58 protein-coding genes and 1 riboswitch (2 of these 59 only partly in view) are annotated in these 54,372 nt (G+C 71.2%); of the genes, 28 read left to right on the top strand and 30 right to left on the bottom strand.

Going from position 1 to position 54,372, the window contains the following annotated elements; genetic code table 11:
* From IM697_RS03525 to otsB, 3 genes are all read left to right on the top strand, one after another.
* Positions 1-929 carry the 3' portion of an ABC transporter substrate-binding protein gene (locus IM697_RS03525; protein WP_194044577.1) on the top strand. The gene continues 376 nt to the left of window position 1, outside the view, so 929 of the gene's 1,305 nt are visible here — the last part of the coding sequence; its start codon lies off the left edge, out of view; the stop codon is at positions 927-929.
* 72 nt (positions 930-1,001) lie between these two features.
* Positions 1,002-1,253 (top strand): DUF3263 domain-containing protein, encoded by a 252-nt coding sequence (locus IM697_RS03530; RefSeq protein ID WP_194044578.1) that lies wholly within the window; start codon positions 1,002-1,004, stop codon positions 1,251-1,253.
* A gap of 40 nt (positions 1,254-1,293) precedes the next feature.
* Positions 1,294-2,160: a trehalose-phosphatase gene (gene otsB, locus IM697_RS03535; protein ID WP_194044582.1), complete on the top strand. Its 867-nt coding sequence runs from the start codon at positions 1,294-1,296 to the stop codon at positions 2,158-2,160.
* Between the two features lie 11 nt (positions 2,161-2,171).
* Here the strand turns inward: otsB and IM697_RS03540 are convergent, their stop codons facing one another.
* Together IM697_RS03540 and IM697_RS03545 are read right to left on the bottom strand one after the other, a co-directional pair.
* A complete protein-coding gene (locus tag IM697_RS03540; RefSeq protein WP_194044584.1) occupies positions 2,172-3,578 on the bottom strand; it encodes an alpha,alpha-trehalose-phosphate synthase (UDP-forming) in 1,407 nt (468 codons plus the stop codon).
* A gap of 95 nt (positions 3,579-3,673) precedes the next feature.
* Positions 3,674-4,618 carry a glucosyl-3-phosphoglycerate synthase gene (locus IM697_RS03545; protein WP_194044586.1) on the bottom strand — a complete coding sequence of 315 codons (945 nt, stop codon included), beginning with the start codon at positions 4,616-4,618 and terminating at the stop codon, positions 3,674-3,676.
* Between the two features lie 131 nt (positions 4,619-4,749).
* A riboswitch (SAM riboswitch) is annotated at positions 4,750-4,919 on the top strand.
* Positions 4,920-4,937: 18 nt separating this feature from the next.
* On the opposite strand from IM697_RS03545, the gene thrC reads away from it, so the two are divergent.
* From thrC to IM697_RS03575, 6 genes are all read left to right on the top strand, one after another.
* On the top strand, positions 4,938-6,221 hold the full coding sequence (thrC, locus tag IM697_RS03550) for a threonine synthase (protein WP_194044589.1): 1,284 nt from the start codon (positions 4,938-4,940) through the stop codon (positions 6,219-6,221).
* Entirely contained in the window at positions 6,218-6,493 is a 276-nt protein-coding gene (locus tag IM697_RS03555; protein WP_059195843.1) for a ubiquitin-like small modifier protein 1, read from the top strand. Before thrC ends, IM697_RS03555 begins: the two co-directional genes overlap by 4 nt.
* A 440-nt stretch (positions 6,494-6,933) precedes the next feature.
* The gene (locus IM697_RS03560) at positions 6,934-7,137 is read left to right on the top strand and encodes a cold-shock protein (protein WP_004986573.1); all 204 of its coding nucleotides are present in this window, start codon (positions 6,934-6,936) and stop codon (positions 7,135-7,137) included.
* 293 nt (positions 7,138-7,430) lie between these two features.
* Positions 7,431-9,053, top strand: coding sequence for a chaperonin GroEL (groL, locus tag IM697_RS03565; RefSeq protein WP_194044591.1), 1,623 nt, complete (start codon positions 7,431-7,433; stop codon positions 9,051-9,053).
* A 211-nt stretch (positions 9,054-9,264) separates the two neighbouring features.
* Complete coding sequence (locus IM697_RS03570; RefSeq protein WP_194044592.1) at positions 9,265-10,392, top strand: NADH:flavin oxidoreductase; 1,128 nt, start codon at positions 9,265-9,267, stop codon at positions 10,390-10,392.
* 101 nt (positions 10,393-10,493) lie between these two features.
* Positions 10,494-10,937: an MFS transporter gene (locus tag IM697_RS03575; RefSeq protein ID WP_228044484.1), complete on the top strand. Its 444-nt coding sequence runs from the start codon at positions 10,494-10,496 to the stop codon at positions 10,935-10,937.
* A 10-nt stretch (positions 10,938-10,947) separates the two neighbouring features.
* Here IM697_RS03575 and IM697_RS03580 read toward each other — a convergent pair whose 3' ends face one another.
* The 4 genes from IM697_RS03580 to IM697_RS03595 form a co-directional block, all read right to left on the bottom strand.
* The gene (locus IM697_RS03580; RefSeq protein ID WP_194044593.1) at positions 10,948-11,517 is read right to left on the bottom strand and encodes a hypothetical protein; all 570 of its coding nucleotides are present in this window, start codon (positions 11,515-11,517) and stop codon (positions 10,948-10,950) included.
* Positions 11,518-11,714: 197 nt separating this feature from the next.
* The gene (locus IM697_RS03585) at positions 11,715-12,545 is read right to left on the bottom strand and encodes an aldo/keto reductase (protein WP_194044594.1); all 831 of its coding nucleotides are present in this window, start codon (positions 12,543-12,545) and stop codon (positions 11,715-11,717) included.
* A gap of 27 nt (positions 12,546-12,572) precedes the next feature.
* Complete coding sequence (murQ, locus tag IM697_RS03590) at positions 12,573-13,508, bottom strand: N-acetylmuramic acid 6-phosphate etherase (RefSeq protein WP_194044595.1); 936 nt, start codon at positions 13,506-13,508, stop codon at positions 12,573-12,575.
* A 42-nt stretch (positions 13,509-13,550) separates the two neighbouring features.
* A complete protein-coding gene (locus IM697_RS03595; protein ID WP_194044596.1) occupies positions 13,551-14,462 on the bottom strand; it encodes a MurR/RpiR family transcriptional regulator in 912 nt (303 codons plus the stop codon).
* Between the two features lie 55 nt (positions 14,463-14,517).
* Here IM697_RS03595 and IM697_RS03600 point away from each other — a divergent pair, with 55 nt between their 5' ends.
* A complete protein-coding gene (locus tag IM697_RS03600) occupies positions 14,518-14,895 on the top strand; it encodes a hypothetical protein (protein WP_194044597.1) in 378 nt (125 codons plus the stop codon).
* The gene (locus IM697_RS03605) at positions 14,892-15,161 is read left to right on the top strand and encodes a DUF4031 domain-containing protein (protein WP_194044598.1); all 270 of its coding nucleotides are present in this window, start codon (positions 14,892-14,894) and stop codon (positions 15,159-15,161) included. The genes IM697_RS03600 and IM697_RS03605 overlap by 4 nt, the downstream gene beginning before the upstream one ends.
* A 37-nt stretch (positions 15,162-15,198) precedes the next feature.
* Here IM697_RS03605 and IM697_RS03610 read toward each other — a convergent pair whose 3' ends face one another.
* The 4 genes from IM697_RS03610 to IM697_RS03625 form a co-directional block, all read right to left on the bottom strand.
* A complete protein-coding gene (locus IM697_RS03610) occupies positions 15,199-15,675 on the bottom strand; it encodes a carboxymuconolactone decarboxylase family protein (protein WP_194044600.1) in 477 nt (158 codons plus the stop codon).
* Positions 15,676-15,767: 92 nt separating this feature from the next.
* Complete coding sequence (locus tag IM697_RS03615; protein ID WP_194044602.1) at positions 15,768-16,205, bottom strand: PPOX class F420-dependent oxidoreductase; 438 nt, start codon at positions 16,203-16,205, stop codon at positions 15,768-15,770.
* 76 nt (positions 16,206-16,281) lie between these two features.
* A complete protein-coding gene (locus IM697_RS03620; RefSeq protein WP_407699600.1) occupies positions 16,282-17,400 on the bottom strand; it encodes a GNAT family N-acetyltransferase in 1,119 nt (372 codons plus the stop codon).
* 27 nt (positions 17,401-17,427) lie between these two features.
* Entirely contained in the window at positions 17,428-18,126 is a 699-nt protein-coding gene (locus IM697_RS03625; RefSeq protein WP_228044485.1) for an HD domain-containing protein, read from the bottom strand.
* An 86-nt stretch (positions 18,127-18,212) separates the two neighbouring features.
* Here IM697_RS03625 and IM697_RS03630 point away from each other — a divergent pair, with 86 nt between their 5' ends.
* Positions 18,213-18,887 carry a maleylpyruvate isomerase family mycothiol-dependent enzyme gene (locus IM697_RS03630; protein WP_194044604.1) on the top strand — a complete coding sequence of 225 codons (675 nt, stop codon included), beginning with the start codon at positions 18,213-18,215 and terminating at the stop codon, positions 18,885-18,887.
* A 136-nt stretch (positions 18,888-19,023) separates the two neighbouring features.
* Positions 19,024-19,719, top strand: coding sequence for a copper homeostasis protein CutC (locus tag IM697_RS03635; protein ID WP_194044606.1), 696 nt, complete (start codon positions 19,024-19,026; stop codon positions 19,717-19,719).
* A gap of 112 nt (positions 19,720-19,831) precedes the next feature.
* Here the strand turns inward: IM697_RS03635 and IM697_RS03640 are convergent, their stop codons facing one another.
* On the bottom strand, positions 19,832-21,871 hold the full coding sequence (locus tag IM697_RS03640) for a HelD family protein (RefSeq protein ID WP_194044608.1): 2,040 nt from the start codon (positions 21,869-21,871) through the stop codon (positions 19,832-19,834).
* 291 nt (positions 21,872-22,162) lie between these two features.
* On the opposite strand from IM697_RS03640, the gene IM697_RS03645 reads away from it, so the two are divergent.
* Complete coding sequence (locus IM697_RS03645; protein WP_194044610.1) at positions 22,163-22,342, top strand: hypothetical protein; 180 nt, start codon at positions 22,163-22,165, stop codon at positions 22,340-22,342.
* A gap of 29 nt (positions 22,343-22,371) precedes the next feature.
* Here IM697_RS03645 and IM697_RS03650 read toward each other — a convergent pair whose 3' ends face one another.
* Positions 22,372-24,015 (bottom strand): DNA repair helicase XPB, encoded by a 1,644-nt coding sequence (locus IM697_RS03650; RefSeq protein WP_194044612.1) that lies wholly within the window; start codon positions 24,013-24,015, stop codon positions 22,372-22,374.
* A gap of 193 nt (positions 24,016-24,208) precedes the next feature.
* Between IM697_RS03650 and istB the strand changes: the two genes are divergently transcribed.
* Complete coding sequence (gene istB, locus IM697_RS45650) at positions 24,209-25,435, top strand: IS21-like element helper ATPase IstB (protein WP_194044614.1); 1,227 nt, start codon at positions 24,209-24,211, stop codon at positions 25,433-25,435.
* Here the strand turns inward: istB and IM697_RS03660 are convergent.
* Together IM697_RS03660 and IM697_RS03665 are read right to left on the bottom strand one after the other, a co-directional pair.
* Positions 25,413-25,601 (bottom strand): hypothetical protein, encoded by a 189-nt coding sequence (locus IM697_RS03660; protein ID WP_194044616.1) that lies wholly within the window; start codon positions 25,599-25,601, stop codon positions 25,413-25,415. The genes istB and IM697_RS03660 overlap by 23 nt on opposite strands.
* 400 nt (positions 25,602-26,001) lie before the next feature.
* Positions 26,002-28,626 carry a helicase C-terminal domain-containing protein gene (locus tag IM697_RS03665; RefSeq protein ID WP_194044618.1) on the bottom strand — a complete coding sequence of 875 codons (2,625 nt, stop codon included), beginning with the start codon at positions 28,624-28,626 and terminating at the stop codon, positions 26,002-26,004.
* A 145-nt stretch (positions 28,627-28,771) separates the two neighbouring features.
* On the opposite strand from IM697_RS03665, the gene IM697_RS03670 reads away from it, so the two are divergent.
* Positions 28,772-29,785, top strand: coding sequence for a hypothetical protein (locus IM697_RS03670; protein WP_194044620.1), 1,014 nt, complete (start codon positions 28,772-28,774; stop codon positions 29,783-29,785).
* 118 nt (positions 29,786-29,903) lie between these two features.
* Entirely contained in the window at positions 29,904-30,521 is a 618-nt protein-coding gene (locus tag IM697_RS03675) for an HAD family hydrolase (protein WP_194044622.1), read from the top strand.
* Here IM697_RS03675 and IM697_RS03680 read toward each other — a convergent pair.
* The gene (locus IM697_RS03680) at positions 30,497-30,748 is read right to left on the bottom strand and encodes a hypothetical protein (protein WP_194044624.1); all 252 of its coding nucleotides are present in this window, start codon (positions 30,746-30,748) and stop codon (positions 30,497-30,499) included. The genes IM697_RS03675 and IM697_RS03680 overlap by 25 nt on opposite strands.
* 165 nt (positions 30,749-30,913) lie before the next feature.
* On the opposite strand from IM697_RS03680, the gene IM697_RS45655 reads away from it, so the two are divergent.
* Entirely contained in the window at positions 30,914-31,297 is a 384-nt protein-coding gene (locus IM697_RS45655; RefSeq protein ID WP_004000281.1) for a cold-shock protein, read from the top strand.
* A gap of 10 nt (positions 31,298-31,307) precedes the next feature.
* Here IM697_RS45655 and IM697_RS03690 read toward each other — a convergent pair whose 3' ends face one another.
* From IM697_RS03690 to IM697_RS03705, 4 genes are all read right to left on the bottom strand, one after another.
* Entirely contained in the window at positions 31,308-32,156 is an 849-nt protein-coding gene (locus IM697_RS03690; RefSeq protein WP_194044626.1) for a 1,4-dihydroxy-6-naphtoate synthase, read from the bottom strand.
* Positions 32,146-32,808 (bottom strand): futalosine hydrolase, encoded by a 663-nt coding sequence (locus IM697_RS03695; RefSeq protein WP_194044628.1) that lies wholly within the window; start codon positions 32,806-32,808, stop codon positions 32,146-32,148. Before IM697_RS03695 ends, IM697_RS03690 begins: the two co-directional genes overlap by 11 nt.
* Positions 32,809-32,831: 23 nt before the next feature.
* Positions 32,832-33,305 carry a DUF2771 domain-containing protein gene (locus IM697_RS03700; RefSeq protein WP_194044630.1) on the bottom strand — a complete coding sequence of 158 codons (474 nt, stop codon included), beginning with the start codon at positions 33,303-33,305 and terminating at the stop codon, positions 32,832-32,834.
* Positions 33,306-33,371: 66 nt separating this feature from the next.
* Positions 33,372-34,799 (bottom strand): MFS transporter, encoded by a 1,428-nt coding sequence (locus IM697_RS03705; RefSeq protein ID WP_194044632.1) that lies wholly within the window; start codon positions 34,797-34,799, stop codon positions 33,372-33,374.
* Positions 34,800-35,091: 292 nt separating this feature from the next.
* Between IM697_RS03705 and IM697_RS03710 the strand changes: the two genes are divergently transcribed.
* Positions 35,092-36,018, top strand: coding sequence for a DUF3027 domain-containing protein (locus IM697_RS03710; protein ID WP_194044634.1), 927 nt, complete (start codon positions 35,092-35,094; stop codon positions 36,016-36,018).
* Between the two features lie 30 nt (positions 36,019-36,048).
* Here IM697_RS03710 and IM697_RS03715 read toward each other — a convergent pair whose 3' ends face one another.
* On the bottom strand, positions 36,049-36,768 hold the full coding sequence (locus IM697_RS03715) for a TioE family transcriptional regulator (RefSeq protein WP_194044636.1): 720 nt from the start codon (positions 36,766-36,768) through the stop codon (positions 36,049-36,051).
* Between the two features lie 79 nt (positions 36,769-36,847).
* On the opposite strand from IM697_RS03715, the gene IM697_RS03720 reads away from it, so the two are divergent.
* Both IM697_RS03720 and IM697_RS03725 read left to right on the top strand, forming a co-directional pair.
* Positions 36,848-38,083 (top strand): erythromycin esterase family protein, encoded by a 1,236-nt coding sequence (locus IM697_RS03720; RefSeq protein ID WP_407699601.1) that lies wholly within the window; start codon positions 36,848-36,850, stop codon positions 38,081-38,083.
* Between the two features lie 36 nt (positions 38,084-38,119).
* Entirely contained in the window at positions 38,120-38,536 is a 417-nt protein-coding gene (locus tag IM697_RS03725) for a cytidine/deoxycytidylate deaminase family protein (protein WP_228044487.1), read from the top strand.
* Here IM697_RS03725 and IM697_RS03730 read toward each other — a convergent pair.
* From IM697_RS03730 to IM697_RS03750, 5 genes are all read right to left on the bottom strand, one after another.
* A complete protein-coding gene (locus tag IM697_RS03730) occupies positions 38,455-39,030 on the bottom strand; it encodes a Uma2 family endonuclease (protein WP_228044488.1) in 576 nt (191 codons plus the stop codon). The two genes, IM697_RS03725 and IM697_RS03730, sit on opposite strands and share 82 nt — an antisense overlap.
* A gap of 3 nt (positions 39,031-39,033) precedes the next feature.
* Positions 39,034-39,291 carry a hypothetical protein gene (locus IM697_RS03735; RefSeq protein WP_194044638.1) on the bottom strand — a complete coding sequence of 86 codons (258 nt, stop codon included), beginning with the start codon at positions 39,289-39,291 and terminating at the stop codon, positions 39,034-39,036.
* On the bottom strand, positions 39,288-39,635 hold the full coding sequence (locus IM697_RS03740) for a hypothetical protein (RefSeq protein ID WP_194044640.1): 348 nt from the start codon (positions 39,633-39,635) through the stop codon (positions 39,288-39,290). Before IM697_RS03740 ends, IM697_RS03735 begins: the two co-directional genes overlap by 4 nt.
* Before the next feature lie 61 nt (positions 39,636-39,696).
* Positions 39,697-40,548 (bottom strand): helix-turn-helix domain-containing protein, encoded by an 852-nt coding sequence (locus IM697_RS03745; protein ID WP_194044642.1) that lies wholly within the window; start codon positions 40,546-40,548, stop codon positions 39,697-39,699.
* A 210-nt stretch (positions 40,549-40,758) separates the two neighbouring features.
* Complete coding sequence (locus IM697_RS03750; RefSeq protein ID WP_194044644.1) at positions 40,759-41,232, bottom strand: ATP-binding protein; 474 nt, start codon at positions 41,230-41,232, stop codon at positions 40,759-40,761.
* 154 nt (positions 41,233-41,386) lie between these two features.
* Between IM697_RS03750 and IM697_RS03755 the strand changes: the two genes are divergently transcribed.
* From IM697_RS03755 to IM697_RS03770, 4 genes are all read left to right on the top strand, one after another.
* Positions 41,387-42,262 (top strand): helix-turn-helix domain-containing protein, encoded by an 876-nt coding sequence (locus tag IM697_RS03755; RefSeq protein ID WP_194044646.1) that lies wholly within the window; start codon positions 41,387-41,389, stop codon positions 42,260-42,262.
* Complete coding sequence (locus tag IM697_RS03760; protein ID WP_194044648.1) at positions 42,259-42,471, top strand: DUF397 domain-containing protein; 213 nt, start codon at positions 42,259-42,261, stop codon at positions 42,469-42,471. The genes IM697_RS03755 and IM697_RS03760 overlap by 4 nt, the downstream gene beginning before the upstream one ends.
* Before the next feature lie 170 nt (positions 42,472-42,641).
* Complete coding sequence (locus tag IM697_RS03765) at positions 42,642-45,770, top strand: sacsin N-terminal ATP-binding-like domain-containing protein (RefSeq protein ID WP_194044650.1); 3,129 nt, start codon at positions 42,642-42,644, stop codon at positions 45,768-45,770.
* A gap of 156 nt (positions 45,771-45,926) precedes the next feature.
* Complete coding sequence (locus IM697_RS03770) at positions 45,927-46,820, top strand: hypothetical protein (protein WP_194044652.1); 894 nt, start codon at positions 45,927-45,929, stop codon at positions 46,818-46,820.
* A gap of 67 nt (positions 46,821-46,887) precedes the next feature.
* Here the strand turns inward: IM697_RS03770 and IM697_RS03775 are convergent, their stop codons facing one another.
* On the bottom strand, positions 46,888-49,305 hold the full coding sequence (locus IM697_RS03775; protein WP_194044654.1) for an HAD-IC family P-type ATPase: 2,418 nt from the start codon (positions 49,303-49,305) through the stop codon (positions 46,888-46,890).
* Between the two features lie 124 nt (positions 49,306-49,429).
* On the bottom strand, positions 49,430-49,729 hold the full coding sequence (locus IM697_RS03780) for a DUF2530 domain-containing protein (RefSeq protein WP_194044656.1): 300 nt from the start codon (positions 49,727-49,729) through the stop codon (positions 49,430-49,432).
* A 119-nt stretch (positions 49,730-49,848) separates the two neighbouring features.
* Here IM697_RS03780 and IM697_RS03785 point away from each other — a divergent pair, with 119 nt between their 5' ends.
* Positions 49,849-51,249, top strand: a complete 1,401-nt coding sequence (locus tag IM697_RS03785; RefSeq protein WP_194044658.1) for an NCS2 family permease — start codon at positions 49,849-49,851, stop codon at positions 51,247-51,249.
* A gap of 21 nt (positions 51,250-51,270) precedes the next feature.
* Here IM697_RS03785 and IM697_RS03790 read toward each other — a convergent pair whose 3' ends face one another.
* Positions 51,271-51,453, bottom strand: a complete 183-nt coding sequence (locus IM697_RS03790; RefSeq protein ID WP_048581217.1) for a ribbon-helix-helix protein, CopG family — start codon at positions 51,451-51,453, stop codon at positions 51,271-51,273.
* Positions 51,454-51,572: 119 nt separating this feature from the next.
* Here IM697_RS03790 and IM697_RS03795 point away from each other — a divergent pair, with 119 nt between their 5' ends.
* Both IM697_RS03795 and IM697_RS03800 read left to right on the top strand, forming a co-directional pair.
* Positions 51,573-52,010 (top strand): MarR family winged helix-turn-helix transcriptional regulator, encoded by a 438-nt coding sequence (locus IM697_RS03795; protein WP_194044660.1) that lies wholly within the window; start codon positions 51,573-51,575, stop codon positions 52,008-52,010.
* Between the two features lie 27 nt (positions 52,011-52,037).
* The gene (locus tag IM697_RS03800) at positions 52,038-53,396 is read left to right on the top strand and encodes an MFS transporter (RefSeq protein ID WP_194044662.1); all 1,359 of its coding nucleotides are present in this window, start codon (positions 52,038-52,040) and stop codon (positions 53,394-53,396) included.
* A gap of 57 nt (positions 53,397-53,453) precedes the next feature.
* On the opposite strand, the gene IM697_RS03805 is transcribed toward IM697_RS03800, so the two are convergent.
* Entirely contained in the window at positions 53,454-53,984 is a 531-nt protein-coding gene (locus tag IM697_RS03805) for a GNAT family N-acetyltransferase (protein WP_194044664.1), read from the bottom strand.
* Between the two features lie 28 nt (positions 53,985-54,012).
* A protein-coding gene (locus tag IM697_RS03810) for a Uma2 family endonuclease (protein ID WP_194044666.1) crosses the window boundary here: on the bottom strand, positions 54,013-54,372 show its 3' portion. It continues 228 nt past the right edge of the window; the window shows 360 of its 588 coding nt (coding positions 229-588); its start codon lies off the right edge, out of view — the gene reads right to left on this strand; it ends in the stop codon at positions 54,013-54,015.

Genomic DNA, 54,372 nt, shown 5'->3' on the forward strand with positions numbered 1-54,372 from the left:
CCGACCAACTGCTCTCGATCCCCGTCCAGGCCGACTTCGTCGCGCAGTTCGCGGACGCGGGGCAGGTGAAGTCGGTGCAGTACGGCATCCCCTTCGCCTCCTCCACGCGGCTGCTCTTCTACAACAAGACGCTCTTCGACAAGGCCGGCATCACCCCGCCGACCACCTGGAAGGAGCTGGCCGCCGACGCCGAGGCGCTGAAGGCGGAGGGCGTGAAGTACCCGTACGCCCTGCCGCTCGGCCCGGAGGAGGCGCAGGCCGAGACGATGCAGTGGCTGCTCAGCGGCGGGGGCGGCTACACCGACACCACCGTCGGCTCGTACAGCATCGACTCCGCGGAGAACGTCGCCACCTTCAACTGGCTCAAGAACGACCTGGTCGGCAAGGGGCTCACCGGCCCGGTGGCACCCGGCGAGCTGAACCGGGCGGACGCCTTCTCCGCGTTCGCGGCCGGTGACGTCGGCATGCTCAACGGCCACCCCTCGCTGATGCAGATGGCCGCGAAGAAGGGCGTGAAGTTCGGCATGGTGCCGATGCCCGGGGTGGAGGGGCCGAGCAAGGTCTCCATGGGCGTGGCCGACTGGATGATGGCCTTCAAGAAGAACGGCCACGCCGACCAGGTGGGCGAGTTCCTCGACTTCGTCTACGACAAGCAGAACGTGCTGGACTTCTCCCGCCGGTACGACCTGCTCCCCGTCACGAACTCCGCGTCCACGGTGATGACCGCGGCCAAGCAGGACGCCGACCTCAAGCCGTTCCTGGAGCAGCTCCCGCTCTCCGAGCTCTACCCGGTCGGCCAGACCTCCTGGGCGGCGGTCAGCGCCGACATCAAGAAGCGCATCGGCGGCACGGTCGCGGCCGGCGGCAGCCCGTCGGCGGTCCTGGGCCGGCTCCAGACGGCGGCCACCCGGGCGGAGAGCGCCGAATAGCCCCGGCGCGGTCGCGGGGCCGCCCGGTCGCGGGGCCGCCCGGTTGTCGGTGGCGGGCGTTACGGTGCGTCCATGGACCAGCACCAGGACCCGTCCGAGGCCGCCCTCGCCGACCGCGAGCGGTCCATCCTCGCGCTGGAACGCCGGGGCTTCACGGGCCCCGGCGCCAAGGAGCGGGCGATACGCGAGGAACTGGGCCTGGCCCCCGTCCGCTACTACCAGCTCCTGAACGCCCTGCTGGACGACCCGAGGGCCCTGCGGCACGACCCGGTGACGGTGAACCGGCTGCGGCGGGTACGGGAGGCACGGCGGGCGGAGAGATGAGCCAGGGGTACATCCGCCCGTCCCTGGATAGGGTCCCCGTATGGCCAGTCACCAGGATCCGACCGACCCCGCGGGCCCGCTGCCGACCCCCGTCACCCGGCCCGGCCGCGACGGACTCGCCGCGCTCCTCGACCGCCCCGCACGGGCGCTCGTCGCGCTGGACTTCGACGGCACGCTCGCCCCGATCGTGCCGGACCCGGATCAGGCGCGGGCCCACCCCGACGCCCTGTCGGCACTGGTCGCGCTCGCGCCGCAGGTGGCCGGCGTCGCGGTGGTCACCGGGCGCCCGGCCGACGTGGCCGTGCGGTACGGCGGTTTCGCCGGGGTCGCGGGCCTTGAGCACCTCGTCGTGCTCGGGCACTACGGCGCCGAGCGCTGGGACGCCGTCAGTGGAAAGGTCACCGCACCCGACCCCCACCCCGGCATCGCGACCGTCCGTGCCGAACTGCCGGGGCTGCTCGCGAGCGTCACGCAGGGCACCTGGATCGAGGACAAGGGACATGCCGTCGCCGTGCACACGCGCCGCGCGGCCGACCCGCAGGGCACCTTCGACGCCCTGCGCGCACCCCTCACCGACCTCGCCACCCGCAACGGACTGATCGTCGAACCCGGCCGCATGGTCCTGGAACTGCGCCCACCCGGCATGGACAAGGGCGTGGCGCTCAGCGACCACGTCCGGGAGCTCGGCGCCGAGTCCGTCCTCTACGCCGGCGACGACCTCGGCGACCTCTCCGCCTACGCCGCCGTCGACGCCCTCCGCTCCGACGGCACCCCCGGCCTCCTGGTCTGCAGCGGCAGCGAGGAGGTCACCGAGCTCTCGGAGCGGGCGGACGTGGTGGTCGACGGTCCGGCGGGGGTCGTACGGCTGTTGCGGCAGATCGCGGCTCAGGCCGGCCAGGCCGGCTGATCGAGGGTGGGTTACCGGTCCAGCGCGTGGAGCTGGTCCAGGAACCACTGGGCCGGCGGCAGTGCCGTCGCGGCCGCCGCCAGTCGCTTCGAGCGCTCCGCCCGCTCCTCCGGGCGCATCGTCAACGCCTCGTGCAGCGCCCGTGCCGTGTCGATGACGTCGTACGGGTTGACCGCGAACGCGTCCTCGCCCAGTTCCTCGAAGGCCCCGGCCTCCCGCGACAGCACCAGCGCGCACCCCTCGTCGGAGACGACCGGCACCTCCTTGGCGACCAGGTTCATACCGTCCCGGATGGGGTTGACCAGCGCCACGTCCGCCAGCCGGTACGCCGCCAGCGAGCGGGCGAAGTCGTCCTTGACGTGCAGCACGACCGGCGTCCAACCCGGCGTGCCATAGCGGGAGTTGATCTCCGTCGCCAGGCGCTGCACCTCGGCCGTGTAGTCGCGGTACACCGCCAGGTCCTGCCGCGAGGGGTAGGCGAACGCCACGTGCACCACCCGCTCGCGCCACTCGGGGTGGTCGTCGAGGAGCTGCCGGTACGCCAGCAGGCCGCGCACGATGTTCTTGGACAGCTCGGTGCGGTCGACCCGGACGATCGCCTTGCGGCCCTCGCCGATCTCGCCCTTCAGCACCGCCATCCGCTCGGCCACGTCGGCCTGATGCGCCCGCGCCCGCAGGAAGTCCGCGTCCGCCCCCAGCCCGTGCACCCCGACCCGGGTGCCGCCGAGCCCGCCGACGAACCGCTCGGCGCACGCCTCGAACGCGTCCGCCCACCGCCGGGTGAGGAACCCCAGCCGGTCCGCGCCGAGCATCCCCCACAACAGCTGCGAACGGATGTCGTCCGGCAGCATGCGGAAGTACTCCGGCGGTGCCCAGGGCGTGTGCGAGAAGTGGCCGATCCGGACGTCGGGGCGCAGCTCGCGCAGCATGCCCGGCACCAGGCACAGGTGGTAGTCCTGCACCAGCACCGCCGCCCCCGGCGCCGCCTGCCCGGCCAGCGCCCGGGCGAAGGCGCGGTTGTACGTCTCGTACGACGCCCACTGCCGCCGGAACTCCGCGTCGAAGACCGGCTCCAGCGGCGTCTGGTACAGCATGTGGTGGACGAACCACAGCACCGAGTTCGCGATGCCGTTGTACGCGTCCGCGTGCACGTCGGCCGGGATGTCCAGCATCAGCACGCCGTCCTCGCCGGCCCCGCGCCGCACCGCCTCCCGGTCCCCGTCGGACAGCGCCGAGCACACCCACAGCGCGCCCGCGTCCGGCCCGATCGCCGACAGCCCGGAGACGACCCCGCCGCCGCCCCGCTTGGAGTGCAGCGAGCCGTCCTCGCGCACCTCGTACGAGACCGGGCCGCGGTTCGACGCGACCAGCACCCTGGCAGCACCTCGCGCATCCTGCGCATCCTGCGTGGAAGCCATACGCCTCAACCTAGCCCGGCCCGGAAACGCTCAAACGTACGGTTCCGCTTACTGGACGGCTCCTCCACACCCCGTGTACGGCCGGTTTCCGGCGTTTACGCGACCTTCCGCGTCGCGTACTCGGCGATCTCCACCATCGGCGGCCGCTCCTCGGTGTCCACGGAGTACGTCAGCGGCTGGAAACCGTCCTCGCCCCGCTCGAACTGGGTGAGGGAGGGCCGGATCAGATGGCCGCGGGCCAGCCTGAGCTGTGCCGTGCGGTAGATCGCCGCCGACATCCGGCCGAGCGCCTGCCCGTCCTGGTGCCGGTGCTTGCGCACCCCGACGTCCACCTGGGCCAGCGCGTCCAGGCCCACCAGATGCAGGGCGTCGACCAGCATGCCCAGCTCGACGCCGTAGCCGACGGGGAACGGGAGCTGCTCGAGCAGCGACCTGCGGGCCGCGTACTCGCCGCCCAGCGGCTGCACGAAGCCGGCGAGCTGCGGCCAGTGCATGTTCAGCAGCGGGCGCGCCATCAGCTCGGTGACCCGGCCGCCCTGCCCGGCCGCCGAGCCGAGCGGGCGGTCGTACATCGCCTTGACGAGGTCCACGTCCGGATCGGTGAGCAGCGGGCCGACGATCCCGGAGACGAACTCGGAGGAGAACTCCTTCAGGTCGGCGTCGATGAAGCAGACGATGTCCCCGCTCGTCACCAGCAGGGAGCGCCACAGCACCTCCCCCTTGCCGGGCACGGCAGGCAGGTGCGGCAGGATGTCGTCGCGGTGCACCACCCGCGCGCCCGCCGCGGCGGCCACCTCGGAGGTGCGGTCGGTGGACCCCGAGTCGACGACGACGATCTCGTCGACCAGGGGGACCTGGCGCATGAGGTCATGACGGATGATCGCGACGATGTCGCCGACCGTCTCCTCCTCGTTGAGCGCGGGCAGCACGACGGAGACCGACTGGCCCGTACGCTGCTTGGCGGCCAGGATGCGGTGGAGCGGGCGGTCGACGGCGGACCAGGAGCGGGTGCGCAGCCAGCGCTCGACTTCTTCCAGCACGGTCAGCGGCTCCTCACTGTTGTCTCGCGTTACGGACGGCTCTCTCAACTGTCCTGGCGTTCGGTTACAGTCTTGAACAACGCGGATGACCATCGCATGTCCGGGGTCACCTGCCGATTACAACCGCATACAGCTCATCCAGAGGGGCAGAGGGAAACGGCCCGATGAAGCCCCGGCAACCCTCCAGTCGGTTCTCGTAGATCAGCGTCGATCGTCACCGTTGATCGTCTCCGCGAGGCTCCCGGCTAGGGAAGGTGCCAAATCCGTCTCACGGCGAGATGCGTCGTGAGGAAGATGAGGAGAAAGGGCCTCGCCTCACATGGCTGTGCAGACTGTTGCAAGCACCACCGACTCCACCGTGGACCTCGGTCCCGCCGCGGCACTGTCCTGCCGCGAATGCGGTCACCGGGTACCCCTCGGACCGGTCTTCGCCTGCGAGGAGTGTTTCGGCCCGCTGGAGATCGCGTACGACTTCTCGGCCTACGACACCGAGCAGCTCCGTAAGCGGATCGAGGCGGGTCCCGCGAACATCTGGCGCTACGCGCCGCTGCTTCCCGTCCCGGCCGACGTCGCCGACAAGCCGAACCTCAACCCCGGCTGGACCAAGCTCGTCAAGGCCGACAACCTCGCCCGTGAGCTGGGCGTGACCGGCGGCCTGTACGTCAAGGACGACTCCGGCAACCCGACGCACTCCTTCAAGGACCGGGTGGTCGCCCAGGCTCTGGAGGCCGCCCGCGCCTTCGGCTTCACCACGCTCTCCTGCTCCTCGACCGGCAACCTCGCCGGCGCGGTGGGCGCGGCCGCGGCCCGCGCGGGCTTCCGGTCCTGCGTGTTCATCCCGCACGACCTGGAGCAGGGCAAGGTCGTCATGGCCGCGATCTACGGCGGCGAGCTCGTCGGCATCGAGGGCAACTACGACGACGTGAACCGCTTCTGCTCCGAGCTGATCGGCGACCCGGCCGGCGAGGGCTGGGGCTTCGTCAACGTCAACCTGCGGCCGTACTACGCCGAGGGTTCCAAGACCCTGGCGTACGAGATCTGCGAGCAGCTCGGCTGGCGGCTCCCGGACCAGCTGGTCGTCCCGATCGCGTCGGGCTCGCAGCTCACGAAGATCGACAAGGGTCTGCAGGAGCTGATCAAGCTCGGGCTCGTCGAGGACAAGCCGTACAAGATCTTCGGAGCGCAGGCCGAGGGCTGCTCGCCGGTGTCGACGGCGTTCAAGGCCGGCCACGACGTGGTGCGCCCGCAGAAGCCGAACACCATCGCCAAGTCCCTCGCGATCGGCAACCCGGCCGACGGGCCGTACGTCCTCGACATCGCGCGCCGCACCGGCGGTTTCGTGGAGGATGTGACGGACGAGCAGGTCGTGGACGCGATCGGGCTGCTCGCCCGGACCGAGGGGGTCTTCGCGGAGACCGCCGGCGGGGTGACCGTCGGTGTGACGAAGAAGCTCATCGACAACGGCGTCCTCGACCCCGCCAAGACCACCGTCGTCCTCAACACCGGCGACGGACTCAAGACCCTCGACGCGGTGGCCGGTACCGGTCTCACCGCCACCATCCGCCCGAACCTGGACTCCTTCCGAGAGGCTGGCCTCGCATGAGCGTGACCGTTCGCATCCCCACCATCCTGCGCACCTACACGGGTGGCCAGGCCGAGGTCGCCGCCGAAGGTGCCACCCTCGCCGACGTCATCGCCGACCTGGAGAAGAACCACACCGGGATCGCCGCCCGGGTGCTGGACGACCAGGGCAAGCTGCGGCGGTTCGTCAACGTGTACGTCAACGACGACGACGTCCGGTTCGAGCAGGGGCTGGAGACGGCCACGCCGGACGGTGCGGGTGTCTCCATCATTCCGGCCGTCGCGGGCGGTTGATACCCGCCGGTAGTAACCGTCGGTAACAGCGATTACCGAGAGTTCATCGAATTGCCTCCTCCGTGAGAGAAGCGGAGGGGGCAATTCTGTGTGGTTGAGCGAGGTACAGTTGGGGAACGTGCCGCCGATCTCCGGGTCGGCAGCCCTTGATTTCTGCCGCAGGTCCGACAAGAAGTAGCCAAAGTGTGCGGGTTTTTTGCGGCTTTTGTTCCATTTGCCAGGTCCGACTTGACCTGAAGTCAGGGGAATTGTCCCCACATTCCCGACCAGTCGTGCCCGGATTTCTCGTCCGATTGACCTGTTGCAGACGGCAGTTGGGCAGATACATTCAGCCGCGGTCGACGCGTTCCGGCGCACGCCCCCGACCGATGGGGGGTGAGGTCTGACCCGGATCCGCGAAGTGTGGATCTGTGCAAGGGCCAGTAATAGGGGAGTTAGGCATGGCTCAGGGCACCGTCAAGTGGTTCAACGCGGAGAAGGGGTACGGCTTCATCGCGGTCGACGGTGGTGCGGATGTTTTCGTCCACTACAGCGCGATCCAGATGGACGGTTACCGCACCCTGGAAGAGGGTCAGCGGGTGGAGTTCGAGATCTCGCAGGGCCAGAAGGGCCCGCAGGCCGACATGGTTCGCGTCACCGCCTGAACGTTCTTCTGCACGTCACTTCACCGAAGGGTCCGCACCTCACCGGGTGCGGGCCCTTCGCCTGTTCGCCCATCGCCGACCGGGGCCCGATCCCCGAGAGCCGCTTGCACTCGCATGGGTCGAGTGCTAATCATTGGCGTTAGCACTCTGAAGGTGAGAGTGACAAAGAAGGACCGGGTCGGTGAGGCCCGCAGGCCAAGTGGGGCAAGGAACCACGGGGTCGGCGAGCCGTCCGTCGCGGGCGCGGGCGCGGTCCGAAGGAATCACCCCCAGTCCTGGAGGGACCACTTCACATGGCCAAGATCATCGCGTTCGACGAGGAGGCGCGGCGCGGCCTCGAGCGCGGCATGAACCAGCTCGCGGACGCCGTGAAGGTGACGCTCGGCCCCAAGGGTCGCAACGTCGTCCTCGAGAAGAAGTGGGGCGCCCCCACGATCACCAACGATGGTGTCTCCATCGCCAAGGAGATCGAGCTCGAGGACCCGTACGAGAAGATCGGCGCCGAGCTGGTCAAGGAAGTCGCCAAGAAGACGGACGACGTCGCCGGTGACGGTACGACCACCGCGACCGTTCTCGCCCAGGCCCTGGTCAAGGAGGGCCTGCGCAACGTAGCCGCCGGCGCCAACCCGATGGCCCTCAAGCGCGGTATCGAGAAGGCCGTCGAGGCCGTCTCCGCCGCCCTGCTGGAGCAGGCGAAGGACGTCGAGACCAAGGAGCAGATCGCCTCCACGGCCTCCATCTCCGCCGCCGACACCCAGATCGGTGAGCTCATCGCCGAGGCCATGGACAAGGTCGGCAAGGAAGGCGTCATCACCGTCGAGGAGTCCCAGACCTTCGGTCTGGAGCTGGAGCTCACCGAGGGTATGCGCTTCGACAAGGGCTACATCTCGGCGTACTTCGCCACCGACATGGAGCGTATGGAGGCGTCCCTCGACGACCCGTACATCCTGATCGCCAACTCCAAGATCTCCTCGGTCAAGGACCTGCTCCCGCTCCTGGAGAAGGTCATGCAGTCGGGCAAGCCGCTGCTGATCATCGCCGAGGACGTCGAGGGCGAGGCCCTGTCGACCCTGGTCGTCAACAAGATCCGCGGCACCTTCAAGTCCGTCGCCGTCAAGGCCCCGGGCTTCGGTGACCGCCGCAAGGCCATGCTCGGCGACATCGCCATCCTCACGGGCGGCGAGGTCATCTCCGAGGAGGTCGGCCTCAAGCTGGAGAACGCGACCCTGGACCTCCTGGGCCGCGCCCGCAAGGTCGTCATCACCAAGGACGAGACCACCATCGTCGACGGCGCCGGCTCCACCGACCAGGTGCAGGGCCGCGTGAACCAGATCCGCGCCGAGATCGAGAACAGCGACTCGGACTACGACCGCGAGAAGCTCCAGGAGCGCCTGGCCAAGCTCGCGGGCGGCGTCGCGGTCATCAAGGCCGGTGCCGCCACCGAGGTGGAGCTCAAGGAGCGCAAGCACCGCATCGAGGACGCCGTGCGCAACGCCAAGGCGGCCGTCGAGGAGGGCATCGTCGCCGGTGGTGGCGTGGCCCTGCTGCAGGCCTCCGGTGTCTTCGAGAAGCTGGAGCTGGAGGGTGACGAGGCGACCGGCGCCGCGGCCGTCAAGCTCGCCCTCGAGGCCCCGCTGAAGCAGATCGCCGTCAACGCCGGCCTCGAGGGCGGCGTCGTGGTGGAGAAGGTCCGCAACCTCACCCCGGGTCACGGCCTGAACGCCGCGTCCGGTGAGTACGTCGACCTGGTCGCCGAGGGCATCATCGACCCGGCGAAGGTGACGCGTTCCGCGCTGCAGAACGCCGCGTCCATCGCCGCGCTGTTCCTCACCACCGAGGCCGTCATCGCCGACAAGCCGGAGAAGGCCGCCGCGCCCGCCGGTGGCGGTATGCCGGGCGGTGACATGGACTTCTGAGCCGCTTCGCGAGAAGGCTCGGACCCGGTCCGTCAGTACCGAGGGCGGCACTCCCTGGAGACAGGGGGTGCCGCCCTCGGGCGTGTCCGGGGTCACAACCGGGCGGGATGTGGAATGCGCGACCTCGCCCCCGCAGTTCCTTAAGGCGTTGCAATAATGCGCACGCACATACCGTCCGGTCAGTCGACCCCACCTCCAAGGAGCCCACCACGTGACCGTCACCGAGCCCGCCGCCTCCCGCGCGGCCCATGTCCTGTCCCGGCCGACCTCGATCAACGGCCTCACCGTGCCCAACCGCATCGTGATGGCGCCGATGACGCGCATGTTCTCGCCGGGCGGCGTCCCCGGTGCGGACGTGGTGTCGTACTACGCGCGCCGGGCCGCCGCCGGCGTGGGGCTGATCGTGACCGAGGGGACCTACGTCGGGCATGAGTCGGCCGGGCAGAGCGACCGGGTGCCCCGGTTCCACGGCGAGGAGCAGCTCGCCGGATGGGCGAAGGTCGCCGAGAGCGTGCATGCGGCGGGCGGGACCATCGTGCCGCAGCTCTGGCACATCGGCATGGTGCGGCAGCAGGGCCAGCCGCCCTACGCCGAGGCCCCGGCCGTCGGCCCCTCCGGGCTGCGGATCGGTGCCGACGAGCCCACCGGCAGGGCCATGACCCAGCGCGACCTGGACGACGTCATCGGCGCCTTCGCCGAGGCCGCCGCGGACGCCGAGCGGATCGGGTTCGACGGCGTGGAGATCCACGGCGCCCACGGCTACCTCGTCGACCAGTTCCTGTGGGCGGGGACGAACCGCCGCACCGACGCGTACGGAGGTGACCCCGTCGCCCGTACGAAGTTCGCGGCGGAGATCGTGGCCGCCGTACGGGAGTCGGTCTCGCCGTCCTTCCCGGTCGTCTTCCGCTACTCGCAGTGGAAGCAGGAGGCCTACGACGCCCGTCTCGCCGAGACCCCCGAGGAGCTGGAGGCCGTCCTCGCCCCGCTCGCCGCGGCCGGGGTCGACGCCTTCCACGCCTCCACCCGCCGCTACTGGGTCCCGGAGTTCGACGGCTCCGACCTCAACCTCGCCGGCTGGACGAAGAAGCTGACCGGCAAGCCCACCATCACCGTCGGCTCGGTCGGCCTGGACGGCGAGTTCCTGGGCGCGTTCGCCGGCCAGGGCTCCGGGATCAAGGGCATCGACGACCTCCTGGACCGCCTGGAGGCCGAGGAGTTCGACTTCGTCGCCGTCGGCCGGGCGCTGCTCCAGGACCCGGAGTGGGCCGCGAAGGTGCTGCAGGGCCGCCTTGGTGAGCTGGCGTCGTATGACGCCGCTTCGCTGAAGTCCCTGAGCTGACACCGGCGCCGTAGGGCCCCGCGCCCCTCTGGGGTGCGGGGCTCACCCGCACAGGTCGAGTACGTCAATCAACCAAGTCGATGCTGGTCGCGGGCCTGTGCATGGCGCCCTCGAGCCTGGTCATGATGGCGACGGCGCCGGTGTCGGCGGCGATTTCCCGCGCGCAGGGCCCGAAGGTGACGTTGATGATCGGCGTGCTGATCGTCGCCGCCGGCTACGGCTCGATGCCCGCCCTCATCATGAGCGCCGTGCCCGCGTCGGAGACGGCCGCCGCGAACAGCCTCAACACGCTGATGCGTTCCCTCGGTACGTCCACGGCGAGCGCCGTCGCGGGCGTGATCCTCGCCCAGATGACGACGGACCTCGGCGGCTACGCCCTGCCGTCCGAGAACGGCTTCAAGGTGGTCCTGGCGGTGGGCGCCGGGGCCGCGCTGCCGGCGTTCGTGGTGGCGTCGTTCATCCCGCGGCAGGAGACGGCCGCCGCCGGGGGCGAGGCGGTGACGGACGCGGCTGCGGAACCGGCGGGAACGGCCGCGAAGTCGTAACCAGTCGTAACTACAGGTTCCCCAACGGCTCGATGTCCACCTTCACCGGAGTGCCCCACACGCGCAGCACCTCGTAGTCGGTGAACTCGTGTACGAGCCGGTAGGCCATGGCGGGACGCGGGCCGCGACGCTGGGCGGCGAGATAGAGCTCGGCCTCCCGGCGGTCGCGGCGCGGAGTGCCACACAGCTGCCACTCCTGACCGTTCCACAGCTCCGGCAGCCAGCGCTGCTGGGGCTGGGGGCGGTCGCCCCGGACGCCATAGCGGGAGGGGGCGGTCTCGGTGGTGCGCGGGGGCACGGGACCGCCGTTGTACTCGGCACGACGGGCTGCCCGGCGACGGGTTTCACAGAGCAGACAGAGGTCGTGGGCGTTCTCGTCGACCGGGCCGTTCGGGTGCTCCGGGCAGCGGGTGGCGGGGGCGGCGCCGGTGACGCTCTCGTCCAGCAGGTCGAGCGCGCGGCGCACGTCCGCCTTGACCTCGTGCAGCCTGGCGTCCGGCGTGTCGGAGGTCAGGGCCTCGCCGTGCTCGCCGAGGAGGCGGAGGGCTCGGCCCAGGGCGGTGAGTTGGGCGTGGTTCATGGGGCGGCTCCGGGGCTGGCGGGGGCCTTGGTCAGGTGGTGTGGCCGACCCTCAGCATGCACATGGGGGGTCCTGTGCTTCCGAGCGGGTCATGAACTCCCTTGAGCTTCTCGGTGTCGAGGGTGAGACCTGGCGGGGGCTCGAGACCCTTGGGTGGCAGGAGGAACAGGAGTTGCTCGGCATACGGAACCGCCGTGTTAGGCGTTCAGGCGGGCGTACTGTTCCGGCGTGAGGCGGACCGTGTCCGCGCCCAGGTTCTCCTCCAGGTGTGCGATGCTCGCCGTTCCCGGGATCGGGAGGATCACCGGGGAGTGGGCGAGGAGCCAGGCGAGGGTGACCTGGGTCGGTGTGGCGTCGAGTTCCCCGGCCACGGCGGCGATCTCCGACGACCGCCCGCCCGACTGTCCCGCCGCCACCGGCCGCCACGGCAGGAACGCGATGCCCGCCTCCTCGCACGCGGCGAGGACGGGCTCGTGCTCGCGGTCGAGGGGGTTGTAGCGGTTCTGGACGCTCGCGATGTCCACGACGGCGCGGGCGTCGGCGAGTTCGGCGGCCGTCACCTCGGAGAGGCCGATGTGGCCGATCTTGCCCTCGTCGCGCAGGTCGCGCAGGGCGCCGAGCTGGTCGGGCAGCGGCACGTCCGGGTCGAGGCGGTGGAGCTGGAGGAGTCCGATGCGGTCCAGGCGGAGGCGGAGCAGGGCCTCGTCGACCTGGTCGCGCAGGTCGGCCGGTTCGCCGGCGTGCCGCCAGCCCTCACCGTCGGTGGTGTGGCGGATGCCGACCTTCGTGGCGATCACGAGGTCCTCGGGGTACGGGTGCAGGGCCTCGGCGAGGAGGTCCTCGTTGCCGCCCCAGCCGTACATGTGCGCGGTGTCGATGAGTGTGACGCCGAGTTCGACGGCTCGGCGGGCGACCGCGAGGCAGGTGGCACGGTCCTCGGCGGTCTCCGGTCGTAGGTGCATCGCCCCGAAGCCGAGCCGCCGTACTTCCAGTTCGCCGCCGATGCGGAACGTCGTCGGTGCCGTCATACGGCCACGCTAACAGGGGAGTCGACGTCAGCTCCCCGCCGTTTCCAGCGCGGCTCGGAGGTGGCCGTCGGCCGCGGCCAGGAGTCCGTTCGCCGTGGCGCCGTCCACGTCCGCCAGCAGGATCAGGATCGCCGTCTTCACCTCGCCGCCCGCCTCGGTCAGGGCGCGCTCGATGTCGGTGTCGGCGGCCCCGGTGGCGAGGGCGACGATGCGGCGGGAGCGGGCCCGGAGTTTGTCGTTGGAGGCGCGGACGTCGACCATGAGGTTTCCGTAGGTCTTGCCGAGCCGGATCATCGTGATCGTCGACAGCATGTTGAGGACCAGCTTCTGGGCGGTGCCGGCCTTGAGGCGGGTCGAGCCGGTCAGCAGTTCGGGGCCGACGACGATCTCGATGCCGTGCTCGGCTGCGGAGGCGAGGGTGCTGCCCGGGTTGCAGGACAGGCCGATCGTCAGCGCGCCCTGCTGACGGGCGTGTTCGACCGCGGCGATGGCGTACGGCGTGCGTCCGGAGGCCGAGATGCCGACCACCGTGTCCGCCGGGGTGAGTGCGAGGGCGTCGAGGTCGGCGTGGGCCAGCTCCACGGAGTCCTCGGCGCCCTCGACGGAGGTGACCATCGCCGCCGGGCCGCCCGCGATGAGGCCGACGACCTGGGCGGGGTCGGTGTTGAAGGTGGGCGGGCACTCGGAGGCGTCGAGGATGCCGAGGCGGCCGGCGGTGCCGGCGCCCGCGTACAGGAGTCGGCCGCCGCGTGCCATCCGTTCCGCGACGGCGTCGATCGCGGCGGCGATCTCGGGGAGGCGGGCGGCGACGGCGGCGGGCACGGAGGCGTCCTCGCCGTTCATGAGCCGGGCGATGTCGAGGGTGGGGAGCTGGTCGATCTCGGCGAGTTCGGGGCGGAACGCCTCGGTGGTCAGGGTCTCCAACTCGGCACGCAGATCACGGGGGTTGGATGTCGAGGTCATGAGAGACGGCTCTTTCTGATGTGCTGTGTCCGGTCCGACCTGCTATCGGCGATGCCGGTGGGCCAGTGCCTCGTAAGACGCGGCCAGCGCCGGCGCCGCCGTCTCGTAGGTCCGCTGGGCGACCCCGACGAACAGACAGTCCACCACCAGCAACTGGCTGGTCCGCGACGACATCGCCGCCGGCCGCAGCTCACTCTCCCGCGCGGTGGACGTCGTGAGGATGTGGTCGGCGTACTGGGTGACCGCCCCGTCCGGGCGTCCGGTGATGGCGACCGTCGTGGCCCCGTGCTCGAACGCGACCCGCAGTGGCTCGATGACATCGCCGGTCGTCCCGGAGTGCGTGATCGCGATGGCCACGTCACCGGCCCGCAGCTGCACCGCGTTCGTCACGGCGAGATGCGGATCGCTGTGGGCGTGGGCTATCAGCCCTATCCGCAGCAGCTTCTGCGTCAGGTCCTGGGCGACCAGCCCCGACGCCCCGACGCCGTACACATCGATACGGCGGGCCCCGGCGGCGGCCGACACCGCGGCACCGAGCTGGACCGTGTCGAGTCCGGCCGCCGTGTCCGCGAGGGTCTGCTGCTCGTCGTACGCGAGTTTCGTGACGACGTCCGCGATGGGGTCGTCCACCGCGATGTCGGTCGTGATGGCCGGGGCGCGGCCCGACTGCTGCTGGGCGGCGAGGCCGGCGAGGGCGAGGCGCAGATCGCGGTAGCCGGGGTAGCCGAGAAGGCGGGCGGTGCGTACGACCGTGGCCTCGCTGGTGCCGGTGAGCTCGGCGAGGCCGGTGACCGTGAGGGCCGCGCAGCCCGCCGGGTCGTTCGCGACCGCTTCGGCGACGCGCTGCATGGAGCGGGTCATCGACGGTGCGAGCGTGCGGACCTTGGCCGCGAGGGCGGCGGGCGCCGGTGCCGTGCTCGCCCGGCCGAAAGTTTCCTTCACTTCATGGGTCACCCTTGAAAGGTATTTTCAGATCCGAGGTGTGGTCAAGGGTGCGCACAATAGGAGCATGGAACCTGTAAGTCCGCTCAGCCCGCTGGAGCAGGCGCTGCACACCGCCCGCGCCCTCGTGCTCGCCGACCTGGTCGCGGGCGAGGTCGCCGAGGCGGACGTGGTGTCGTTGGTCGAGGAGTCGGTCGTACAGCGACGCTGGTGGGTGGAGCAGTGGCCGGACGGTGTCGAGTACGTGGCCGGGCTGGTCGCCCAGGACGTCCAGGACGCGCTGCTGGACAAGTACGGCCGCTGGCCGCTGTGCCCGGTGTGCGGAGCCGGCGACCCGCACGCGCTGGAGGTCGAGCCGGAGCTCGGGCCCGATCCGCACTGGGTGTGCCACAAGGCGGGCGTGAAGGTCGCCGCGGTGGGATCGCTGGGGCCCGCGACCTCGTGACGATCTACATAGACCCGCCCACCTGGCCGGGCCACGGCCGGATGTGGTCCCACCTGGTGAGCGATGTGTCGTACGACGAACTGCACGCGTTCGCCGAGGCGTTGGGCGTGCCGCGGCGGGCCTTCGAGCGGGATCACTACGACATCCCGTCCCACCGCTACGCCGACGTGGTGCGCGCCGGCGCGGTGGAGGTCAGCAGTCGTGAGGTGGTGCGGTTGCTGCGGGGGGCGGGGCTGCGCAGGGCGAAGGGGCGGGGATGGGGCTGACGCCCGCCCGTTCCGCCTCGCGCGAGGCCCCTGCCGGTTACGCGAACTGGCCGGGCCGGTAGGAGCCGGCCGGCTGCTGGACCAGGACGTTCAGCCGGTTGAAGGCGTTGATCAGCGCGATCAGGGACACCAGCGCGCCGAGCTGCTCCTCGTCGTAGTGCTTGGCGGCGTTCTCCCACACCTCGTCCGGTACGCCGCCGGCCGCGTCGGCGATGCGGGTGCCCGCCTCGGTCAGCTCCAGCGCGGCGCGCTCGGCCTCGGTGAAGAGGGTGGCCTCGCGCCAGGCGGCGACGAGATTGAGACGGACGGTGTCCTCGCCCGCGGCGACGGCGTCCTTGAAGTGCATGTCGGTGCAGAAGCCGCAGCCGTTGATCTGGCTGGCGCGCAGCGTCACCAGGTTCTGCGTCGAGACGGGCAGCGGCGAGTCGTGGACCACCTTGCCCGCCGAGACGATGTGCTTCAGGAACTTGCCGACGGTCGGGATCTCAAAGGCGTTCAAACGGGCGGTGCTCATGGCGAACTCCTCAGTCATGGGCCGTGGTCGGTGGGTACACAGCTATGACGGAGCGGTTCGGCGGGATGTGACGTGGAGAGAAGTGACGTGAGTCACTCGGTCTGTGTTCCGGTGGAGTGCTCGGCCCGCCGCATCGGGTACCAGGTCTCGCCGGACGGGCGGGGCGGGTCCGACAGGTTCCAGCTCCACGACAGCGTCGGCGTGATGCGCAGGTAGTGGCCCGGGCCCACCATGCCGCTCCGCTCGACGGGGCCGTCGGCGACGCCGTACACCCGGATGCCGCGGGCGACGAACGGCTCGATGGAGATCAGCTCGTCCACGACGAAGGCCACCTTGTGGCGGCCGTGCTCGATGTTGCGGAACTTGCGGGTGCGCAGCACCTCCGCGCGCGGGCCGCCCACCCAGAAGCGGCTGCCGTCGAACTCGAGGGCCACCGGGACCACATCGGGCTGCCCGTTTGCGCAGAGGCTGGCGAAGCGGGCGAGCGGGTTCGTGCTGAGGTAGGCGATCTCCTCGTCGGTGAACGACACGGCGGCTCCCTGGGGCGGCGGCGGTGCGGGTCGGTCCCGCCCCAGGCTAGGCCTAAGGTCAGGCCGCCGTATGCCGTCATCTGCGGACGTACAGCCTCAGCGACTGCTCCATGTCGTGCTCCTCGCGGGCCATGCGCTCCTCCTCGACGGTGGCCCGTACATAGCCCGCGCGGGTGACGACGGCCTGCGAGGGGACGTTGTCGTGCTCGATGGCCGCGTACAGCAACTGGACGTCGTCCCTGGCCAGGGCCGACTCGGAGAGGGCGGTCAGGGCCTCGGTCGCGTAGCCGTGGCCGCGGGCGGAGGCGGCGAGGTCGTAGCCGACCTCGGCCCGCCCCTCGTCGTCCGGTACGCCGTGGAAGCCCATGCCGCCGACCGCGCGGCCGTCCTCCCGTCGCACGAGCACGAACAGCCCCCACTCCGGCCGGTGCACGCCCCCCTCGTACGCCTTCGTCATCCACTTCGCGGCCTCCCGCGTGCCGTCGAACGGCCCGCCCTCGACCCACCGGAACCCGCCGTCGCCGCCGTCGCGCAGATCGGCGGCGGCCGCGGGGGTGACGCCCTGGAGGGTGAGGCGGTCGGTGGGGATGACGAGGTTGTTGTTCCAGCGCCACTCGGTGACCGGCGGGCGGCCCGGGAGGTCGGCGCGGCCGGTCGCCCACAGCAGGGTGCGCCAGTGGTCGGTGCCGGACTCCGGGCCGGGTTCGGGGCGGATGTGCGGGAAGATCGTCGTGAGGACGAACTCGGGGAGTTCGGCGGGCGGTTCGTACGTCAGGCCGAGGCCCTCGGCGATGTCGTGGGTGTGCAGCAGCACCTCGGCGACCCCCATCGCCGCGAAGCCCTCGCGGTCGGCGCTGCGGAACGGGTACGGGTGGAAGGCGCGCACCTCGCGCGGTGTGGTGCGGATGACGGCGGCGAACAGGGCGCCGGTCGTCTCGATGACCTGGAGCAGCCCTTCGTTGTCGGTGCCGTCGTCCAGGGTGATCTCGAAGGGGACGTAATCGTCCTGTGCGCGGCCCGCCAACTGGCCGCCGTAGGCGATGAGGTCCTCGGCGATGTGGAACGCCGTCTTGTGACAACTCCACTCCAGCCGACCGGCCTTCACGCCTTCCCAGTCCTGGTCCACCGCGGTGCGCAGCAGTGCCACGCAGCTCGCCACGGCCTCGGTCGCGCGTTCCCCGCCCATGTGTCGCATGCCGGGCAGGCTACGGGCGCCGGGCGCTCAGAGCGACAGCATTTCCAGTTCGGCGGCGAGGTTGTAGCGGGCCGTCGCCTCCCACTCCTTGCGGCCGTACGGCGTGCGGAACAGGCTCGGCAGGTCGAGGAGCTGACGCAGGATCGCGGCACGGCCCTCGCGGAAGGCGTCGTTCGGCACGAAGTGGTACTCCTCGCGGACGGCGGCCGTGTAGGCGGCGTACACGGAGGGCGGGGCGGCGAGGACGGCGAGGTCGGCGTCGCACAGGACCTGGCCGTCGCGGTCGTCCGGCGCCGGGTCGTGGGTGACGGTGAGACGCACGAGACGGGCGACCTCGGCGGTGCGCTCCGCGGGGACACCGGCCTCGGGGAGGGCGCGTTCGGCGAGACGGGCGGAGCGCTCCTCGTTCTCGGAGCGGTCCGGGAGGTAGACGGCGTCGTGGAACCAGGCGGCGAGGCGTACGACGTCCGGGTCGTCGGCGTGGTCGGCCAGCTCGTCGATGCGGTCCAGGACGGCGGTGAGGTGGGTGAGGGTGTGGTAGCGGCGCTGGGGTTCCCGCCAGCGGGTGAGGAGGTTGTCGGCGTAGGGGGTCGGGTCGGGGGCGGTGGCGGGGGAGCGGGTGGCGTCGAGGGCTTGGGCGAAGCGGGTGCGCAGGGCGTCGAGGGCGTTGGGGGAGACGGGGGAGTCGGGGGTGTTGGGGGTGCTCGGGGTGCGGGGATCGGCCATGGCGCCATTCTGGCGGGTGCGCCGGGGTGGGGCCGGGTGTGTCGGCGTTCTCCCCGGGGGCGCGCCCGGCGGCCTAGCGTGGGGCCATGACTTCTGCTGACGTGCACGATGTACGGGATCCCGAACTGCCGGGGCGGCTGCTGGTCGTCGAGCGGGACGCGCTGGTTCCGCTGCTGCGGGCGCGGCCGGACGCGGACTTCGCGCTGCCGACCGTCGCGTGTCCGGGGTGGTCGGTGCGGGATGTGCTGGCGCACTGTTCGTCCGCCCTGATGCGGGTGGTGGAGAGCCGGTTCGAGGAGGGCGTGTTCTCGCCCGAGTGCAACGACCGGGACATCGCCGAGCGCGCCGACTGGACCAACGCGCGGGTCGTCGACGAGCTGGAGCGCGGGATGACCGAGGCGGGGCCGGTGATCGCCAAGGCCGGCGGGGCGCTGGACGGCGTCGCGCTCGGGGAGTGGGTGCACGCCGGTGACGTACGGGAGGTGTTCGGGGAGCCGGGTGCGTACGCCGGGGCCGGGCTGCCCGACGCGCTCCGGCTGCTGGCGTGGCTGACCCGTGAGCGGCGGCACGTCCCGCTGCACGCCGACCTGGACGACGTGGACGAGCCCCTGCGGCTGGGGGAGGCGGCGGCGCCGAGGCCTCCGGCGCGGTACATCGGGGAGGCGGCGACGCTGATGCGGATCTACGCCGGGCGGCCGGTGGACGGGGCGGACTACGAGCTGGTGGGGGTGGAGGCGGGGGAGCTGAACATCTTCGGGTGACGGGGCGGGGACATGGGGTGAGCCGGTCCTCGGTGGGTAAGCGTAGGCTGGACCAGAATTGGACTAGACCTGTGCGGGTCGGGTCTGTAGGTCTGTAGGTCTGTAGCCGCCGTCGAATGCCGAGGAATGGGGTCCCATGAGCAAGCGTGCAGTCCTGGAGGTGATCGCCCTCGGGGTCGAGGACGCGGTCGCCGCCCAGGCCGGAGGTGCGGATCGGCTCGAACTGGTCACCGACATGGCGGCCGACGGGCTCACCCCACCGGTCGAGACCTTCGCCGGGATCCGGGCCGCCGTCGACATCGACCTGCGCGTGATGCTGCGGCTGGCGGACGGGTTCGCGGCGGGGGACGTGGGGGAGCTGGTGCGGACGGTGCGCGAGATGCGGGGGGCCGGGGCCGAGGAGTTCGTGCTCGGGTTTCTGGACGGCGACGGCGGGGTGGACCTCGGGGCCGTCGAGCGGGTGGTGGGGGAGCTGGACGGGTGCCGGTGGACGTTCCACCGGGCGATCGACCGGGCCGCTGACCGGGATGCGCTGCGGAAGCAGTTGGACGGGTTGCCGGGGCTGGACACGTATCTGACGGCCGGGTCGGCGGTGGGGGTGGACGAGGGGCTGCCGGTGCTGCTCGCCGAGGCGGCGCGGAGTGGGGAGCCCGGGTATGAGCAGCGGATTCTGGTGGGGGGCGGGTTGCGGCTCGATCATGTGCCGGGGTTGGTGGCGGCTGGGATCGACGCGTTTCACATCGGCGGGGCGGCGCGGCCACGGGGGTGGGACGGGCCGGTGTCCGTCGCCGCGGTGGCGGAGTGGCGGGCTGCGCTGGACGGGGTTTCGTAGGCGGGGGGCTGGCGGCCGAAGGGTGGTCGCGTGGCCCGGAGTGAGGGCTGGCCGGGGGTGGGTCGCGCGGCCCGGCACTGACGGGGTGCCGCCCGCGCCCACCCGAGGCCCCTCACCCCAACTGTTCCGGCAACCCCGCCGCGTGTGTCACCAGCAACCCCGACACCGCTCGCGTCAGCGCGACGTACAGCCGGCGCAGGCCCGTTCGCTCGTCCGGTTCGCCGTCGATCACCGCCTGGGGCTCGTCCAGGACGACGTAGTCGTACTCCAGGCCCTTCGCCAGGGACGCCGGGACCAGGGTCAGGCGGGTCTGTTCCGTCGTCTCCTCGCCGGGAGCCAGGTACGCCAACCCCGCCGCGCCCAGCGCCTGCGACAGCGCCGGAACGCGCGCGTCCGCGGCGATCAGGCCGATGGAGCCCTCGTTGCGCAGCAGCTCCTCGCACGCAGCCACGACCTCCGCCGTCCGCGACACCGCACGCACCTCGAAGAACCCCGGGTTCTCGCGGATCGACTCCACCGGCGTCAGACCCGGCGCGATGTGCGGGAGGAGGCGGGAGGCGTAGGTGATGACGTCCGTCGGGACGCGGAAGCCGGCCGTCAGTTCCTCGATCACGCCCTCCGACTTGCCGAGGTGGGCCAGCGCCTCGTCCCAACTGCGCGTCGCCCACGGCGTCGTGCCCTGCGCCAGGTCACCGAGGATCGTCGCCGAACCGGTGGTGCAGCGGCGCCCCACCGCCCGGTACTGCATGGGGGACAGATCCTGGGCCTCGTCGAGCACGACGTGGCCCAGCGAGGGCGTGCGCGCCACGATGTCGTTGGCTTCGTCGATCAGCACCGCGTCCGCCGCCGACCACTTGGCCGACTTCACCGACCGCGCCGGCCTCGCCCACAGGATCGCCTTCTGCTCGTCCTCGTTCAGCACCCCCCGCGCGTGCTCGGCCAGGAAGTCCGCGTCCGCCAGCAGCCGCAGCACGAGCTTCGCCGGATCCACCGGCGGCCAGATCGCCTTCACGGCCGCCTTCACCGCGCTGTTGCGGGCCACCGCGTCCTGCACCCGGTCGTCCGGCGCCTCACCCGACCGCTCCATCTGCACCAGCACGGCATGCGCGATGCGCTGCGGAAGGGCCTCGCGGGCCGCGCCGTAACGGATGTCGCGGGTGAGCAACTCACGGACGGTCTCTTCGAGTTCGTACGCCGGGATCCGCCACCGCCGCGACCCGCGGACGACGACCACCGGCTCCGTCGGCATCGTCACATGCGAGTAGACCGCGCGCCGCAGCACCTCCGCCATCCTCGCGTCGCCCTTGATCACGGCCGCCGCCGCGTCGTCCGTGCCGCGCACCTCCACATGGGCCACCAGGTCGTCCACCGTCGCCTGCCGGACCGTCAACTCACCCAGCGCCGGGAGCACTTGCTCGATGTAGTGCAGGAAGGACCTGTTCGGGCCGATGACGAGCGTGCCGGTGCGGGCGAGGCGCTCGCGGTGGGCGTAGAGGAGATACGCGACCCGGTGCAGGCCCACCGCGGTCTTTCCGGTGCCCGGGCCTCCCTGCACACAGACCGTGCCGCCGAGACCGGACCGTACGATCTCGTCCTGCTCCGGCTGGATCGTCGCCACGATGTCCCGCATCGGGCCCACGCGCGGGCGCTCGATCTCCTGCTGGAGCAGCCTGCTGGTGCGGGCGGCCTCCGCCGGGTCGGACAGGTGCTCGTCCTCGTACGCCGTGAGGTCGCCGCCGGTGTAGCCGAAGCGGCGGCGCAGCGCGACGTCCATCGGGTCCTTCTTGGAGGCCCGGTAGAAGGGTTGGGACACCGGTGCGCGCCAGTCGATGACCATCGGGTCGCCCTCGGCGTCGTGCACATGCCGCCGCCCGATGTAGAAGAGTTCCCCTTCCGCGCCCTCCGCCTCCTCGGCGCCGGGTGCGTGCAGATAGTCGAGGCGGCCGAAGAACAGCGGGGTGTCGCTGAGATCGGCCAGGGACTTGATGCGCTCGTCGATCTGGCGGGAGAGGACTTCGGCGTTGACCCAGTTCGCGGTGACGTCGCTGATGTCGAGCGACTCGACGTCCTCGCGCATGGCGCGCAGGGCGGCACGGGAGGAGGCGAGGTGGGAGCGCTCATGCGCGAGGGGGTCGTCGACGGGCGTGGACAAGGGGGTGCCTCCGGAGGACCTGCGAGTGAGTGGTCGACAGAGCCGACCGGTTTCCGTCCGGACGGCGGCACTCCGTGAACGGAGGCGGGCAAGAGCGGAGATTTTAGGTGAGCGGGTACGCCGGAAGCCAACGAATTTTCCGCGCCCCCGCCCATTCCCCTGTCCGTCCCCTAGGGGATGCCGCCCTCCTCCCTGGGGGCAAGGGGTCCGCCCCGAGATGTACGCGGGCAGTGCACGGCTTGGGACCGCAGGCCGATGCCGTCTTTATGCCCGCGAACCCATCATGGAGACATGAGCGCAGCAACCATCCACCCAGCCCCTGCGGGTCCCCGCGGCGCGACAGCGCTCCAGGGGAGCCACCGCCACCGCCTCGGCGAAGCCCTGCGTGCCGTCAGGGTGTTCGCCGGCGCGGCCTTCGACGTGATCATCCTCGGTGAGTACGGTGAGGAAGCGGGCGTTCGCCGTAAGTGACGCCCGGGCCGCCCGGCACACGCGGTCGCCTACCCCTCGGTGAGGAGCTCGTCCGCGTCCACGATCCGGTACGCGTAGCCCTGTTCCGCCAGGAACCGCTGGCGGTGGGCGGCGAAGTCCTGGTCGAGCGTGTCGCGGGCGACGACCGAGTAGAAGTGGGCCTGATGGCCGTCCGCCTTCGGCCGCAGTACCCGCCCCAGCCGCTGCGCCTCCTCCTGGCGCGACCCGAAGGTCCCCGACACCTGGATGGCGACCGTCGCCTCCGGCAGGTCGATGGAGAAGTTCGCGACCTTGGAGACCACGAGGACGCTGATCTCGCCCTCCCGGAAGGCGTCGAAGAGCTTCTCGCGCTGGGCGTTGGAGGTCTCGCCCTTGATGACGGGGGCGTTCAGATGCTCGCCCAGCTCGTCCAGCTGGTCGATGTACTGGCCGATCACCAGGATCTGCTGGCCCGCGAAACGCCTGACGAGCGCCTCCGTCACCTTCCGCTTGGTGTCGGTCGTCGCACAGAAGCGGTACTTCTCCTCCTGCTCGGCGGTGGCGTACGCGAGGCGCTCGGAGTCGGTGAGGTTGACCCGGACCTCGACGCAGTCGGCGGGCGCGATGTAGCCCTGCGCCTCGATCTCCTTCCAAGGAGCGTCGAACCGCTTCGGACCGATCAGTGAGAACACATCCGACTCCCGCCCGTCCTCCCGCACGAGCGTCGCCGTCAGCCCGAGCCGTCGCCGCGCCTGAAGATCCGCCGTGAACTTGAAGACCGGCGCGGGCAGCAGGTGCACCTCGTCGTAGACGATGAGCCCCCAGTCCCGGGAGTCGAAGAGTTCGAGGTGCGGGTAGACGCCCTTCCGCTTCGTCGTCAGCACCTGGTATGTGGCGATGGTGACGGGCCGGATCTCCTTGCGCGTCCCGCTGTACTCACCGATCTCGTCCTCCGTCAGCGACGTTCGCTTCACCAGCTCGTGCTTCCACTGCCGGGCCGAGACGGTGTTGGTGACGAGGATGAGGGTGGTCGACTTGGCCTGAGCCATGGACCCGGCGCCGACGAGGGTCTTCCCGGCACCGCACGGCAGGACGACGACCCCGCTCCCGCCGTGCCAGAAGTTCTCCACGGCCTGCTTCTGGTACGGCCGCAGCGCCCACCCGTCCTCCGCCAGCTCGATCGGGTGTGCCTCGCCGTCGACATATCCGGCGAGGTCCTCGGCCGGCCAGCCCAGCTTCAGCAGCGTCTGCTTGATCTGCCCGCGCTCGGAGGGGTGCACGACCACGCTGTCCGGGTCGATGCGGGCGCCGACGAGGGGCGCGACCCGCTTCGAGCGCAGCACCTCCTCCAGCACCGGCCGGTCGGTGGTGGTGAGGACGAGGCCGTGCGCCGGATGCTTGCTCAGCGTCAGCCGGCCGTAGCGGTCCATCGTGTCGGCGATGTCGACGAGCAGCGCGTGCGGCACCGGGTACCGGCTGTACGTCACCAGCGCGTCCACGACCTGCTCGGCGTCGTGCCCGGCCGCCCGCGCGTTCCACAGCCCCAGCGGCGTCACCCGGTAGGTGTGGATGTGCTCGGGAGCCCGCTCCAGCTCCGCGAACGCCGCGATCGCCCGACGGCACTCGTCGGCCTGCTCGTGATCGACCTCCAGGAGCAGGGTCTTGTCCGACTGGACGATCAGTGGTCCGTTCACGTGGGTCCGTCCTTCCGCTCACCACTCGACCAAACGTCCAGTGTGCCGCACTGGTCCTCTTTCGGGGTGGGGAGCAGGTCACATCTACGGCAGCCGGTGGGTGAATGTGGCTGATCGATTCCGAAGTCCTACAGGATGTCTTTTCATTCCTGTGAGTGGTGCGGTTTCACCTGAACGGCGGCGGCTGCGAAGAATGCCGGGCGTGCAGGCCATCAGTCATGAACCGTCCCCGCCGACCACCACCCTCGGGTACGCGCTGTTCGCCACCCGCTGGCTGCAGGCGCCGCTCTACTTCGGCCTGGTGGCCGCGCAGGGGGTGTACGTCTACAAGTTCTTCAACGAGCTCTGGGCCTTAGTCCTCCGCTGTGTGACCGGGCAGGCGACGGAGACGTACGTCATGCTCGCCGTGCTCAAGCTCGTCGACGTCGTGATGATCGCCAATCTGCTGATCATGGTGATCGTCGGCGGCTATGAGACGTTCGTCTCGCGGATCGGGCTGCAGGGACACCGTGACCAGCCCGAATGGCTCTCGCACGTCAATTCCAACGTGCTGAAGGTCAAGCTCGCCACCGCCATCGTGGGGATCTCCTCGGTCCATCTGCTGCAGATGTTCGTGGACGTCCACCACACGTCCCGCCACTCGCTGCTGTGGGGCACGGTGATCCACATGGCGTTCATCGTGTCGGCGGCGATCCTGGCCTACATGTCGGGGCCGATGGCCGCGCACGGTGAGCGGTCGGCGTCGCAGCCTGCGGCGCAGCACGAGTGCCGCTTCGAGGGGACCGTCGCCGAGAAGGTCGTCGTGCCGGCGCAGGCCGCTCCGCGGGAGGACGAGCCGAGCGCCGAGGAGCGGGTGCGGGCCGCCGGGTTCCCGGCGCGGAAGCTGCTGGAGGACTTCGACTCCGAGTACCCGCGTTCCTTCGACCGGGAGACCGTGGCCCGGCTCGGCAAGCTGGACTTCGTCGGCGCCGGACGCAACGTGGTCTTCGTGGGGCCGCCCGGCACCGGCAAGACGCATCTGGCCGTGGGTCTCGGCGTGCGGGCCTGCCAGGCCGGGCACTCGGTGCTGTTCGCGAGCGCCGCGCAGTGGGCCGCGCGGCTGGCCGGGGCGCGGGACGCCGGGCGGCTCGCCCAGGAGCTGGTCGCGCTCGACGAGCACCCCCTGCTGATCGTCGACGAGGTCGGCTACACCCCCTTCGACGCCGAGACCGCCGCGCTCTTCTTCCAGCTGGTCGCGCACCGCTACGAACGGGCCTCGCTGATCGTGACCAGCGACCGTCCGCTCGGCCGCTGGGACGAGGTCTTCGGCGGCCCCTCGGCCCTGGCGATGGTGGACCGGCTGGCCCACCACGCCGAGCTGGTGCGGATCGAGGGGGAGAGCTACCGGCTGCGCCGCGCTACTTCAGCGTGGGCAGACTGAGGTTGTTGATCAGCGGTCCCTCGACGGTGAGCCCCTCGGTGACCAGGGGCCCGGCGCCGGCCGCCGGGAGGGGCAGCGGCAGGGCGGCGGCCGGGGCGGTCCCGGCGGCGAGGACGCCTGCCAGGACGGCGGCGGCGACGGTGAGGCGGGCACGCGTGGTGCGCATGGGTATGACGGGCCTTTCACAAGTCGGCGTTGGCTGGAACCTGAGGACCGGGCCGGCCCAGCGGGGCTGGTACCGGCCCGGGAGGGCGCGGGACGCGTCAGAGCGTCACGCCCCCGCCGAGATCGACGCCGACCGCCGCGGCCTGGGCGGCGAAGGCGCCGATCATGGTGGCCGCGGCGGTCAGCACGGTGGCGATGCGACGAGCAGTGCGCATGGGACAACTACCTCTCTGCTGCGCTCACTTGAGCGTGATCAGGACACCGGGTGGCTGCCCTGCGCCCCGCGGCGCAATGCGGAGAGGCCCTCAAGGTCCCTCAAGAGTTGGAAGAGCCCGGCGTGGCGTGCATGAATCGCCGCGTGCGCCCGGACGGGTGAGCGGACCGGGACATCCGTCACCGCCCTAGTCGTCCGCCAGCTCCGCCACGCCCGTGATCCGGTGCAGTGGATACGTCCGTACCTCGTCCGCGGTGTGGTCGTACGCCGTCACGAACCCGCCCTCGACCCGCACCGGTGCGATCACCCGCTGACTGGCGGTGCCCTCGGCGTTGACGTACCCGATCCACAGCGCCTCGCCGGTCAGCACGGCGGCCTGCATGGTGGCGAGGGTCTCGGCGGAGGTCGTGCGGGGCAGTTCGCCGCCGGTCACCGCGGGGGCCGCCCCGCTCGGCCTGCGCGGGGTCGTGGAGGCGAGGTCGCCCGCCCGGATGGCGCGGATCGCGGCCGCCAGCAGTGTGGCGTCCGGCGTCGGCGGGCCGTCCGGAACCGGCTGGGGTGCGGTGCGCGGCGGGGTGCGGTGGGCGTCGGCGCGGGTGATCAGGACGTCGCCCTCGGCCGACTCGGCGGCCGGCGCGAAGCCCATCGCGCGCAGGCCCTCCAGCAGCGCGGCCGGGTCCGCCTGGGCGGCGAGCACCGTCGGCGCCAGGCGGCGCAGGCGCAGGCCGGCGGCTCGCTTGTCGGCGAGGATCTCGTTCAGCATCGCGTCGTCGTCGCAGCGGACGTACGCCGACGCCGCGCCCACCCGCAGATGACCGTGCTTGCGGGCCACGTCGTCGATCAGATACGCCAGCGGCTGCGGCACCGGCGTACGTGAGTGCTCGGCGAGGAAGGCGTGCAGATCGGAGGCGCTGCGGCCGGCGTCGAGCGCGCGGCGCACCGAGCCGGGTGTGAAGCGGTACACCGTCGCCCCGCCCTTCGACTCCACGTCCGCGAGCACGCCCAGCATGTCGGCGAGCGGCCGCCGCAGCGGACCGGGCGCCACGGCCGTGAGGTCGGCCTGGAGCAGCACGTGGTCGAGGGGCTCGGGGAGGAGCGGGGCGAGGAGGCGGGCGGCGGTGGCGGAGGCCACGGCCTGTTCGGCGGGGGAGAGGGGCTCGGGCGCGGGGGCCGGGCGGGGGTGCTCGTGGTGGACGGGGAGCTTGTCGCCGGGGCCGGCGGGGGCGTCCTCGGGCGTGGCCGGGGGCGGGGGTGCGGTGTCGTGGGTCGCCGCCGAGGGGCCCGTGGCCGACGGGCCCGCGGCTCGGCCGCCGCGCGCCCCGGGTTTCCCGGGCGCCGGCGCCCCCAGCAGCGCCCGCCCATGCCCGGACAACGCCCCCCGCCCCGTCACCCCCAGCATCTCCGCCTCGTTCAGCGTCCACTGGGCGAGGCGGCTGCGCAGGTCGTCGTCCTGTTGAGGCCCGCGCAACGGCCGTTCCCAGCGCAGCCGGGCCAGCACCGACTCCGCCGCCGGTGACGTGCCCTCCGGCAGCCCGGCCAGCAGGGTCAGCACCCGGTGCCGCACCTCCGGCGCGGCGGAGCGGTCCAGGCCCGGGCCCAGCGCTGACAGGGTGCGGTCCTTGGCGTCCCGGCCGCCGACCACGCCGGCCGTGCGCGTCGCCGTCAGCCAGGCCTCCGCCAGCCGGGCCCAGCGCTCGGCGGAGGGCTGCTCCAGCCACTCGTCGTAGGCGGGCGTCGCCGCGTACCGCTCGTCGGCCTCGCCGTCGGAGGCCAGCAGGCCCGCGGCGTAGGCGAGTTCGACCCAGAAGGCGGCGACCGGCTCGGGCACGTCGAGGGCGACGGCGGTGCGCTTGAGGTCGCGCACGCTCAGGCCGCCCGCGCGCAGCACCGTCGGACCGCCCTCGTCCCAGTCCTTCAGCAGTTCCTCGACGGTGGCCAGCGCCGTGTACGCCTGCCCGGCCGCCGTGGCGTCCACAACCTGTGGACGGTGCGTCGCGCTCGGCTCGACGGTCGGCGGCAGCGGCTCGGTGGCGCGGTGCGCGCGGCCGGCGCGCAGGTGCAGGGCCACCTCGCGGGGGAGTACGACCGTGCCGGGCGTCGTGGGCAGGAGCAGGCCGCGGTCCAGCAGCCAGCGCAGCCGGGGCGCGGGATCGGCGGTGACCTGGCCGTACGGCGGGCCCCACACCAGGCGGGACAGCACCTCCCGGGACTCCTCCGGCGCGTCGGCGAGCAGCGCCGTCATCCGCCGCCGGTCGGTGAACAGCGCGGTGAGCGACGACACGGCCGACACGGCGTCGTGGGTCGTGGGCAGCCCGGCCGTCGTGACGATCTCCTGGATGCGGCCCGGCGACATGCCGGCCACCGCCTCGCGCACCGTCGGTCCCAGGCCGGTCGGCGACGGGTGCTGCGGCGAGGGCGTCAGCAGCTCGCGTGCGGTGCGCACCAGGCGCAGCCGGTCGTCGCCGCCCCACACCAGGGCCTGCTCGCGCAGGGTGCCGAGGGCGTGCGGCAGGGCGCCGGCGACCGCCGGGTCGCCCTCGTCGCCGGCCATCAGGGCGAGCAGTTCGTCGTACGTCGCCGGATCCGCCGCCACGGCCAGCGCCTCCGCCGTCTGCAGCGCGAACCGGTCCAGCCGCTCAAGGGCGCGCACCACCGAGGCCCGGGTGCCGGCGCGGGTCGCCAGCTGGGTGAGGTCGGTGGGGACGGGGGTGATGAGGTCGGGCCGGCTGCGCAGCAGCACGGCCAGCGAGGCGTCGTCCCGCACGCGAAGCGCTTCCGCGAGGGAACGGGGCGGGGTGGCCGGGTCGCTCATCCCGCCCACGTTAGCGGGTCACCTCCGGCGGCCGGGCCGACCAGGCGCGGGGGAACACTGCCCGATCCGAGGCACCTGACCCACCCTGTGCTGCGCTAACGTCGTCCCGAGGGGTATCCAACACACCCACCCCGGAGGGGACTTCGTGGGGATCGAGAGCGACCAGGTCGTCTACGAGTATCTGAGCCGCGTCGGCGACGTGGCCCAGCAGCGGCAGTTGCCGTCGTCCACCCGCATGCGCCTGGTGAACGAGCTGCGCGGCGAGATCGACCGCCGCCGCGCCAAGGCCCCCGTCGACAGCCCCGCCGCCGTCCGCCGCATCATCGCCCGCCTCGGCACCCCCGACGAGGTCGTCGAGGCCGCCGGGGGAGGCACCGCCCCGGCCCCGCAGGCACCGATCACCCCCGTGCCCGTACAGCCGGACAGCGGCACCAGCGAGACCGCCGGGGAACGCCCCAAGGGCCTGCGCCGCCTGGTGCCCCGCCCACGCCCCGCCGAGCCCTCCGCGCCCGCCGCCGACGACGCACCTCCGCCGCCCCACCTCGCCGGCACCGCGGACCTCGGCGGCAGCGCGCTCCAGCCGGACTGGTGGCGGGTGGACAGCAGCCCCTTCGGCCCCGGCGAGGACGTTCCGGGCTTCGTCGGCGGCATCGAGATCCCGGAGATGCTCAGGCGCCCGCCCGCGAAGGAGGGGACACGGCTCGAGAAGAAGGCGCCCGAAGAGGAGCCGGAGGCCCCGGCCGCAGTGGAGAAGGCCGAGGAGGAGGAAGATCCGCAACCCTCTCGCCGCCGTCTCATCCGGCGCCCGGCCCTCCCCGCCGGCCGCTGGAGCAACCCCCTCCTCCTGCTCTCCGCCGCCCTCCTCGTCACCGGCGCCATCCTCGGCAACCTCATCGTCCTGCTCGTCGGCTGGCTCATCGCCTGGGGCTCCCGCCGTCTGACCGACACCGAGACCAAGTGGGCGGTCATCATCATCCCCGGCCTCTCCGTCACGGCCGGCATCACCTGGCTCTGGGGCCGCGCCACCGAACGCTGGGGCGCCCCCCTCGTAGAGGGCCAGACGAACGCCGCGATCACCGAGACCTGGCCGTGGGTGGTGCGGGGCGCGGCGCTGGCATCGGCGCTGTTCATCGTCTGGCGTTCACAGAAGCGCCCCTAAGGGGCGCGGGGCTGTATCGATTTGCGGCTCCGCCGCGTGGGCGCGATCAACCCCCACAGACCCGCACTCGCCAAACGACGCACTGAACCGAGTCATTAGGCGCAGGCACAATAACCGCATGGCACTCACCGTCGGCTTCGACCTCGACATGACCCTCATCGACTCCCGCCCCGGCATCCACGCCTGCTACACGGCCCTGTCCGACCGCACCGGCACGCACATCGACGCCGACCTGGCGATCACCCGGCTCGGCCCGCCGCTGGAGGAGGAGTTGGTCAACTGGTTCCCGACGGAGCAGGTGGCGGCCATGGCCGAGCTCTACCGTGCGATGTACCCGGCGCACGCGATCACCGGCACCCTCGCCCTACCCGGTGCCCACGAGGCGATAGCCGCCGTAGGGCAGGCGGGCGGACGCTCGATCGTCGTCACCGCCAAGTACGAGCCGAACGCCAAGCTGCACCTGGAGCACCTCGGCATCCAGCCCGACGCGGTCATAGGCGACCTGTGGGCCGAGCAGAAGGCGACGGCCCTGCGCGAGCACGGCGCGAGCGTCTACGTCGGCGACCACCGAGGAGACATCCGCGCCGCCCGCGCGGCGGACGCCCTGTCGGTCACCGTGGCCACCGGCCCGTTCGGCGCCGATCAGCTCGGCGAACTCGGCGCGGACGTGGTCCTCGCGGACCTCACCGAGTTCCCCGACTGGCTCGCCGGCTATCGCGAAGCGCCCCGCGCCTGACGCCGGCCCGCGGCGATCGAGCGGAACACTCCCGCGCCGGCGACGAGGAATCCGACGCCCATCAGCATGCTCAGCCCGAACATATAGGTCGGAAATGGCGTCGTGCCGAGCAGGAACGGGGTCACCGTGACCAGAGTGGCCACTGCACCGATGAAGAACACGACCGCTCCGGCACGGATCAGTCGGTCACCGGGAGCGGCGGAATTCGTTTGGGTTTTGTCACGCACCGGACCAGGGTAGTTCCCTGCGCGAGGGAACAACCGGGCGACGTCTTGTCACCGGCCCGGGGACCATTAGCCTTGGTACCGGCGGGTCGTGGTCGACCCGCTGTAGTGCTATCAAGAGCCGTTTTCAGAAGCAGTTTTCCGACGAGTACGAGGACGAGGACAGACGTGCCTACCGGCAAGGTCAAGTGGTTCAACAGCGAGAAGGGCTTCGGCTTTCTCTCCCGCGACGACGGCGGCGACGTCTTCGTCCATTCCTCGGTCCTCCCCGCCGGAGTTGACACACTCAAGCCGGGACAGCGAGTGGAGTTCGGCGTCGTCGCCGGTCAGCGAGGTGACCAGGCGCTCTCGGTCACCCTTCTCGATCCGACCCCGTCCGTCGCGGCCGCCCAGCGCAAGAAACCGGACGAGCTCGCCTCCATCGTCCAGGATCTGACGACCCTCCTCGAGAACATCACGCCGATGCTGGAGCGGGGCCGCTACCCCGACAAGGCCGCCGGCAAGAAGATCGCCGGCCTGCTGCGGGCGGTCGCCGACCAGCTCGACGTATAGCCGTAGAGCCTCAGGGGAAAACCAGCGCATCCGGGCCGAGGGGCGGCACCAGCCCCTCGGCCGCCGCACGTGTGAGCAGCCCGCGCACCGCGGCATAGCCGTCCTCGCCGAGGTCGTGCGTGAACTCGTTGACGTACAGGCCGATGTGCTGGTCGGCGACGGCCGGGTCCATCTCCTGGGCGTGCTCCATGACGTACGGGCGGGAGGCCTCGGGGTCGTCCCAGGCGGCCCGGACCGACGTACGGATCGAGTCGGCGAGCAGGGTCAGCATGCCCGTGCCCAGTGACCGCCTGGCGATGATCGCGCCCAGCGGGATCGGCAGGCCGGTGGTGTTCTCCCAGTGCTCGCCCATGTCGGCGAGCTTGTGCAACCCGTAGTTCTGGTACGTGAAACGCGCCTCGTGGATGACGAGTCCCGCGTCGACCTTCCCGTCCCGCACGGCCGGCATGATCTCGTGGAAGGGCATGACGACGATCTCGCCGACCCCGCCGGGGACGGTGTCCGCGGCCCAGAGCCGGAACAGCAGATACGCCGTCGACTTCTCGCTCGGCACCGCGACCGTGCGTCCGGTGAGGTCCACGCCCTCCTCCCGGGTCAGCACCAGCGGTCCGCAACCCCGGCCCAGCGCACCCCCGCAGGGCAGCAGCGCGTACTCGTCGAGGACGTACGGCAGCACCGCGTACGACACCTTCAGTACGTCGAACTCGCCGCGCTCGGCCATGCCGTTGGTGATGTCGATGTCGGCGAAGGTGACGTCGAGGGCGGGGGCGGCGGGGATGCGGCCGTGGGCGAGGGCGTCGAAGACGAAGGTGTCGTTCGGGCAGGGGGAGAAGGCGATCTGCAGCGGCTCACTGGCCATGGGGGCGGTCATATGCGTTCCAACTCTCCAGTACGGGCGCGAGCTTCCCGAAGCCCTCCGTCAGGGCGGCCAGCGCGTCGCCGATGCGCCAGGCGGCGCGGTCGCGGGGGCCGACCGGGTTGGAGACGGCCCGTATCTCCAGCACGGGCACCCCGTGCGCGGCGGCGGCCTCGGCGACGCCGAATCCCTCCATGGCCTCCGCGAGGGCCGTGGGGTGACGCTCGCGCAGGCGCGCGGCGCGCTCGGCGGTGCCGGTCACGGTGGAGACGGTGAGGACGGCGCCGCGGCGGGCGCCGGTGGCGGCCGCGACCTCCCGCACGAGTGCTTCCGGCGGGCGGTGGGTGACGGTGCCGAAGCCCAGCTCGGTGACGGGCACGAAGCCGTCGGGCGTCTGAGCGCCGAGGTCGGCGGCCGTGATCTCGTCGGCGACGACGAGGGAGCCGACGGGGGCGTCGGGTGCGAAGCCGCCCGCGATGCCGGCCGAGACGACGAGGGCGTACGGGGCGCCTTCGAGGGCGGCCCTGGTGAGGGCCGTGGCGGTGGTGGCGGCGGCGAGCGCGGGGCCCACTCCGGCGGCGATCACCTCGGTGCCGGGGAGCCCGAAAGCCGCCCTGGCCACCGCGTCCCGCTCTGCGGGGACCGCGGTGGCCACCAGGACACGTACGACGGACGTGATCAGCTGTCCTTTTCCAGCTTGAAGGACCACAGGCCCGTCACGTCCTGCTCGCCCTCCTTGATGGTCACCAGCGTCGAGCTGCCGCTGGCGCCGTACTGGGCGTTGAAGAACACGCTGCCCGGGACGGTGCGGTAGGTCTTCTTGCTGGAGTCGGTGAGCGGCTGGCCGTTCATGAGGATGGTCCAGCCCTCGTCGGCGATCTCCGGGTCGACACCGAAGCGCACGGTCTCCTCGGGGTCCACCTTGATGGACTCGATGCCCTTGTCCTTCAGGCACTTCGACAGTTCCGAGGTCTTCAGGGCGTCGCCCTCACCACCGCAGGTGGCCTCCGAGTGCACGGACGCGGTGCCGGTGGTGATCGTGGCCAGCGGCGTCGGCTTGTCGCAGGCCGACAGAACGAGCAGTCCGGCGGATACGGCGCCGGCGGCGGCGAACGCGCGGCGGCGTCGCGAAGCGGATTGCAGCGTGGTCATGGCGGAAGGCTATCGGGCGCGTGTGACGCTCTCTCCATGTGGGGGCGTGTCATGGCGGGCCATGCCCTAGGTGACCCGTGGCCGTGCGTGCCCGCCGTGCCGGGCCGAGCCGAGCAGGCCCTTGACGGTGGTCAGCCAACCCGTGGCGACGATCGCCGCGCCGACCAGCAGGCCGAAGGAGCCCTTCAGCGGCAGCACGATGCCGATCGCGCCGCCCAGCACCCAGGACACCTGCAGCAGCGTCTCCGAGCGCGCGAACGCCGACGTACGGACCAGCTCGGGCACGTCCCGCTGGATCAGCGCGTCCAGCGACAGCTTGGCCAGCGCCTGCGCGAACCCCGCGACCGCCGCGAGGAAGGCCACCAGGACCGCGCCGAAGAAGACCGCCGCCGTGATCGCCACGCTCAGCACGAAGCCGACGACGGTCACGATGATGATCTCCGGCGCCCGGGACCTCAGCCACGCCCCGACGGCCGTACCGAGCGCGTTGCCGGCGCCGGCCGAGACGGCGACTATCCCCAGCGAGACGGCGGCGCTCTGGCCGGACATCGGGTGCTCGCGCAGCAGGAACGCCAGGAAGAAGATCAGGAAGCCGGTCAGGCAGCGGATGGAGGCGTTGGCGCCGAGGGCGTGGGTGACGGCGATGCCGACCGTGCGCAGTCCGGGGCGCTTGACGGGCTTGCGGTGCGGCCCGTGCAGATGCTGCTCGTCGGCCGCCAGCAGCGCGGTGTCCTCGCCCTTGGCCGAGTCGACCTTGTGCGGCAGCGTGAAGGACAGGAACGTACCGGCGATGAAGATCACGAAGGCGCCGTAGAGCGGCCAGCGCGGTCCGATCGCCTGGAGCCCCGCGCCGACGGGCGCCGCGATACCGGTGGCCAGGAGTCCGCCCAGGGTGACCCGGGAGTTGGCCTTCACCAGGGAGAAGCGGGGTGGGAGCAGACGGGGCACCACGGCGCTTCTGACGACCCCGTACGCCTTCGAGGCGACCAGCACCCCGAGCGCGGCCGGATAGAGCTGGAGGTCGCCGCTGACGACGGCGCTGGACAGCACCAGGGCGAGCAGCGCCCGCGCCAGCATCGCACCGGCCATCGCGGCGCGGCGGCCGTGCGGGAGACGGTCCAGGAGGGGGCCGATGACGGGGGCGAGGAGCGTGAACGGCGCCATGGTGATGCCGAGGTAGAGCGCGACCCGTCCGCGCGCCTCGTCGGTCGGGACGGAGAAGAACACCGTGGAGGCGAGGGCGACGGTGATCATCATGTCCCCGGCGCCGTTCACACCGTGGAGCTCGATCAGCTTGCCCAGTCCGGACTCACCGGCGCCCTGCGCGTGGGTGGCCCTGCGGATGCCGCGGGCGGGGCCGGTGAGCGGGAAGTGCAGGGCACGGCCGACCGCGCGGAGGGAGCCGCCCATCCGGCCCGACCCGCCACCTCGACTGCGGCCCCCCTTGGCCCCACCGACACCGGTGGCTCCTTGGGGCGGCCTCGCGGTTGCCACGACGCAATAGTGCCCCGAGATGGGGGTGGGTAGTGCCGTTACGGCGCGTATGGGGGGCAACGTTTCAGAACCCGGCGGGCACCGCGGAGCGCCGAGAAGCAACGTCGGTGTAGGCCCAGCGCTCGCGAACAGGTAGCGTGCGTATCTCAGCCATCCCGCACAATGGATGACGTAGGTGCGCCCGAGCGCGATTCGGACGCGGACGTCGACGCGGCCCACAGGTCCGCTCCGTTCGCTCCGCCGCCTTTAGGCAACCGCACCCGAGAGACGGCGTAGGAGAGAAGCGATACCTGTGAGCGCAGCGACAACGCGAAGCCGCACCCCCGACCGTCTGTGCGCCGAGGCCGTCGACCTCGCCCGCAGCGCCGCCGAGGAGGCCGCCGCGCCCGGCGTAGTGGGCGAGCACGCGGGCCTGCTCTCCGAAGGCGACCGCGTTGTCACGCACTTCTTCGAGTGCAAGGAACTCGGGTACCGCGGCTGGCGCTGGGCGGTGACGGTGGCCCGGGCGTCGCGCGCGAAGATCGTCACGCTCGACGAGGTGGTCCTGCTGCCCGGCCCGGACGCCCTGCTGGCCCCCGAGTGGGTGCCGTGGAGCGAACGGCTGCGCCCCGGCGACATGGGCCCCGGCGACCTGCTGCCCACCGACGCCGAGGACCTGCGCCTGGAGCCGGGTTTCTCGGGCGAGGACGAGCCGACGCCGAGCGCCGCCGTCTCGCACGAGATGGCGGAGCTGGTGGAGGCGGAGGACGCGGAGGTCACGGCGGGCGCCCCCGCGAACCTGCCGGTGGCCCCCTCCCGCGGCTCGATCGCCGCCGTCGCCGAGGAACTGGGCATGCGCCGCGCCCGGGTGCTCTCCCGTTACGGCCTCCATGTCGCCGCGGACCGCTGGGAGGAGGCGTTCGGCGCGAAGACCCCCATGGCACAGGCGGCCCCCGCCTCCTGCGTCACCTGCGGTTTCCTCACCCCGATCGGCGGCTCCCTGGGCCAGGCGTTCGGCGTCTGCGCCAACGAGTTCTCCCCGGCGGACGGCCGCGTGGTGTCGTTGACGTACGGCTGCGGCGGCCACTCCGAGGCCGCGGTGATGCCGAAGCCCCCGCGTCCGGCTCCGCCGGTGATCGACGAGACCCGGGTGGATCCGTTCCCGCTGCGGCCGGCGGCGGATTCGGGGTCGGTGTCGGTGACGGGAGACGAGGAGTCGGCGGAGCTCGGGCACTCGTAGGGGAGCTACGAGGCGGTCGGCAGGGCCGTCTCATCCGCGCTCGCGCAGGTACGCCTCCAGCTCCGCGGCCCCGGTCAGCATCGCGCGCCCACGGGCGGACAGCCGGCCGTGCCAGTCGCGCAGTGCGGCCTCCAGCGGCTCCAGGCCGCCGGCCGCCCGCACCCGCGCGATCAGCGGGGCGATCTGCTCCAGCAGGTAGCCGCCCCGCCTGAGCTGGTGGGCCAGCCGGGCATCGCGTACGGCGGCCTCGTCGTAGACGCGGTACCCGGTCCGTGGGTCGCGGCGCGGGTGCAGCAGGCCCGCGCGCTCCCATTTGCGCAGCGTCGCGGGGCGGATGCCGAGCTCGTCCGCCAGCGGCCCGATGAACATGCCACCACCGGGCTCCGACGCCGCCGTGACGGGCTCCAGGTCGCCGAGGGCGCTCTCCACGGCCCGGAGGGTGCGGCGGTCGTCGAGGAGCTGGGCGTGGCTCTCGTCGATGAGCCGGAACGCCTCGCCGACCGCGCCCCGGTTCACCGCCCGCATGATCGACGTCGCCGTCTGATGGCCGTGGCCGGGCACCAGGGCGAGGAACGCGCGCAGGGCGCCCGCGTGCAGCGAGGTGTAGGTCCGGTAGCCGTGGGCGGTGCGAGCGGCGGCCGGAAGGACGCCGGCCTCCTCGTAGTTCCTGACCGCCTGCGTGGACAGACCGTGCCCACGCGCCAGATCAACCGGCCTGAGCCGCGCCCCGCTTTGAAGGTTTCGCCCCATGGACGAACAGTATCGCGAGGTAATGACGCTACTGCTCTGAAAAAGTCTCAACCGAAAGTTCAACGATACCGTTGAAGGCATGGCTGCTGACATCGCTGCGCACATTGCCGCTGACATCAAGGACGCCGCCCATGCCGTCGAGGCCGCCGCCGTCATGAGGCTGCTCCCGGCCCGGCCCCGGATCCTCGCGCTGGGCGAGCCCACCCACGGCGAGGAGACCCTGCTCGAGGTGCGCAACGAGCTCTTCCGGCAACTCGTCGAGCAGCAGGGCTACCGGACGATCGCGATCGAGAGCGACTGCCTGAAGGGCCTGGCCGTGGACGACTACGTCACCTCGGGCACGGGCACGCTCGACGAGGCCATGGAGCACGGATTCAGCCACGGTTGGGGCGCTTTCGAGGGCAACCGCGAGCTCGTGCGCTGGATGCGCGCCCACAACGTCCGCGCCGACCGCGACGACCGGCCCGCGTCCGAGCGGCTCCGCTTCGCCGGTTTCGACGGCCCACTGGAGATCACCGCCGCCGCGAGCCCCCGGCAGGCCCTCACCGCACTGCACGGCTACCTCGCGGCCCGGGTGGACGCGGACCTGCTCCCTTGCACCGGGGAGACGCTCGACCGCCTGCTCGGCGCGGACGACCGGTGGACCGATCCCGCCGCGATGACGGACCCGGCCCGATCCGTGGGCCAGTCGGCCGACGCCGCTCGCCTGCGCCTGCTCGCCGACGACTTGGCGGCGCTGCTCGACACGCAGACGCCGCACCTGATCACGGCGACCTCGCGGGCCGAGTGGGACCGGGCGCGCCTGTACGGCCGTACCGCGACCGGCCTGTTGCGCTATCACCACTGGATGGCCGACCTCTCACCGGCCCGCATGACCCGACTGGTGAGCGTCCGGGACCAGATGATGGCCCACAACCTCCTCGCCCTCGCCGAACGGGGCCCGGCACTCGTCCACGCCAACAACGGCCACCTCCAGCGGAGCAGGAGCGCGATGCGGATGTGGCAGGGACCGGTGGAGTGGTGGAGCGCCGGCGCGCTGGTGCACGCCCATCTGGGCGAGGAGTACGCCTTCGTCGCCACGGCCCTCGGCACCATCCGGCACCAGGGAGTGGACACGCCACCGCCGGACACCGTCGAGGGACTCCTCTACACCCTCCCGGAGGACCGCTACGTCATCGACGCCCGCCGCCTGGCCACCGCCCTCGACGCCACACGGCCCGCGCCCCGCGAATCCCCCTGGTTCGGCTACGCCCCGCTCGACCCGGCCCGCCTGGCGGACAGCGACGGCATCGTGTTCGTCAAGGATGTCTCCTGACACCCGACGAAGGCAGAGAAGACGAAGGCAGCGAAGATGACCACGCGGACCCATCCCGTCGACCACGAACTCATCCAGGCCGCGGCGCATTTAGCTCGCACACGCTGCCGGGGCGACAACCACACCATGGCCGCGGCGGCCCGCGCGCGGGACGGCCGGATCGTCACCGCGGTGAACGCCTACCACTTCACGGGAGGCCCCTGCGCCGAGCTGGTCGTCATCGGCACGGCGGCCGCGCAGGGCGCCTACGAGCTGGACACCATCGTCGCCGTGGGCGACCGCGACCGCGGGGTCGTTCCGCCGTGCGGCCGGTGTCGGCAGGTCCTTGGACCGCGTCCCTGTTGGGCACCAAATCACGTTGACGGGCTGGCTCAGGCCTCGCCCTCGGCCTTGTACCGCGGCAGGTTCTCCGTCGAGATCGTCCAGTCGGCGATGGTGACATCCTCACCGTAGACGAAGTCCTTGCGGGTGGCGTAGCGAGGGCCGTCGGGGGTGGAGTGGATGTCGGTGAGGACGGCGCTGGTGGCGGTGCGGGGGTCGAAGACCGCGTAGACGGGAATGCCCATCAGGGGGTAGTCGCGCATCTTGGTGACCCAGTCGTTGTCGGGGTTGGAGCGAGAGATGATCTCAATGGCGGCGATGAGCGTAGATGGGTCGAAGGAGCCGTCTCCCTCCATGTCGGCTTCGGCGATCACCATCACGTCAGGGCGGCGGAGGATGCCCTTGGGCTCGTCCTCCACGTCGGGCTCGCCCGTGTGGGCCACGTTCTCCTGGGGCATCGCCCTTTCCAGACGCCTCCGCAGGTGCGCCCTGGTGAGTTCGTGAGGGGCGTTGGGCGAGAGCAGATCGTGGACGATTCCTGCTTTGGTGATTTCGAACTTGCCCGGAACGGTGTCGTCCAGTGATTGAACCAGGTCCCGCATGGCTCGGTACCGGTGCGAGCTCATGGTTCAGAAACCCGGGTAGGTCATTTGGACGACGTAGACACGCTCGCTGCGTACGACGACCTGATACATGAACCATCCGCCGGAGACGATGATGTGGCCGCCCTTCGGGTCGAGGCCCTCATGGGCCCGGCCGTGGACATGAAGAGCTTCGGCTGCCCTGACCAGTTCGTCGGCGGCGCGTTCGACGGTGGCCAGGAAGTCTGACGGGAGGGAACGGGCAGCCTCTTCAGCTCCGAAGGCGTACTCCCATTTCCAGCTCACTCGCGAACTGCCTTCATCGCCTCGTCCAGAACGGCGCTCAGCTCGCGAAGTGCTTCCCACGCGATGGCTGGATCCTCGTGTTCCAGGTGGCTCTGCGCATGGGTGTAGCGGGTGGACAGGTCCCGCCGACGGGCGATCTCGATCTCCTTGGCCCAGATCAGGACCCAGCTCTGGACAGGGCTCAGAGACTGCCACTCGACTGCCTTGGCGAAGGCTTCGTCCTTCATGGCCTGCATCTCGTCCAGACGACCTGGAGCGACGACGGCAAGGGCCGCACGCAGGGCATCAGGGGTCTGCTCGGGTCGAGGGATCAGTTCGTTTCCGTGGTCGGCCTGAGTGCTCATGGTGTCCTCCGGAGGGTGCCCCGGCCAGAGTATCCGGCCGGAGGGCACGCGACGGGTGGGCTCAGGCGGCAGCGGGAAGGGGAGTGCGGCAGTCACGGCAGCGTCCTGGGGTGGGTGCGCGGAAGGCGCGGTCGCAGCCTTCGCAGGTCTGGAAAGGGAGACGGACGGTCGGTGGTGTTGGTGCGCGGAATGGAGGTGAGGGCGGCAGTTGGGTGGTCAGGCGGTGGGCCAGGAGGGCTGCCGGGCGGCACAGGGGCTCGGGTGGCAGGTCGGTGGTCAGGGTGTGGCGTATGGCCGTGGGGGTGACGTCGCGTTCCAGCCAGGCCGCGACCCCGGGGGCGAGGTGGGCCGTGTCGCGGGCGGAGAGCAGGAGGCGGGGGTCGTGGCGGCGGAGGTCTGCGAGGAGGTCGGTGGCCTGCTGGAGGAGGGTGGCGGCCGGGTAGGCGGGGCGCGGTACGGCGGGGAGGGGCTTGCGGGGTCCCGGGGTGCGCTTCTTCCGGGCCGGCGGCGGGTGGTCGTCGGTGTCGCGGCGGCCGGGCTGGTTGCAGGAGATCGTGCGGGTGACGATGCGGCCGGCGGGGGTGCGCTGGCGTTCGCGGCGCAGGTAGCCGTGGGCTTCCAGTTCGCGCAGGGCGGCGGCGATACGAGTCGTGCCCTCGGGGAAGCGGGCGGCGAGGGTCTTGATGTCGGCGCGGGCGCCGGTGGGGAGCGACTGGATGTAGACGGCCAGTCCGATGGCGAGGCCCGACAGATCCGGGTGCTGGGCGAGGTGGTTGCCGATCACCGTGAAGCGGGTGGTGTGGCGGGTGTTGTCGTGGACGAGACCGCCGCCCGCGTGGGAGTCACGGGGGTGGTTTTTTCCCGCGATTCGGGACTGGTGGCGCGTGGGCGCGCTAGGGTTTTGGGTGTCCATCGGGAAGGCGCTACTTCCTTGGTGGTCAGGCCCTCGCATTGGGATGCCAGTCCCGGCGAGGGCCGTTGCATGTCTGGTGCATGCCTGCGGTCGTGTCGCGCTGAGCGTAAGGCAGGCAACAGCTTCCGAATCCAGCCGAGTTGGTGATGTTCACCCGCTTGGGTGAGTTTGCGCCGTGGGCGGGAGGGGTGGGGCTTGGTGGGGGTTCTTTCACCGGTGTGTTTCTTGAGGGAGACGGCCCGTGCCACCGGAGCGCGATTCCCCGGGCTCCGGTGAGAGGCCGACTTCGGCCCAGACCGTCTTGCGCGGCGGCAGCCCCGGGGAGACGCCCCAGCGGTCGGCCAGGGCGTCGACGATCGCGAGGCCACGGCCCGACTCCGCGTCGGGGGCGGGTTGTTCGGCATGCGGTAGCCGGTCGGCTCGGGTGTCGGTGACCTCGATACGGAGGGTGTCGCCGACGACGTACACGAGGAGCAGGAAGTCCCGTCCCGGGATCCGGCCGTGCGTCACCGCGTTGGCCGCCAGCTCGGCGACCACATGCGCCGCAGGGTCCAGCGGCAGGCCCCAACTGCGGAGTTGTTCGGTGGCGAGGAGGCGGGCGAGGCGTGCGCCGCGTGGGGTGGAGGAGAGCTGCAGGCTGAAGTTGCGGATGGGGGAGACGAGTTCGGGGGATTGCTGATTCACGTCACTCAGCGTGGTGGTGCGTGCCTACTGTGAACAGTGACTCAGTGGGTGCGTACGGTGACTGTCCGGAGCTTGTCCGGTGGTGTCCGGGCTGTCGGGACGGGCGGGTGGGTACGGCGCTGCTGCATCGCGGTGTACGACGGAGGGGTACGGGATGACAGCCGAGGCGGACACGGGGCGGCTCAAGACGGAGGCGGACGAGCCGGGGTGGGAGGTGGATCCGGACGATGAGTGGGGCGTGGCGGTGATCGCGACCGTCGGGCGGCAGTTGAAGCTGCGGCGGGAGGCGGTCGGGATGCGGGCCGCCGACTTCGGAAAGGCCGTCGGGTACGGCGAGGACATGGTCTACAAGATCGAGGGCGGGAAGCGGATTCCCCAGCCCCAGTATCTGGACAATGCGGACCGGGTGTTGAGGGCGGGCGGGTTGCTCTCGGCGATGAAGGTGGACGTGGAGAAGGTCCGGTACCCGAAGAAGGTGCGTGCGCTGGGGGAGATGGAGGCCAAGGCGGTCGAGATCGGCCTGTACGAGTGCAACATCATCGCCGGGTTGTTGCAGACGCCGGAGCATGCCCGGGCGGCAATTGAGGCGGCGCAGCCTCCGTACTCGCAGGACGATGTGGAACGCATGGTGGCCGCTCGTGTGGCCCGCCAGTCCATTTTTGAGCGCGACCCTGCACCTGCGCTCGGCTTCGTGCTGGAAGAGGCGCCGCTGAGGCGCCCTCTCGGAGGCACAATGGTGTGGCGACGGCAGCTCGAACGTCTGCTGGAGGTGGGCCAGATGCGGAACGTCACACTCCAGGTGATGCCTACGCACCGCGAGGTCCATTCCGGTCTGGACGGCAGGATCGAGTTGCTGAAGTTCGCGGACGGTACGGCAGTGGGCCGCTCCGACGGTGCGTTCAGTGGCCGTCCTGTCTCTGATCTCAGGCAGCTACGCATCCTTGAGCTGCGGTATGGCACCATCCGAGCGCAGGCTCTCCCTCCAGGGGAGTCGCTGGTCTTCATCGAGCATCTGCTGGGAGAAACATGATCCGCAAGGCCTCCGCCGGGAACGCCTCCGAACTGGCATGGTTCAAGAGCAGCTACAGCGGCGGCAACGACGGCAACTCCTGCGTCGAGATCGCGGTAGCCCCCCGCACCATCCACATCCGCGACTCCAAGTACCGCGACACCAGCCCCCGCCTCGCCCTCACTCCGCAGGCCTGGGCCGCATTCGTCCCGTACGCCGCCGAGAGCTGAAGCGCCCCGGCGCTCCCGTGCAGATGAGACGTCTACGTGATCAACCGGCCCAGCTCAAGAACCCTTGACCGAGTGACGCGAACCGTCTCCACCCCATGCGCGCGCATCCTGTGCTCCGTGGCCCGCTCCCCAGGCGGTACCTTCATCGACAGCCGATGAGGAGAGTCAACGTGAGCAAGTTCGTGCGGCCCGCACCCGAAGGTGCCGACCCCTTCGGTACGGTCCGTCTGCGCCGCGGAGTGCTGGACGCCTGGGCCACCAGCCCCGCCCGTTTCCGGGAGGACGCCAACGCCGAGGAGGACCTCGTCCTCGGCGGGTACCGGGACCGGCTCGTCGTCGAGCTCGCTCAGAACGCCGCCGACGCGGCCGCCAGGGCCGGGGTGCCCGGGCGGCTTCGGCTCACCCTGCGTGAGGGGGTGCTCTTCGCCGCCAACACCGGTGCGCCCCTGGACGCGGCCGGTGTCGAGTCGCTGTCCACCCTGCGCGCCTCCGCCAAGCGGGACACGGCGTCCGTGGGGCGCTTCGGCGTCGGCTTCGCCGCCGTGCTCGCCGTCACCGACGAGCCCGCGGTCGTCGGGCGGCACGGCGGTGTGCGGTGGTCGCTCGCCGAGGCTCGGGAGCTGGCGACGGAGACCGCGCGGCACAGCCCCGGGCTAGGGGACGAGATCCGGCGCCGCGACGGGCACGTCCCGCTGCTGCGGCTGCCGTTCGCCGCCGAGGGCACCGCCCCGGACCCGTACGACACGGTCGTCATCCTTCCGCTGCGCGACACCGCCGCCGCCGACCTCGCCGAGCGGCTGCTGCACGCCGTGGACGACGCCCTGCTGCTCGCCCTGCCCGGCTTGGAGGAGGTCGTGGTCGAAATCGGCGACGATCCGTCGCGCACGCTGCGCCGCAGCGTCGACGGTCCCTTCACCGTCGTGGAGGACTCGCGCGACGGGTTCACCCACTGGCGTACGTCGGCCGCCCACGGCCCGCTCACGCCCGAGCTCCTCGCCGGCCGACCGGTCGAGGAGCGGCTGCGCCCGCACTGGTCGCTCACCTGGGCCGTGCCCGTGCACGCCGCCGACAGCACCCCGGCCCGCCCCCGCACCGCCCCCGTCGTCCACGCCCCCACGCCCAGCGACGAAGCCCTCGGCGTCCCGGCTCTCCTCATCGCCTCCTTCCCCCTCGACACCACCCGCCGGCACGCCGCCCCTGGCCCGCTGACCGACTTCCTCGTGCAGCGCGCGGCCGACGCCTACGCCGAACTGCTCGCCGACTGGCGTCCGGTGGGCGAGGGCATCATCGGGCTGGTACCCGGGCCGCTGGGGAAGGGGGAGCTGGACGGGGCCCTGCGTCAGGCGATCCTGGAGCGGCTGCCCCGGACCTCCTTCCTCCCGCCCGCCGTCGAGCCGCGCGAGGCCGACTCCGAGCTGCCCGAGTCGCTGCGGCCACGGGACGCCGAGGTCGTCGAGGGCGCGGGTGCCGACACCGTGCGGGTCCTCGCCGAGGTGCTGCCCACTTTGCTGCCCGCCGGGCTCGAACGGCGCGTGGAGCTGCGCACCCTGGGGGTCGCCCGCGTCCCGCTCACCGACGCGATCGACCGGCTGGCGGGGCTGGAGAAGGAGCCCGGCTGGTGGCGACGGCTCTACGACAGCCTCGCCGGGGTCGACCCGGACCGGCTGTCCGGCCTGCCCGTGCCGCTCGCCGACGGACGGACCACCATCGGGCCCCGGCAGATCCTGCTGCCCACCCCCGACGCGGCCGGTATCGCCCCGGAGATGCTGGCCCGCCTCGGCCTCAAGGTCGCCCACCCGGACGCCGCGCACCCCCTTCTGGAGAAGCTCGGCGCGCTGCCGGCCACGCCCCGCGCGGTCCTCACCACGCCCCAGGTGCGTGCCGCCGTCGCCGCCTCCCTCGACGAGGACGGCGGGACGGGGATGGGCTGGGAGGAGGACGCTCCTGACGCCGAGGAGCTGGCCGACACCGTGCTCGCCCTCGTGCGTGACGCCGGCCTGGAGCCCGGTGACGAGCCGTGGCTGGGTGCCCTCGCGCTGCCGGACGAGGAGGGGGAGCCGGCGCCCGCCGGTGAACTCGTCCTCCCCGGCAGCCCCTTCGCCCAGGTCATGCGGGAGGACGAACTCGCCACCGTCGACGCCGAGCTGGCGCGGAAGTGGGGCGAGCAGCCGCTGGCCGCCTGTGGTGTGCTCGCCAACTTCGCCCTCGTCCGGGCGACCGACGTCGTGCTGGACCCGGATGAACTGGAGCCGCGCGAAGGGGACTTCGCCGAGCCCGACGACGCGGGTCTGCTGGACGCCGTGGACGTGTGGTGCGAGGACATCCTCGACCGGTTCCCGGACACGCCCGTACCGCCCGTCGCCACCGAGCTGATCGCCGTACGTGATCTCGACCTCGTGGACGACGACAAGTGGCCCCAGGCCCTCGCCCTGCTCGCCCAGCCGCCGCTGCGCGACGCGCTCACCCAGCAGGTGCGGATCCTGCTGCCCGACGGCACCCATGAAGTCGTACGGCCGTACACGGCCTGGTGGTTGCGGGGGCACCCGGTGCTGGACGGCCGTCGCCCCGCCGGCCTGCTCGCCTCCGGCGGCGACCCCCTCCTGCGCGGCCTGTACGACGAGGCCGACGCGACCGGCTTCGACGACGAGCAGGTGCTGCGGGCGCTGGGCGTGCGCACCTCGGTCGCCGCGCTGCTCGACGAGCCGGGCGGCGCCGCCGAACTGCTGGACCGCCTCGCCGACCCGGAGCGCGAGGTCACCGGCGCCCAACTGCACGCCCTTTACGGTGCCCTGGCGGACCTCGACCCCGATCAGGTGACCCTGCCGGACGAGCTGCGGGCCGTGGTCGACGGGCGGATCGAGGTCGTGGACGCGGCCGACGCGGTGGTCGTCGACTCGCCGGACCTGCTGCCCTTCACCGACGGCGTCCCGCTGCTTCCGGTACGGCCGGCCCGGGCGGCCGAGCTGGCCGAGCTGTTCCAGGTGCGGCGGCTGAGCGAGTCCGTCACCGGGGAGGTGACGAGCGAGGGCACCGAGCACGACGTACCGGAGTCGGTGCGGGTGCTGCTCGGGGCGCGGACGCCTCAGTCGTATGTCGAGCACGAGGAACTCGTCGTCGACGGTGTGGAGATCGACTGGCGGCTCACCGACGACGGCGCCCTGCACGCCGCCACCCTGGAGGGCGTGGCCGCGGGGCTCGCCTGGGCGGCGGGGCAGTGGCCGCGGCGGTTCGAGGTGGCGGCGCTGCTGGAGGATCCGTCGCGGACGGGGGAGTTGGCGCGGGACCGGTGGTTCGACTGAGGGGCTGTCGGCGTCGGCGTGACGAAGCTCACGTAAATTCCCCGGGGGGCGCACAACCGGCAACGCCCGCCTCATATCTGATCACTTGAGTCATCAGGCTCGACGATCACCCGGGCCCCGACGCGACCAGCGGGGCCCCTTTCCGCAGGGGAACGCATGCGCATCCGAGCCACCGTGGCCGCCGTCTCCGGCGCCCTGGCCGTCTCCGCCCTCGCCGTCCCGGCCGCGCAGGCCGACGACTCCGCCGCGTCCTACCGCGCGGACGTGGCCAAGGTCCGCAAGGCCGCGTCCACCAGGGCCGCGGGCAAGCCGTACGCCCTGAACGTCTCCTTCTCCAACGTCAAGATCGCCAAGGCGGTCAAGGTGGGCACGAGCGGTCACGTCGCCACGACCGTGACGTACACGCTGACCCACGGTGCGGACGTCGACATCACCGCCCGCGACTTCGTCACCGACGCCCTCGTCTACCGGGGCTCCGCCGCCGCGCCGGACAACATGCTGTACGGCAACAAGCCGGCCAAGTGCACGGCCGCCTCCGCGACCACCGCCCACTGCAAGGGCACGATCGACGTCTACCCGGGCGACCACGAACTGCGCAACACCGACGCCGGCACCTGGCGGGCCGCGGCGGAGGCCACCGCGTTCAACGGGCAGGACCCGGCGGGCGAGACCTTCGACATCACCAAGGTCGGCTACAAGAAGCAGAGCGGTCTCGGCACCACGCTGATGCAGCGCTACTCGAAACTGACGGTCAACGCCTCGCCGGAGCCGGTGAAGAAGGGCAAGACCATCACGGTCACCGGCAAGCTCTCCCGGGCCAACTGGGAGGACAACAAGTACCACGGTTACGTCAGCCAGCCCGTGAAACTGCAGTTCCGCAAGAAGAACAGCGACACCTACACCACGGTGAAGACCATCAGGACCAACGCGACGGGCAACCTGAAGACGACGGTCACCGCGACGCGGGACGGCTACTTCCGGTTCGTTTTCGGGGGTACGACGACAACTCCGGCGGTCAAGGCGACGGGCGACTTCGTGGACGTCCGGTAGTACAACGACCTAAGGGGCGCGGGGAACCGCGCGACCAGCCACAACGGCCCCGCAGACGAGCGACGGCCTATCGCGGCACAACCAGCGGAGCGCTCAGGCGGTCGACCCACTTCCACGCGAGTTCCAGGACGACCGCCGCCCCCGCCGCGATCCCCACCGCGATCCACGGCATCGTCACCCCGACCAGCCGCAGGGCGAAGAACTCCTGCAGCCACGGCACCACCAGCACCAGCAGGAAGCCGAGGCCCATCGCGGCCACCAGGGCGACGCGCCACCAGGTGTACGGCCGGGCGATGATGGCCAGGACCCACATCGAGATCAGGAAGAGCGTCAGCGTGGCGACGCTCGTCTCGGCGTCCAGGGCGCCCTCGCCCGAGTAGTAGTGCCGGGCGATCAGATACGTCCCGAAGGTCGCCACCGCGGCCACGAACCCGCCCGGGACCGCGTACCGCATGACCCGCCGCACGAAGTGCGGTTTCGCGCGCTCCTTGTTGGGCGCGAGGGCCAGGAAGAAGGCCGGGACGCCGATGGTGAGGGTGGACAGGAGGGTCAGATGGCGGGGCAGGAAGGGGTACTCCACCTGCCAGAACACCACCATCAGGGCCAGGAGCACCGAGTAGACCGTCTTGACCAGGAACAGCGTCGCCACGCGCGTGATGTTGCCGATGACCCGGCGCCCCTCGGCCACCACCGACGGCAGCGTCGCGAAGCTGTTGTTCAGCAGCACGATCTGCGCCACCGCCCGGGTCGCCTCCGACCCCGAGCCCATCGCCACGCCGATGTCGGCGTCCTTGAGGGCCAGGACGTCGTTCACGCCGTCACCCGTCATCGCGACGGTGTGCCCGTGGGACTGGAGCGCGCCCACCATGTCCCGCTTCTGCTGCGGGGTGACCCGCCCGAACACGGTGCCGTCGTCGAGGGCCGTCGCCATCCCGTCCTTGTCGTGCGGGAGGGTGCGGGCGTCGACCGTGGTGCCGGTCAGGCCCAGCTTGGTCGCGACCGCGCCCACGGACACCGCGTTGTCCCCGGAGATCACCTTGGCGCGGACGTTCTGCTCCGCGAAGTAGCGCAGGGTGTCGGCGGCGTCGGGCCGCAGCCGCTGTTCCAGTACGACGAGGGCGGCGGGCTTGGCGCCGTCGGCCACGTCGGGATCGTCGAGGTCGCGGCCGGCGCGGGCGAGCAGCAGGACCCGCAGTCCCTGTTCGTTGAGGCGATCGGTTTCGGCCAGGGCCGGGTCGTCGGCGGGGAGGAGGACGTCGGGGGCGCCCAGCAGCCAGGTACTGGCCTCGCCGTCGCCCTCGTTGAAGGTGGCGCCGCTGTACTTGCGGGCGGAGGAGAAGGGCAGCGACTCGGTGCAGCGCCAGTCCTCGGCGTCGGGGTAGGCGTCGATGATGGCCTGCAGGGAGGCGTTCGGGCGGGGGTCGGACTCGCCGAGGGCGCCGAGCACCTTGCGTACGTAGTCCTCGTCGGTGCCGTTGAGCGACCGCAGCTCCGTGACGTCCATGCCGCCCTCGGTGAGGGTGCCGGTCTTGTCCAGGCAGACGGTGTCGACGCGGGCGAGGCCCTCGATGGCGGGGAGTTCCTGGACCAGGCACTGCTTGCGGCCGAGCCGGATGACGCCGATGGCGAAGGCGACGGAGGTGAGGAGGACGAGCCCCTCCGGGACCATGGGCACGATGCCGCCGACGGTCCGGGCGATCGAGTCGTCGAGGTCCCTGTTCTTCACGGTCAGCTGGGTGACGATCAGACCGATCGCGGCCGGGATCATCATCCACGTCACGTACTTGAGGATGGTGGAGATCCCGGAGCGCAGCTCGGACTGGACGAGCGTGAACCGGGAGGCCTCCTCGGCGAGCTGGGCGGCGTAGGCCTCCCGCCCGACCTTGGTGGCCTGGAAGGCACCGCCGCCGGCGACCACGAAACTGCCCGACAGGACCGGATCCCCGGGGCGTTTGACGACCGGGTCGGCCTCCCCGGTGAGCAGCGACTCGTCGATCTCGAGACCGTCGGCCTCGACGCACACCCCGTCCACGACGGCCTTGTCGCCGGGCCCGATCTCTATCAGGTCGTCCAGCACGATCTCGGACGTACTGACCTCGGCGGCCGCCCCGTCCCTGCGCACGGTGGGGCGTGCCTCACCGATCACCGCGAGCGAGTCGAGGGTCTTCTTCGCCCGCCACTCCTGGATGATCCCGATGCCGGTGTTGGCGAGGATCACGAAGCCGAACAGGCTGTCCTGGATCGGCGCGACGAACAGCATGATCAGCCAGAGCACGCCGATGATCGCGTTGAACCGGGTGAAGACGTTGGCGCGGACGATGTCCGCCATGGACCGGCTGCTGCGCACCGGTACGTCGTTGATCTGCCCGCGCGCGACCCGCTCGGCCACCTCGGCGGCGGTCAGGCCGCCCGTCGCCACCGGGACGACGTCCGGCCGCACAGGGTTGTCGACTTCGGTTTCGGTGCCCGCGTCGGCATGCGTCATGCATTCGACGGTACGTGCGGATTTACGGCTTCACCCGCCGAGTGGGCGGAAGTTCCGACTCGGGGAGGACGGGGTGTCGTGCCCCGGTAGTAGGGCGTGGCACCTCAGGACCACTCGGGAAGACTCAGGACGACTGGGGTTCGCCGGTGGTCTCCCGGGGCTCCGCCGGGACGGCCGCCGCCCTCTTGATCGCCGCGTCGCGCTTGCGGACGTACCAGATGCCGATCAGCCCCAGCCCGCCGCCGGCCAGGCAGGTCCACAGCCACCAGGTGTGGCCGTGGTCGTCGAACCAGCCGTAGAAGGGGAGCTGGACGACGAAGAGGACGAACCAGAGGATCGTGCCGCCGGTGATGGTCGCGACCACGGGCCCTTCCAGGGGCTCCGGCGCCTCGTGCTTGGGGGATCCCGAAAAGAACGTGGCCATGGGGCACAGCTTACGAGGCCGTCGGGTCTACGCGCGGAGATGGCCGATCCCGCCTTCATATGTTCATACTGAAACGGTTTTATGTCTGACCACTTCTCATCGTAGGAAACAACAAACGCATGCCCGCATACGGCGCACTCGACCGCTTCTTCAAGATCTCGGAGCGGGGCAGCACCCTGCCCCGCGAGATCCGCGGCGGTTTCGCCACCTTCTTCGCGATGGCGTACATCATCGTGCTGAACCCGATCATCCTCGGCAGCGCGAAGGACATGTACGGCCATCAGCTGGACAACGGCCAACTGGTCACCGCGACCGCCCTGACGGCGGCGTTCACCACGCTGCTGATGGGCGTCATCGGCAACGTGCCGATCGCGCTCGCCGCCGGTCTCGGAGTGAACTCGGTCGTCGCGCTCCAGCTCGCGCCCCGGATGTCCTGGCCGGACGCGATGGGCATGGTGGTGCTGGCCGGTTTCGTGGTCATGCTGCTCGTGGCCACCGGTCTGCGCGAGCGGGTCATGAACGCCGTGCCCTTCAGCCTGCGCAAGGCGATCTCCATCGGTATCGGCCTGTTCATCATGCTGATCGGCCTCGTCGACTCCGGCTTCGTCTCCCGCATCCCGGACGTCGCCCGGACGACGGTCCCGCTCCAGCTCGGCCTCGACGGGCACCTCAACGGCTGGCCGGTCCTCGTCTTCATCCTCGGCGCCCTGCTCACCCTCGCGCTGATGGTCCGCAAGGTACCCGGCGCGATCCTGATCTCGATCGTCGCGATGACCGTGCTCGCGGTCGTCATCGAGGCGGTCGCCAAGGTGCCCTCCTGGGGCCTGACCACCCCGAAGTGGCCCGGCAACCCGGTCGCGAGCCCCGACTTCGGCCTGATCGGCGAGGTCAGCCTCTTCGGCGGCTTCGACAAGGTCGGCGCGCTGACCGGCACCCTCTTCGTCTTCACGGTCCTGCTGTCCTGCTTCTTCGACGCCATGGGAACGATCATGGGCGTCAGCGACGAGGCGAAGCTGACCGACGCCCAGGGGCAGATGCCGGGCATCAACAAGGTCCTGTTCGTGGACGGCCTCGCCGTCGCCACGGGCGGTGCCGGCTCCGCCTCGGCGACCACGGCCTTCGTGGAGTCCACGGCCGGCGTCGGCGAGGGCGCACGTACCGGATTCGCCAACGTCGTCACCGGTGCCCTCTTCGGCGTGGCGCTGTTCCTGACGCCGGTCGCCACCATGGTCCCGTCGCAGGCGGCCACCCCGGCCCTGCTCGCGGTCGGCTTCCTGATCCTCGCGAACTCCGTCAAGGAGATCGACTGGGCCGACTACACGGTCGCCGTCCCGGCCTTCGTGACGATGGTGATGATGCCGTTCACCTACTCGATCACCAACGGCATCGGCATGGGCTTCATCACCTTCGCGGTGCTGCGCCTGGCCGCCGGGCGCGGCCGTGAGGTGCCGGTCGCGATGTACGTGGTGGCGGCGGTCTTCGCCTTCTACTACCTGATGCCGGCGCTGGGACTGACGTAGGCCGACCCCCGCGGGCCGGTCTCACGTGAGCCCGTAGAACTTCTCGGTCTCCTCGACCGCGGACTGGAACCGCTCGTCGAAGTCATCGCGAATGAGCGTCCGCACGACGTAGTCCTGGACGCTCATTCCTCTTTTCGCCGCATGCTCTCGGAGTCGTTCGAGCAGCTCGTGGTCTATCCGCAGGCTGAGCACGCTGGTCCCCATGGACACGAGGGTTGCCGCATCCGTCGGTGCGATGGGTCACGTTTCGCCACTGGATCACCCGGATGAGTGATAGTGCGCCGAGTGGTCTTTAGTCAGGGTAATGAGGTATGCTAAAGAACATGTCGGACCTTACCCATGGCGACGACGCTGCCGCCGTGAACTCCCTGCGCTCCGCCGTGATGCGACTGTCGCGCCGGCTCAAGCACCAGCGGGTCGACGAGTCGCTGAGTCCCACCGAGATGTCGGTGCTGGGCACCCTCTCCCTCTGTGGCCGGGCCACCCCGGGTGAGCTGGCCCGCAAGGAGCACGTCCAGCCGCCGTCGATGACCCGCATCGTGGCCCTGCTGGAGGCCAAGGGACTGGTCCGCCTGGAGCCGCACCCCGAGGACCGGCGCCAGAAGGTCGTCACGAAGACCGAGCAGGCCGAGGCGATGCTCGAAGAGAGCCGCCGCAAGCGCAACGCCTTCCTGGCCACCCTGGTCGAGGGTCTCGACGAGGACGAGTGGGCGAAACTGCGCGCCGCCGCCCCCGTGCTGGAGAAGCTCGCACACCTGTAAGCCGTTTCGCGAGGAGGCGAACCCCCATTGAGTACGGGATCCGGAGCAGCTTCCGCCCCCGCACCGACCACCCCTTCTACCGCCGTTCCCCGCAAGTCCTCGATGTTCAGCTCGCTGAAGGTCAGGAACTACCGCCTCTTCTTCCTCGGCCAGGTCGTCTCCAACACCGGCACCTGGATGCAGCGCATCGCCCAGGACTGGCTGGTGCTCACCCTCACCGGCTCCTCGGCCGCCGTCGGCATCACCACGGCCCTGCAGTTCCTGCCGATGCTGCTCTTCGGCCTCTACGGCGGCGTCCTCGTCGACCGGCTGCCCAAGCGCCGTACGCTGCTCGTCACCCAGTCCGCGATGGCGGTCACGGGTCTCGTTCTGGCCTTTCTGACGCTCACCGGACATGTCCAGGTCTGGCACGTCTACCTCGCCGCCTTCGCCGTCGGCCTCGCCACGGTCGTCGACAACCCGGCCCGCCAGTCCTTCGTGAGTGAGATGGTCGGCCCCGACCAGCTCCAGAACGCGGTCAGCCTGAACTCCGCGAACTTCCAGTCGGCCCGGCTGATCGGCCCCGCCGTGGCCGGCCTGATGATCACCGGCGTCGGCACCGGCTGGGCGTTCCTAGCCAACGGCCTGTCCTTCGTGGCGCCCATCACCGGACTGCTGCTGATGCGGGCGCGTGAGCTGCACGCCGTCGAGCGGGCGCCGCGCGGCAAGGGGCAGCTGCGGGAGGGACTGCGCTATGTCGCCGGGCGCCCGGAGCTGATCTGGACCATCGTCCTCGCGGGTTTCGTCAGCACCTTCGGCTTCAACTTCCCGGTCTACCTCTCCGCCTTCGCCGACGACGTCTTCCACGCCGGCGCGGGCTCCTACAGCCTCTTCAACACGCTGATGGCGGTCGGCTCCCTGGCGGGAGCGCTGCTCGCGGCCCGGCGCGGTACGGCCCGGATGCGGGTGCTGATCGCGGGCGCGGTGGCCTTCGGCACGATGGAGATCGTGGCCGCGTTCGCCCCGTCGCTGTGGCTGTTCGCCCTGCTCATGGCCCCGATCGGGATGTTCGGCATGACGGTGAACGTCACCGCCAACAGCAGCATCCAGATGGCCACCGACCCGGGCATGCGGGGCCGTGTGATGGCCCTGTACATGATGGTGTTCATGGGCGGAGCACCGCTGGGAGCCCCGATCGCCGGCTGGATCACCGACACCTACGGCGTCCGGGCGGGCCTGGCGGTGGGCGGCGCGATCACGGCCGTCGCCGCCGTGACGATCGCCCTGGCCCTGGCCCGCGTGGGCGGCCTGCGGCTGTCGGTCGGCTGGAACCACGGGCATCCGCAGGTGCGGTTCGTGCCGCGCGAGCGGGAGCGGGAGGCGGAGCGGTTGGCGACGGTGGCCTGAGGGCCGGTGCGCGGCCCGGAGGGCGAACCTCAGGGCCGGCGGGTCAGCACCTGCGGATCAGACTCTGCGGGCCAGCACCTGCCCCGGCCAGTCGTCCTTGCCGGTGTAGGTCTCGGTGCGGACGAAGCCGTGGCTCTCGTAGTAGCGGACGAGCTTGCCGTCGTCGCCCGCGTAGCAGTCCACCCGCAGCAGCGAGACGCCCGCCTGCCGGGTCACCTCGGCGGCGTGCGCCAGCAGGGCGCCGCCCACGCCGTACCCCTTGAAGCGGCGGTCGGAGGCGAGCCAGTGGATGTACCGCTCGGGCTCGCCGGGCGGCGGGAGGTGGGCCAGGTAGGCGCCGGGCGAGTCGGTGAGGGTGAGGGTGGCGGCGGGCACGCCGTCGACCTCGGCGATGAAGGCATGGCCCTCGTCCATGTGACGCGTCACCGACTCCGCCGTCGTCGGGCGCTGCGACAGCGGCTTCGTCCCCCACTGCCCCGGCCGCCCCTGTGCCACCAGCCACTCCACGCAGCTGTCGAGCATGCCGAGTATCACGGGGAGGTCGTCGGGTCCGCCGTCTCTGATGGTGATCGTGCTCCCGTTGTCCATGGCCCCATGATCTCCGGTGCGGAGCCGGTCAGCCGCGGGGGAATTCGTCGGTCTTGAGGACGAGGTCGACTACGGTCCCGGTCAGGTCGATCTCGTCGCCGAAGTCGAGGCTGAGCTCGCCTCGGTACTCGCCGTCCTTCGGCTGGGTGTGCAGGTGCCACTGCGCGGTGTACGGGTCCACGATCAGGTACACCGGCACCTCGGCGAGGGCGTAGGCGGTCTTCTTGGGGCCGTAGTCGTTGGCGGCGGTGTCCTTGGAGATGACTTCGGCGACGAATTCGACGTCCTTGTAGTGCCAGCGACCCTTGTCGTCCAAGTGCGCGTCGTCGGCGATCAGAGTCACGTCGGTGGCGAATCCATTGAGCCGGCCGGGGTAGTCGATGCGTAC

The organism is Streptomyces ferrugineus (assembly GCF_015160855.1).
GTDB lineage: Bacteria > Actinomycetota > Actinomycetes > Streptomycetales > Streptomycetaceae > Streptomyces > Streptomyces ferrugineus.

Bases quoted from the DNA above. Each gene is read 5' to 3' on its own strand.
- IM697_RS03755 (WP_194044646.1), top strand. From the start codon at position 41,387: ATGACAGCCGAGGCGGACACGGGGCGGCTCAAGACGGAGGCGGACGAG.
- IM697_RS03665 (WP_194044618.1), bottom strand. From the start codon at position 28,626: ATGAGCGACCCGGCCACCCCGCCCCGTTCCCTCGCGGAAGCGCTTCGC.
- IM697_RS03690 (WP_194044626.1), bottom strand. From the start codon at position 32,156: ATGGCCAGTGAGCCGCTGCAGATCGCCTTCTCCCCCTGCCCGAACGAC.
- IM697_RS03610 (WP_194044600.1), bottom strand. From the start codon at position 15,675: ATGAGCACCGCCCGTTTGAACGCCTTTGAGATCCCGACCGTCGGCAAG.
- IM697_RS03675 (WP_194044622.1), top strand. From the start codon at position 29,904: ATGGCACTCACCGTCGGCTTCGACCTCGACATGACCCTCATCGACTCC.
- IM697_RS03530 (WP_194044578.1), top strand. From the start codon at position 1,002: ATGGACCAGCACCAGGACCCGTCCGAGGCCGCCCTCGCCGACCGCGAG.
- IM697_RS03790 (WP_048581217.1), bottom strand. From the start codon at position 51,453: ATGGGGACCAGCGTGCTCAGCCTGCGGATAGACCACGAGCTGCTCGAA.
- IM697_RS03635 (WP_194044606.1), top strand. From the start codon at position 19,024: ATGAGCAAGCGTGCAGTCCTGGAGGTGATCGCCCTCGGGGTCGAGGAC.
- IM697_RS03700 (WP_194044630.1), bottom strand. From the start codon at position 33,305: ATGACCACGCTGCAATCCGCTTCGCGACGCCGCCGCGCGTTCGCCGCC.
- IM697_RS03625 (WP_228044485.1), bottom strand. From the start codon at position 18,126: ATGGCCGATCCCCGCACCCCGAGCACCCCCAACACCCCCGACTCCCCC.
- thrC (WP_194044589.1), top strand. From the start codon at position 4,938: ATGGCTGTGCAGACTGTTGCAAGCACCACCGACTCCACCGTGGACCTC.
- IM697_RS03630 (WP_194044604.1), top strand. From the start codon at position 18,213: ATGACTTCTGCTGACGTGCACGATGTACGGGATCCCGAACTGCCGGGG.
- IM697_RS03730 (WP_228044488.1), bottom strand. From the start codon at position 39,030: ATGAGCTCGCACCGGTACCGAGCCATGCGGGACCTGGTTCAATCACTG.
- istB (WP_194044614.1), top strand. From the start codon at position 24,209: ATGCCGGGCGTGCAGGCCATCAGTCATGAACCGTCCCCGCCGACCACC.
- IM697_RS03555 (WP_059195843.1), top strand. From the start codon at position 6,218: ATGAGCGTGACCGTTCGCATCCCCACCATCCTGCGCACCTACACGGGT.
- IM697_RS03785 (WP_194044658.1), top strand. From the start codon at position 49,849: ATGCCCGCATACGGCGCACTCGACCGCTTCTTCAAGATCTCGGAGCGG.
- IM697_RS03620 (WP_407699600.1), bottom strand. From the start codon at position 17,400: ATGCGACACATGGGCGGGGAACGCGCGACCGAGGCCGTGGCGAGCTGC.
- IM697_RS03805 (WP_194044664.1), bottom strand. From the start codon at position 53,984: ATGGACAACGGGAGCACGATCACCATCAGAGACGGCGGACCCGACGAC.
- IM697_RS03580 (WP_194044593.1), bottom strand. From the start codon at position 11,517: ATGAACCACGCCCAACTCACCGCCCTGGGCCGAGCCCTCCGCCTCCTC.
- IM697_RS03585 (WP_194044594.1), bottom strand. From the start codon at position 12,545: ATGACGGCACCGACGACGTTCCGCATCGGCGGCGAACTGGAAGTACGG.
- IM697_RS03575 (WP_228044484.1), top strand. From the start codon at position 10,494: ATGGCGCCCTCGAGCCTGGTCATGATGGCGACGGCGCCGGTGTCGGCG.
- IM697_RS03560 (WP_004986573.1), top strand. From the start codon at position 6,934: ATGGCTCAGGGCACCGTCAAGTGGTTCAACGCGGAGAAGGGGTACGGC.
- IM697_RS03720 (WP_407699601.1), top strand. From the start codon at position 36,848: ATGGCTGCTGACATCGCTGCGCACATTGCCGCTGACATCAAGGACGCC.
- IM697_RS03740 (WP_194044640.1), bottom strand. From the start codon at position 39,635: ATGAGCACTCAGGCCGACCACGGAAACGAACTGATCCCTCGACCCGAG.
- IM697_RS03660 (WP_194044616.1), bottom strand. From the start codon at position 25,601: ATGCGCACCACGCGTGCCCGCCTCACCGTCGCCGCCGCCGTCCTGGCA.
- IM697_RS03745 (WP_194044642.1), bottom strand. From the start codon at position 40,548: ATGGACACCCAAAACCCTAGCGCGCCCACGCGCCACCAGTCCCGAATC.
- IM697_RS03725 (WP_228044487.1), top strand. From the start codon at position 38,120: ATGACCACGCGGACCCATCCCGTCGACCACGAACTCATCCAGGCCGCG.
- IM697_RS03775 (WP_194044654.1), bottom strand. From the start codon at position 49,305: ATGACGCATGCCGACGCGGGCACCGAAACCGAAGTCGACAACCCTGTG.
- IM697_RS03795 (WP_194044660.1), top strand. From the start codon at position 51,573: ATGTCGGACCTTACCCATGGCGACGACGCTGCCGCCGTGAACTCCCTG.
- IM697_RS03540 (WP_194044584.1), bottom strand. From the start codon at position 3,578: ATGGCTTCCACGCAGGATGCGCAGGATGCGCGAGGTGCTGCCAGGGTG.
- IM697_RS03770 (WP_194044652.1), top strand. From the start codon at position 45,927: ATGCGCATCCGAGCCACCGTGGCCGCCGTCTCCGGCGCCCTGGCCGTC.
- otsB (WP_194044582.1), top strand. From the start codon at position 1,294: ATGGCCAGTCACCAGGATCCGACCGACCCCGCGGGCCCGCTGCCGACC.
- groL (WP_194044591.1), top strand. From the start codon at position 7,431: ATGGCCAAGATCATCGCGTTCGACGAGGAGGCGCGGCGCGGCCTCGAG.
- IM697_RS03715 (WP_194044636.1), bottom strand. From the start codon at position 36,768: ATGGGGCGAAACCTTCAAAGCGGGGCGCGGCTCAGGCCGGTTGATCTG.
- IM697_RS03600 (WP_194044597.1), top strand. From the start codon at position 14,518: ATGGAACCTGTAAGTCCGCTCAGCCCGCTGGAGCAGGCGCTGCACACC.
- IM697_RS03760 (WP_194044648.1), top strand. From the start codon at position 42,259: ATGATCCGCAAGGCCTCCGCCGGGAACGCCTCCGAACTGGCATGGTTC.
- murQ (WP_194044595.1), bottom strand. From the start codon at position 13,508: ATGACCTCGACATCCAACCCCCGTGATCTGCGTGCCGAGTTGGAGACC.
- IM697_RS03780 (WP_194044656.1), bottom strand. From the start codon at position 49,729: ATGGCCACGTTCTTTTCGGGATCCCCCAAGCACGAGGCGCCGGAGCCC.
- IM697_RS03645 (WP_194044610.1), top strand. From the start codon at position 22,163: ATGAGCGCAGCAACCATCCACCCAGCCCCTGCGGGTCCCCGCGGCGCG.